This is a genomic window from Amycolatopsis sp. NPDC089917 (assembly GCF_040684635.1).
GTDB lineage: Bacteria > Actinomycetota > Actinomycetes > Mycobacteriales > Pseudonocardiaceae > Amycolatopsis.
In genome coordinates this window covers 1-56006 of sequence record NZ_JBFBGL010000011.1, presented here as the reverse complement: position 1 = coordinate 56006, position 56006 = coordinate 1, and the positions used below count along the sequence as shown (strand labels likewise).

At 68.0% G+C, this 56006-nt stretch carries 56 protein-coding genes, 1 tRNA gene and 1 pseudogene (1 of these 58 running past the window's edge); 21 read left to right on the top strand and 37 right to left on the bottom strand.

Annotated elements, in window-relative coordinates:
* A protein-coding gene (locus tag AB0N89_RS10875) for a hypothetical protein (RefSeq protein ID WP_364202980.1) crosses the window boundary here: on the bottom strand, window positions 1-151 show its 5' end (the start). It extends 1259 nt beyond the left edge of the window; only the first 151 of its 1410 coding nucleotides appear in the window; it begins with the start codon at window positions 149-151; its stop codon lies beyond the left edge, outside the window.
* Between the two features lie 233 nt (window positions 152-384).
* Window positions 385-1755 carry a cystathionine beta-synthase gene (locus tag AB0N89_RS10870; RefSeq protein WP_364202977.1) on the bottom strand — a complete coding sequence of 457 codons (1371 nt, stop codon included), beginning with the start codon at window positions 1753-1755 and terminating at the stop codon, window positions 385-387.
* A gap of 195 nt (window positions 1756-1950) precedes the next feature.
* Here AB0N89_RS10870 and AB0N89_RS10865 point away from each other — a divergent pair, with 195 nt between their 5' ends.
* Window positions 1951-3171, top strand: coding sequence for an acetyl-CoA C-acetyltransferase (locus AB0N89_RS10865; RefSeq protein ID WP_364202974.1), 1221 nt, complete (start codon window positions 1951-1953; stop codon window positions 3169-3171).
* Between the two features lie 127 nt (window positions 3172-3298).
* On the opposite strand, the gene AB0N89_RS10860 is transcribed toward AB0N89_RS10865, so the two are convergent.
* From AB0N89_RS10860 to AB0N89_RS10840, 5 genes are all read right to left on the bottom strand, one after another.
* Complete coding sequence (locus AB0N89_RS10860) at window positions 3299-4834, bottom strand: DHA2 family efflux MFS transporter permease subunit (protein ID WP_364202971.1); 1536 nt, start codon at window positions 4832-4834, stop codon at window positions 3299-3301.
* Between the two features lie 224 nt (window positions 4835-5058).
* A complete protein-coding gene (locus tag AB0N89_RS10855; protein WP_364202968.1) occupies window positions 5059-6327 on the bottom strand; it encodes a YeeE/YedE family protein in 1269 nt (422 codons plus the stop codon).
* 175 nt (window positions 6328-6502) lie between these two features.
* Window positions 6503-7066, bottom strand: a complete 564-nt coding sequence (locus AB0N89_RS10850) for a hypothetical protein (protein WP_364202965.1) — start codon at window positions 7064-7066, stop codon at window positions 6503-6505.
* A gap of 144 nt (window positions 7067-7210) precedes the next feature.
* A complete protein-coding gene (locus tag AB0N89_RS10845; protein WP_364202962.1) occupies window positions 7211-7744 on the bottom strand; it encodes a hypothetical protein in 534 nt (177 codons plus the stop codon).
* 73 nt (window positions 7745-7817) lie between these two features.
* Window positions 7818-8654 (bottom strand): Bax inhibitor-1/YccA family protein, encoded by an 837-nt coding sequence (locus AB0N89_RS10840; protein ID WP_364202959.1) that lies wholly within the window; start codon window positions 8652-8654, stop codon window positions 7818-7820.
* Between the two features lie 313 nt (window positions 8655-8967).
* On the opposite strand from AB0N89_RS10840, the gene AB0N89_RS10835 reads away from it, so the two are divergent.
* The 4 genes from AB0N89_RS10835 (at window position 8968) to AB0N89_RS10820 (ending at window position 14454) form a co-directional block, all read left to right on the top strand.
* Window positions 8968-10437, top strand: coding sequence for a SpaA isopeptide-forming pilin-related protein (locus AB0N89_RS10835; protein WP_364202956.1), 1470 nt, complete (start codon window positions 8968-8970; stop codon window positions 10435-10437).
* Window positions 10438-10450: 13 nt separating this feature from the next.
* Complete coding sequence (locus tag AB0N89_RS10830) at window positions 10451-11137, top strand: class F sortase (RefSeq protein ID WP_364202954.1); 687 nt, start codon at window positions 10451-10453, stop codon at window positions 11135-11137.
* 100 nt (window positions 11138-11237) lie between these two features.
* The gene (locus AB0N89_RS10825) at window positions 11238-13229 is read left to right on the top strand and encodes an SDR family oxidoreductase (RefSeq protein WP_364202951.1); all 1992 of its coding nucleotides are present in this window, start codon (window positions 11238-11240) and stop codon (window positions 13227-13229) included.
* A gap of 118 nt (window positions 13230-13347) precedes the next feature.
* The gene (locus AB0N89_RS10820; RefSeq protein WP_364202948.1) at window positions 13348-14454 is read left to right on the top strand and encodes a cell division protein DivIVA; all 1107 of its coding nucleotides are present in this window, start codon (window positions 13348-13350) and stop codon (window positions 14452-14454) included.
* 84 nt (window positions 14455-14538) lie between these two features.
* Here AB0N89_RS10820 and AB0N89_RS10815 read toward each other — a convergent pair whose 3' ends face one another.
* Window positions 14539-15864 carry an amidase family protein gene (locus tag AB0N89_RS10815; RefSeq protein WP_364202945.1) on the bottom strand — a complete coding sequence of 442 codons (1326 nt, stop codon included), beginning with the start codon at window positions 15862-15864 and terminating at the stop codon, window positions 14539-14541.
* 28 nt (window positions 15865-15892) lie between these two features.
* Complete coding sequence (locus AB0N89_RS10810; protein ID WP_364202942.1) at window positions 15893-16987, bottom strand: alkene reductase; 1095 nt, start codon at window positions 16985-16987, stop codon at window positions 15893-15895.
* Between the two features lie 67 nt (window positions 16988-17054).
* Here AB0N89_RS10810 and AB0N89_RS10805 point away from each other — a divergent pair, with 67 nt between their 5' ends.
* The gene (locus tag AB0N89_RS10805) at window positions 17055-17468 is read left to right on the top strand and encodes a MerR family transcriptional regulator (RefSeq protein WP_364202939.1); all 414 of its coding nucleotides are present in this window, start codon (window positions 17055-17057) and stop codon (window positions 17466-17468) included.
* Between the two features lie 6 nt (window positions 17469-17474).
* Here the strand turns inward: AB0N89_RS10805 and AB0N89_RS10800 are convergent, their stop codons facing one another.
* From AB0N89_RS10800 to AB0N89_RS10790, 3 genes are read right to left on the bottom strand one after another with little or no spacing between them, the layout of a single operon-like run.
* Complete coding sequence (locus tag AB0N89_RS10800; protein WP_364202937.1) at window positions 17475-18050, bottom strand: TIGR03086 family metal-binding protein; 576 nt, start codon at window positions 18048-18050, stop codon at window positions 17475-17477.
* Between the two features lie 5 nt (window positions 18051-18055).
* A complete protein-coding gene (locus AB0N89_RS10795; protein ID WP_364202935.1) occupies window positions 18056-18541 on the bottom strand; it encodes an SRPBCC family protein in 486 nt (161 codons plus the stop codon).
* Window positions 18542-18570: 29 nt separating this feature from the next.
* Window positions 18571-18921: a metalloregulator ArsR/SmtB family transcription factor gene (locus AB0N89_RS10790; RefSeq protein WP_364202933.1), complete on the bottom strand. Its 351-nt coding sequence runs from the start codon at window positions 18919-18921 to the stop codon at window positions 18571-18573.
* 252 nt (window positions 18922-19173) lie between these two features.
* Here AB0N89_RS10790 and AB0N89_RS10785 point away from each other — a divergent pair, with 252 nt between their 5' ends.
* The 4 genes from AB0N89_RS10785 (at window position 19174) to AB0N89_RS10770 (ending at window position 23558) form a co-directional block, all read left to right on the top strand.
* Window positions 19174-20415 (top strand): glycoside hydrolase family 3 N-terminal domain-containing protein, encoded by a 1242-nt coding sequence (locus AB0N89_RS10785; protein WP_364202931.1) that lies wholly within the window; start codon window positions 19174-19176, stop codon window positions 20413-20415.
* 149 nt (window positions 20416-20564) lie between these two features.
* A complete protein-coding gene (locus AB0N89_RS10780; RefSeq protein WP_364202928.1) occupies window positions 20565-21503 on the top strand; it encodes a ferulic acid esterase in 939 nt (312 codons plus the stop codon).
* 107 nt (window positions 21504-21610) lie between these two features.
* Entirely contained in the window at window positions 21611-22315 is a 705-nt protein-coding gene (locus AB0N89_RS10775; protein WP_364202925.1) for a TetR/AcrR family transcriptional regulator, read from the top strand.
* A 37-nt stretch (window positions 22316-22352) separates the two neighbouring features.
* Window positions 22353-23558: a cytochrome P450 gene (locus AB0N89_RS10770; RefSeq protein ID WP_364202922.1), complete on the top strand. Its 1206-nt coding sequence runs from the start codon at window positions 22353-22355 to the stop codon at window positions 23556-23558.
* Here the strand turns inward: AB0N89_RS10770 and AB0N89_RS10765 are convergent.
* The gene (locus AB0N89_RS10765; RefSeq protein ID WP_364202919.1) at window positions 23555-24196 is read right to left on the bottom strand and encodes a histidine phosphatase family protein; all 642 of its coding nucleotides are present in this window, start codon (window positions 24194-24196) and stop codon (window positions 23555-23557) included. The two genes, AB0N89_RS10770 and AB0N89_RS10765, sit on opposite strands and share 4 nt — an antisense overlap.
* A gap of 98 nt (window positions 24197-24294) precedes the next feature.
* Complete coding sequence (locus AB0N89_RS10760; protein WP_364202916.1) at window positions 24295-25092, bottom strand: TIGR03084 family metal-binding protein; 798 nt, start codon at window positions 25090-25092, stop codon at window positions 24295-24297.
* Window positions 25093-25222: 130 nt separating this feature from the next.
* Between AB0N89_RS10760 and AB0N89_RS10755 the strand changes: the two genes are divergently transcribed.
* The 3 genes and pseudogenes from AB0N89_RS10755 (at window position 25223) to AB0N89_RS10745 (ending at window position 26732) form a co-directional block, all read left to right on the top strand.
* Window positions 25223-25660 (top strand): heavy metal-responsive transcriptional regulator, encoded by a 438-nt coding sequence (locus AB0N89_RS10755; protein WP_364202914.1) that lies wholly within the window; start codon window positions 25223-25225, stop codon window positions 25658-25660.
* Between the two features lie 60 nt (window positions 25661-25720).
* A complete protein-coding gene (locus AB0N89_RS10750) occupies window positions 25721-26053 on the top strand; it encodes a hypothetical protein (RefSeq protein ID WP_364202911.1) in 333 nt (110 codons plus the stop codon).
* Between the two features lie 30 nt (window positions 26054-26083).
* Window positions 26084-26732, top strand: a pseudogene (locus AB0N89_RS10745) (response regulator transcription factor).
* Here the strand turns inward: AB0N89_RS10745 and AB0N89_RS10740 are convergent.
* The 9 genes from AB0N89_RS10740 to nfi all read right to left on the bottom strand — a co-directional run bounded on the left by AB0N89_RS10740 (window position 26705) and on the right by nfi (window position 33551).
* Complete coding sequence (locus AB0N89_RS10740; protein ID WP_364202906.1) at window positions 26705-27289, bottom strand: hypothetical protein; 585 nt, start codon at window positions 27287-27289, stop codon at window positions 26705-26707. The pseudogene AB0N89_RS10745 and the gene AB0N89_RS10740 overlap by 28 nt on opposite strands.
* 45 nt (window positions 27290-27334) lie before the next feature.
* A complete protein-coding gene (locus AB0N89_RS10735; RefSeq protein WP_364202903.1) occupies window positions 27335-28171 on the bottom strand; it encodes an alpha/beta hydrolase in 837 nt (278 codons plus the stop codon).
* A gap of 57 nt (window positions 28172-28228) precedes the next feature.
* Window positions 28229-28753, bottom strand: coding sequence for a winged helix-turn-helix domain-containing protein (locus tag AB0N89_RS10730; protein ID WP_364202900.1), 525 nt, complete (start codon window positions 28751-28753; stop codon window positions 28229-28231).
* 1 nt (window position 28754) lies between these two features.
* Window positions 28755-30014 carry a sulfite oxidase gene (locus AB0N89_RS10725; protein ID WP_364202897.1) on the bottom strand — a complete coding sequence of 420 codons (1260 nt, stop codon included), beginning with the start codon at window positions 30012-30014 and terminating at the stop codon, window positions 28755-28757.
* 60 nt (window positions 30015-30074) lie between these two features.
* Window positions 30075-30151, bottom strand: a tRNA-Leu gene (locus AB0N89_RS10720).
* A gap of 38 nt (window positions 30152-30189) precedes the next feature.
* Window positions 30190-30690 (bottom strand): DUF4231 domain-containing protein, encoded by a 501-nt coding sequence (locus AB0N89_RS10715; protein ID WP_364202894.1) that lies wholly within the window; start codon window positions 30688-30690, stop codon window positions 30190-30192.
* A gap of 78 nt (window positions 30691-30768) precedes the next feature.
* Window positions 30769-32097, bottom strand: coding sequence for an NAD(P)/FAD-dependent oxidoreductase (locus tag AB0N89_RS10710; protein WP_364202891.1), 1329 nt, complete (start codon window positions 32095-32097; stop codon window positions 30769-30771).
* Between the two features lie 84 nt (window positions 32098-32181).
* On the bottom strand, window positions 32182-32874 hold the full coding sequence (locus tag AB0N89_RS10705; protein WP_364202889.1) for a uracil-DNA glycosylase: 693 nt from the start codon (window positions 32872-32874) through the stop codon (window positions 32182-32184).
* Window positions 32871-33551, bottom strand: a complete 681-nt coding sequence (gene nfi, locus AB0N89_RS10700) for a deoxyribonuclease V (RefSeq protein WP_364202886.1) — start codon at window positions 33549-33551, stop codon at window positions 32871-32873. The genes AB0N89_RS10705 and nfi overlap by 4 nt, the downstream gene beginning before the upstream one ends.
* Window positions 33552-33579: 28 nt before the next feature.
* Between nfi and AB0N89_RS10695 the strand changes: the two genes are divergently transcribed.
* Window positions 33580-35076 carry a peptidase S10 gene (locus tag AB0N89_RS10695; RefSeq protein ID WP_364202883.1) on the top strand — a complete coding sequence of 499 codons (1497 nt, stop codon included), beginning with the start codon at window positions 33580-33582 and terminating at the stop codon, window positions 35074-35076.
* A gap of 36 nt (window positions 35077-35112) precedes the next feature.
* Window positions 35113-36180: a hypothetical protein gene (locus AB0N89_RS10690; protein WP_364202882.1), complete on the top strand. Its 1068-nt coding sequence runs from the start codon at window positions 35113-35115 to the stop codon at window positions 36178-36180.
* Window positions 36181-36304: 124 nt separating this feature from the next.
* Here the strand turns inward: AB0N89_RS10690 and AB0N89_RS10685 are convergent, their stop codons facing one another.
* From AB0N89_RS10685 to AB0N89_RS10630, 12 genes are all read right to left on the bottom strand, one after another.
* Window positions 36305-38023 (bottom strand): S8 family serine peptidase, encoded by a 1719-nt coding sequence (locus AB0N89_RS10685; RefSeq protein ID WP_364202879.1) that lies wholly within the window; start codon window positions 38021-38023, stop codon window positions 36305-36307.
* Between the two features lie 75 nt (window positions 38024-38098).
* Entirely contained in the window at window positions 38099-39097 is a 999-nt protein-coding gene (locus AB0N89_RS10680; protein ID WP_364202876.1) for a dipeptide ABC transporter ATP-binding protein, read from the bottom strand.
* Entirely contained in the window at window positions 39090-40082 is a 993-nt protein-coding gene (locus AB0N89_RS10675) for an ABC transporter ATP-binding protein (protein ID WP_364202873.1), read from the bottom strand. Before AB0N89_RS10675 ends, AB0N89_RS10680 begins: the two co-directional genes overlap by 8 nt.
* Before the next feature lie 6 nt (window positions 40083-40088).
* The gene (locus tag AB0N89_RS10670) at window positions 40089-41042 is read right to left on the bottom strand and encodes an ABC transporter permease (protein WP_364202870.1); all 954 of its coding nucleotides are present in this window, start codon (window positions 41040-41042) and stop codon (window positions 40089-40091) included.
* Window positions 41035-41961: an ABC transporter permease gene (locus AB0N89_RS10665; RefSeq protein WP_364202867.1), complete on the bottom strand. Its 927-nt coding sequence runs from the start codon at window positions 41959-41961 to the stop codon at window positions 41035-41037. Before AB0N89_RS10665 ends, AB0N89_RS10670 begins: the two co-directional genes overlap by 8 nt.
* A gap of 87 nt (window positions 41962-42048) precedes the next feature.
* Window positions 42049-43665: an ABC transporter substrate-binding protein gene (locus AB0N89_RS10660; RefSeq protein ID WP_364202864.1), complete on the bottom strand. Its 1617-nt coding sequence runs from the start codon at window positions 43663-43665 to the stop codon at window positions 42049-42051.
* A gap of 257 nt (window positions 43666-43922) precedes the next feature.
* Window positions 43923-44876, bottom strand: a complete 954-nt coding sequence (locus AB0N89_RS10655; protein WP_364202861.1) for a Ppx/GppA phosphatase family protein — start codon at window positions 44874-44876, stop codon at window positions 43923-43925.
* Window positions 44877-44899: 23 nt separating this feature from the next.
* The gene (locus AB0N89_RS10650) at window positions 44900-46057 is read right to left on the bottom strand and encodes a lytic murein transglycosylase (RefSeq protein ID WP_364202858.1); all 1158 of its coding nucleotides are present in this window, start codon (window positions 46055-46057) and stop codon (window positions 44900-44902) included.
* Window positions 46058-46240: 183 nt separating this feature from the next.
* Entirely contained in the window at window positions 46241-46750 is a 510-nt protein-coding gene (locus AB0N89_RS10645; RefSeq protein ID WP_364202855.1) for a DUF501 domain-containing protein, read from the bottom strand.
* A gap of 24 nt (window positions 46751-46774) precedes the next feature.
* Complete coding sequence (locus AB0N89_RS10640) at window positions 46775-47137, bottom strand: septum formation initiator family protein (RefSeq protein WP_364203250.1); 363 nt, start codon at window positions 47135-47137, stop codon at window positions 46775-46777.
* 186 nt (window positions 47138-47323) lie between these two features.
* Entirely contained in the window at window positions 47324-48610 is a 1287-nt protein-coding gene (eno, locus tag AB0N89_RS10635; protein WP_364202853.1) for a phosphopyruvate hydratase, read from the bottom strand.
* 104 nt (window positions 48611-48714) lie between these two features.
* Window positions 48715-49203, bottom strand: a complete 489-nt coding sequence (locus tag AB0N89_RS10630; protein ID WP_364202851.1) for a VOC family protein — start codon at window positions 49201-49203, stop codon at window positions 48715-48717.
* A gap of 71 nt (window positions 49204-49274) precedes the next feature.
* Between AB0N89_RS10630 and AB0N89_RS10625 the strand changes: the two genes are divergently transcribed.
* Window positions 49275-49688 (top strand): tetratricopeptide repeat protein, encoded by a 414-nt coding sequence (locus AB0N89_RS10625; RefSeq protein WP_005155777.1) that lies wholly within the window; start codon window positions 49275-49277, stop codon window positions 49686-49688.
* 39 nt (window positions 49689-49727) lie between these two features.
* Here AB0N89_RS10625 and AB0N89_RS10620 read toward each other — a convergent pair whose 3' ends face one another.
* Window positions 49728-50297, bottom strand: coding sequence for an XRE family transcriptional regulator (locus tag AB0N89_RS10620; RefSeq protein ID WP_364202848.1), 570 nt, complete (start codon window positions 50295-50297; stop codon window positions 49728-49730).
* A gap of 66 nt (window positions 50298-50363) precedes the next feature.
* Here AB0N89_RS10620 and AB0N89_RS10615 point away from each other — a divergent pair, with 66 nt between their 5' ends.
* Window positions 50364-51272, top strand: coding sequence for an NAD(P)/FAD-dependent oxidoreductase (locus AB0N89_RS10615; RefSeq protein ID WP_364202845.1), 909 nt, complete (start codon window positions 50364-50366; stop codon window positions 51270-51272).
* Here the strand turns inward: AB0N89_RS10615 and AB0N89_RS10610 are convergent.
* Window positions 51245-51952: a murein transglycosylase gene (locus AB0N89_RS10610; protein WP_364202842.1), complete on the bottom strand. Its 708-nt coding sequence runs from the start codon at window positions 51950-51952 to the stop codon at window positions 51245-51247. The genes AB0N89_RS10615 and AB0N89_RS10610 overlap by 28 nt on opposite strands.
* Window positions 51953-52225: 273 nt before the next feature.
* On the opposite strand from AB0N89_RS10610, the gene efeU reads away from it, so the two are divergent.
* Genes efeU through AB0N89_RS10590 form a run of 4 tightly spaced genes read left to right on the top strand, consistent with a single transcriptional unit; the run spans window position 52226 to window position 55910 of the window.
* Window positions 52226-53068 (top strand): iron uptake transporter permease EfeU, encoded by an 843-nt coding sequence (gene efeU, locus AB0N89_RS10605; protein ID WP_364202839.1) that lies wholly within the window; start codon window positions 52226-52228, stop codon window positions 53066-53068.
* Window positions 53069-53073: 5 nt separating this feature from the next.
* Window positions 53074-54204, top strand: a complete 1131-nt coding sequence (efeO, locus tag AB0N89_RS10600) for an iron uptake system protein EfeO (protein ID WP_364202836.1) — start codon at window positions 53074-53076, stop codon at window positions 54202-54204.
* Window positions 54201-55466 carry an iron uptake transporter deferrochelatase/peroxidase subunit gene (efeB, locus tag AB0N89_RS10595; protein WP_364202833.1) on the top strand — a complete coding sequence of 422 codons (1266 nt, stop codon included), beginning with the start codon at window positions 54201-54203 and terminating at the stop codon, window positions 55464-55466. Before efeO ends, efeB begins: the two co-directional genes overlap by 4 nt.
* A 33-nt stretch (window positions 55467-55499) precedes the next feature.
* Entirely contained in the window at window positions 55500-55910 is a 411-nt protein-coding gene (locus AB0N89_RS10590) for a PPOX class F420-dependent oxidoreductase (protein ID WP_364202830.1), read from the top strand.
* Window positions 55911-56006 lie beyond the last annotated feature (96 nt).

Here is a 56006-nt window from a genome sequence, read left to right as displayed (position 1 = left end):
CGTCGCCCGAACCCGGCTGGACCGGCTGCACGACCTGTGTGGGCTCCGGCGTGTCGCCGAACCCGCCACCCTGGGGCTGCTCATAGGAGGGCTGCCCGTACTGCGGTTGCCCGTAGTCGGGCTGGGCCGGCGGCTGGCCGGGCTGCACCACCTGGGTCGGTTCCGGGGAACCGAACGGGTTGTCTTGCTGCGGCTGAGGGCCACTCGGGGGTCCCTGCGGTGGCTGGGCGCCACCCCAAGGCTGATTCGGTGGCTGCGGAGCACTCATTTGGGTCTTGAACCCCCTTGACGAGGACATAAAAGTTCAACTCACCCGACACGCTATCGGATAGCCGGGTGGGCCGCTCGTAACGCCCCGGCCCGACCAGCCGATGAAATGCCTCTTTACCGTCCCGCGAGAAACGCGAGCAGGTCGTGCCGGGTGACGACACCCGCCGGCTTGCCGTCGACCAGCACCAACGCGCCGTCCGCGCCCGAGAGCGCGTTCATCGCCGAACCCACCTGCTCACCGGCGCCGATGGTCGGCAGCGGCGGCGACATGTGCTGCTCCAGCCGGTCGGCCAGCTGTGCCTTGCCGGTGAAGAGGGCTTCGAGCAGATCGCGTTCGTTGACCGCGCCGACGACCTCGGCCGCCATGACCGGAGGTTCCGCGCTGACGACGGGCATCTGGCTGACGCCGAACTCGGAGAGGATCGCCACCGCTTCGGCGACGGTCTCGTTCGGGTGGCTGTGCACCAGGTTGGGCAGCGAACCGCTCTTCTTCATCAGGACGTCGCCGACGGTGGCGCCGCTGGAGTCCGGCGGCAGGAAGCCGTAGGAGGACATCCAGCTGTCGTTGAACACCTTGGTGAGGTAGCCGCGGCCGCCGTCGGGCAGGAGCACGACGACGACGTCGTCCGGGCCGAGTCCCTCGGCGAGCTTGAGCGCGGCGGCGACGGCCATGCCGCACGAGCCGCCGACGAGCAGCCCCTCTTCGAGCGCGAGGCGGCGGGTGATGTCGAAGGAGTGCGCATCCGACACCGCGATGATCTGGTCGGCGACGTCCCGGTCGTAGGTCTCCGGCCAGAAGTCCTCACCGACGCCCTCGACGAGGTACGGCCGCCCGGTCCCGCCGGAGTACACCGAACCCTCGGGGTCCGCGCCGACGACCTGGACGCGGCCGTCGCTGACCTCCTTGAGGTACTTGCCGGTGCCCGAGATGGTGCCGCCGGTGCCGACGCCCGCGACGAAATGCGTGATCTTGCCCTCGGTCTGGCGCCAGAGTTCCGGGCCGGTCGAGTGGTAGTGGCTGGCCGGGTTCTCCGGGTTGGCGTACTGGTTCGGCTTCCAGGCGCCCTCGATCTCGCGCACGAGGCGATCGGAGACGTTGTAGTAGGAGTCCGGGTGCTCCGGCGCGACCGCGGTCGGGCAGACCACGACCCGGGCGCCGTAGGCCTTGAGCACGTTGCGCTTGTCCTCGCTGACCTTGTCCGGGCAGACGAACACGCATTTGTAGCCCTTGCGCTGCGCCACCATGGCCAGTCCGACACCGGTGTTCCCGGAGGTCGGCTCGACGATGGTGCCGCCGGGCTTCAGCTCGCCGGAACGCTCCGCGGCTTCGATCATCCGCAGCGCGATGCGGTCCTTGACGCTTCCGCCGGGGTTGACGTACTCGACCTTGGCCAGGATGAGCGGTTGCAGCCCCTCCGCCAGTGCGTTCAGCTTGACCAGAGGGGTGTTGCCCACGAGGTCCACGATGTGCTCGACGTATTCCACGGAGACAGCCTAAACGCCGCAGGTCGCGATGTGTCCACTCAACCGGGCGGGGTCACGGGTCCCCGCCGGGCGGTGTCGTCGAAAAGAGTGGCGTGGATCGCGTTCGCCTTTGACCCGCACCTCTCACCGGTGGAGGATGCGGGCTGAGCAACCGCTTAGCGCGTGTCTGGATCGAGAACAAGGGAGTGTCGTTCCATGCCCGAAGCCGTCATCGTCTCCACCGCCCGATCCCCGATCGGCCGCGCCGGCAAGGGATCGCTGGTGAGCATCCGCCCCGACGACCTCGCCGCGCAGATGGTCCGCGCCGCGCTCGACAAGGTTCCCGAGCTCGACCCGGCGCAGATCGAAGACCTCATGCTGGGCTGTGGTCTCCCCGGTGGCGAGCAGGGCTTCAACATGGGCCGCGCGGTCGCCGTCGAACTCGGCTACGACCACCTGCCCGGCTGCACGATCACGCGGTACTGCTCCTCCAGCCTCCAGACCACCCGCATGGCGCTGCACGCGATCAAGGCGGGCGAAGGCGACGTGTTCATCTCCGCCGGTGTCGAGACCGTCTCCCGCTTCGCCAACGGCAGCTCGGATTCCTGGCCGAACACGCACAACCCGCTGTTCGCCGACGCCGAGGCCCGGACCGCGCAGGTGGCGGCCGAGGGCGCCGACGGCTGGACCGACCCGCGTGAGAACGGCGCGCTTCCCGACGTCTACATCGCGATGGGCCAGACCGCCGAGAACCTCGCGCGGCTGAAGAACGTGTCGCGTGAGGAGATGGACGAGTTCGGCGTCCGGTCGCAGAACCTCGCCGAGAAGGCCATCGCGGACGGCTTCTGGGCCAAGGACATCACGCCGGTCACCCTGCCGGACGGCACCGTGGTCTCGAAGGACGACGGCCCGCGCGCCGGTGTCACCCTCGAAGGCGTCTCCGGTCTCAAGCCGGTCTTCCGTCCCGACGGCCGGATCACCGCGGGCAACTGCTGCCCGCTCAACGACGGCGCCGCCGCGGTGGTCATCATGTCCGACACCAAGGCGAAGGAACTCGGCCTCACGCCGCTCGCCCGCGTCGTGTCGACCGGTGTTTCCGGGCTGTCGCCGGAGATCATGGGCTACGGCCCGGTGGAGGCGTCGAAGCAGGCGCTGGCGCGCGCCGGGATGTCGGTCGGCGACATCGACCTCGTCGAGATCAACGAGGCGTTCGCCGCGCAGGTCATCCCGTCGTACAAGGACCTCGGGATCGACCTCGACAAGCTGAACGTCAACGGCGGCGCGATCGCCGTCGGCCACCCGTTCGGCATGACCGGCGCGCGGATCACCTCGACGCTGATCAACTCGCTGCGCCACCACGACAAGCAGTTCGGCCTCGAGACGATGTGCGTCGGCGGCGGCCAGGGCATGGCGATGGTGCTGGAGCGCTTGTCCTAGTCTCGTCGGGCGCTGAGCGCCCTTTGGGAGACCTCTCGGTCACCTCGAAAGAGAGCAAGGGACCTTTGCTCACGTTCGTTAGCACGCTAACTGACGTGAGCAAAGGTCCCTTGCTTCTTCTCCGGGCCTAGTGGGTCATGATCGGCGGGGCCGCCGCGACCTCGCCGTCGGCCACGCCCTCGGGCAGGGCCGGTTTGGTCTTCGGCAGGAACGCCGCCGGGATCAGGCACAGCGCGAGCAGGATCATCGACCACAGGAACGTCGTCGAGAACGCGTCCGCGGTCAGCCCCGCGGCCGTTTCGCGGGTCGCCGGGTTCATCACCGCGGCGGTCGCGGCCAGCTGCCCCTGCGCGGTCGGCACGCCGAACTTCCCGGCCAGCAACGCCGCCAGGATGATCGACAGCACCGCCGAACCGATCGCCCCCGCGGTCTGCTGCAGGATGTTCGTCGCCGTCGACGCCTTGGCCATGTCCTGCGACTTGAGCGTCTGCAACGCGGCCGAGGTGATCGGCATCATCGTCGCGCCCATGCCGAGGCCCATCACGAACAGCGCCGAAAGCAGCAGCCAGTACGGCGTCGCCGCGGTGATCTGGGTGAAGGCGATCAACCCGGCGAGCATCAGCACGAGACCGGGCAGCACGATCTTCCGCGCGCCGATCTTGTCCGCGAACCTGCCCGCGATCGGCATGGTCAGCATCGCGCCGAACCCCTGCGGGGCGAGCAGCAGACCGGCGTTCATCGCCGATTCACCGCGCGCCAGCACGAAGTACGTCGGCAGGAGCAGCATCGCGCCGAAGAACGCGACGCAGAAGAAGGTCATCGTCACCATCGCGACGGAGAACGACCGGTTCTTGAACAGTTTCAGGTCGAGAAGCGGGTTCGTGACCCGGTTCGCCCGGAACACGAACGCCACCAGCAACGCGATCCCGGCCAGCGCGGGCAGCCAGACGTCCACCGCGCCGACACCGCCGGCCGCCGGGATGTTCGAGACGCCGAAGATCAGCGCCGCCAGACCCGGCGAGACCATCAGCATGCCGACGAAGTCGAACCGCTCACTGGGCTCCGGCCGGTCCTTCGGCAGCACCCGCCAGGCCAGCGCCATGGTGATCAGGCCGATCGGCACGTTGATGTAGAAGATCCAGCGCCAGCTCACCGCGTCGACCAGCCAGCCGCCGAGGATCGGGCCGCCGATCGGGCCGAGCAGCATCGGCACCCCGAGCACGCCCATCACGCGCCCGATCCGGTGCGGCCCCGCGGCCCTGGTCAGGATCGTCATGCCGGCGGGCATCAGCATGCCGCCGCCGAAGCCCTGCAGGACCCGGAAGACGATCAGCGATTCGACGTCCCAGGCCATGCCGGCGAGCATCGATCCGATCAGGAACAGCCCGATCGCGGTCATGTAGAGCCGTTTGGTGCCGAACCGGTCCGAAGCCCAGCCGGTGACCGGGATGACCGTGGCCAGCGCCAGCATGTAGCCGGTCGCGATCCACTGGATGGTGTCGAACGACGTCTGGAACTCGATGGTCAGTTTCTGGAGCGCGACGTTGACGACCGTCGTGTCGAGGATCGCCATGATCGCGCCGAGGATCACGACACCGGCGACCTTGAGCACGCCCGCGTCGAGTTTGTCGCCGCCCGGTGCGGCCGGGCTTTGCGTTGACATGAAAAATCCGTCCCCTGATGCTGAGTGGACGCGACAACCCCCGTGGTCGCGGCTACGGAATCGACACCCGGCGCACGCCGGGCCTTCCCCAACCGAGCTTGTGCATCAAGGCGCAAACTCGGATATGTAGCCGAGGGTAGCCGAACACGGGTTTTACCTGCCAACTTTTTCCCCGTATGCGGGCCGATAGGGCAAGCCCGCGTACGAAATGTCACGAAAAGTGATCAGCAGACGCTGTCCGTCGGGGCCGGGTTGCCGAGCCCGAACAGCGGACGCAGCTTGAGCCCGATCCAGGTGCCGCCGAGCGCGAAGACGCCCCACAACCAGCCGTGCAGGCTGCCGACCGAGATGCCGCCGAGGTAGGCGCCGATGTTGCAGCCACCGGCCATCCGGGCGCCGACGCCCATCAGGATCCCGCCGAGCACCGCGGCGAGAGCGGTCCGCCACGGGATCGAGCTGTGGATCTTCCAGGCGCCCGCCGCCGCGGCCGCGACCCCCGCGCCGATCATGATGCCGATGTCGGTGAGGCTGTTCTTGTCCTTCCAGATCGGCCCGGCCAGCGAGGCCGCGTTCGCCTTGAGCCGCCAGAACTCCCAGGTTTCAGGGTGCAGGCCGAACACCTGAAGGATCTTGGCGCCCCACAGGCTGAACGCGCTCGTGACCCCCCAGATCCCGCCGGACACCAGGAACACCGCGCCCGCGAGCACCCCGAGGACGACGGCGCCGACGAGGATCGGCCAGGAACCGCGGTAGATCCGGGCGAAGCCGCGCGCGGTCGGGACGACGTCGACCGGCGGCGGGTTACGGCGCTTCTGCACGAACCGGGTGCCCAGCACGATCGCGGTGAGGACGGCGACGGTGATCGCCCACGAACCGAACCAGCCGACGTGGTCGGCGAGCAGGATCCCCTTGAACTCGGGCCAGCCCGAAAGCAGCGGATACGCCCACGTGTAGAGGACCGAGCCGGTGATGAACCCGCCGAGCGTCAGCACGATCGTCGACTGCCCGGAGCCGACCGCGAACAGCGTTCCCGAAGCGCACGCGCCGCCCAACTGCATGCCGATGGCGAAGATCGTCGCGCCGACGAAGAGCGCGAGTCCCAGCCCGCCCGCCGTCGGATTCGGTGTGCTGCCGAACAGGCCGGATCCCGTGCCGACGATCAGCGCGATCAACGTCGCGGCCGTGCCGAGCAGCAGCGTGTGCGCCCGCAGGCCCTGGCCGTTGCCGACGGCGATCAGCTGGCGCCAGGCCGAGGTGAAACCGAAACGGGAGTGGAAGAGCGCAAGTCCGAGGAGCAGGCCGAGGATGAGCAGGACCCCGAACTTCGCCCCGTGCGCCGCCCAGACGTACCAGGTCAGGCCGACAGCGAGGACCCCCGCGACGGCCAGCGGCACGATCTTGACCGGCTCTTCCGGTTGCGGGACCGGGGCGGCGCAGGAGGTCGGGAAGTCGAGGAGTTTCTTCTCATCGGCTCGGGTTTCTGTCGTCGCCACCAGGACTCCAGATCGATCGGCGGGTTGGGGACGAGCAACGTTAGGACCGGTGACCGCCCGATCGCAGCCCGTCCCACACTGTGCGACGAACGGCGGCTCGCACACGGCCGGATGGCGGCGGCGACACCAAAGGTCCCTTGCTCCCCCGACACGCGTGAAGGCCCGCGCTTGAGACTTAGTCCGCCGTCTTGATGCAGAGCGTCGTCGGCGGCGTCGAGTACACCGCCACCTTCGTCGCTTCGGTGCCCTCACAGGTCGCCTTGTCCGCGACACCGTCGACCTTCACCATTTCCGCGTCCTTGGCGGGGTCGGTGCAGGACACCTTCTGGTAGCCGGCGGTGTCGGAGTTGAAGCCCTTGAGGCAGTCGCCCTGCTTGACGTTGACGATCAGGCACAGCTTGTACGACATCCGGCCGGTCATCGAGATGGTGTCGTAGTTGCCTTCGGGGCAGGACTCGTCGCCCGCGACGCGAGCGCCGATCTTGACGTTCGCCTCCGGCGCGCCGCAATCGATCTTCTTCGGGTCGTCGGCCGTCCTCGAGAACTCGGTCACGCTCAAGCAGTCGCCCGCCTGGGCGCTGCCCGTCCCGGTGAAGTGGTTGAAAAGGAACAAGCCGCCGCCGATCACGACGACGAGCACCGGGATGACGAAGCGCAGCCAACCGATCTTGGAGCGCTTGGGCGCCATCGGCTGACCGCCGGGCGGCGGACCGAAGGCGTCGGGCTGTCCAACCGGCATTTGGCCCCCAGGGGCCGGCTGGGAAGTGGTCACCGAGAAACCTCACAGGTGTGAAGAGGAACGAGAACCCCGGTATCAAACACTGAACGTGATCGGCCACCTGAACCGACCCCCCGAACGGGTGAAACACCCTGGTCGAGGACGCTATTTGGTGCTCTTGACGCAGACCGTCGACGGCGGCGTCGAGTAACTCTTGAGATGAGTCGCTTCGGTGTCGTCACAGGTCGCGACACTGTCGACCACCTTCAGGACCTCCGCGTCCTTCGTCGGGTCCGAGCAGTCGACCTTCTGGTACGCCACGCTGTCCGCGAGGAAGTTCTCGAGGCAGTCGCCCTGCTTCGCGTTGATCATCATGCAGAGCTTGTACGAGGCGAACGTCTTGTCGACGACGAGCTGGTCGTATTCGCCCGCCGGGCACGTGGCGCCGGCGTCGATCTTCGCTCCCGCCTTCGCGTTGGCCTCGATCGAACCGCAGTCGGCCTTGGCCGGATCCGAATCGACGTCGCCGAACGTGGTGATCGCATAGCAGTCGCCCACCTGGACGTCGTCGGTGTTCGAGAGGTACCCGACGATCCACGACGACGCGCTGAGCACCACGATCGCGACCGGCACCAGGATGCCCACCCAGAACCACTTGGATCGCCTCGGCCTGGCGGGTTCGCCGCTGTGCTCGGTCATGGGGCCAGAGTATTCACGGGAACGGAAAAGGGCGCCCCGACAGCTCGGAGCGCCCTTCCGCGGAGAACCCGCGTCAATCGTTTTGGAAGTACGACAGCAGTCGCAGGATCTCGAGGTACAGCCAGACCAGCGTGGTCATCAGGCCGAAGGCGGCGAACCACGCCCACTTCGACGGCATGCCTTCGCGGATCATCCGGTCGGCCTGGTCGAAGTCGAGCAGGAAGCTGAACGCCGCGACACCGATCACCACGAGGCTGAAGATGATCGCGATCGGCCCGCCGTCACGCAGCGGGTTGAAGCCGAAGAAGCTGGTGATGAGGTTGACCAGCATCAGGATCGCGACGCCGACGACGGCGCCGATGATCCACTTGGTCAGCTTCGGGGTGACCTTGACCGCACCGGTCTTGTAGACGACCAGCATCGCGATGAACACACCCGCGGTACCGATGATCGCCTGGATCGCGATCCCCGGGTAGAGCGCTTCGAACAGACCGCTGATCGCACCGAGGAAGACACCCTCGGCAGCCGAGTACGCGAGCGTGAGCGGGCCGCTCGGCTTCTGCTTGAAGATGATCACGAGCGAGATCACGAGGCCGACGATCATGCCGCCGACGAGCAGTCCGATGACGGCGCCCGGGATGGCGGTGATCTTGCCGGACGCCGAAACCGGGATCTGGCTGATCGCCCAGATCGCGGTGAGCACGCCGGTCACCAGCGCGGTGCCGAGGCTCAGCGCGGTCTTGATGACGACGTCGTCGACGGTCATCGGACGGTCGGCGGCGCCGGCGGAGGTCTGCGGGGGGCCGTAGCCGGGCACGCCGCCCTGGGATTGGTTAAAGCCTACGTTGGGTCCGTACTCCGCCGCGCCGCGCGGCAGGTTCCGGAACGCCGGGTTGCTACTGGATCGCACCTGATCCTCCTGGATCTACTGGCACCTGCATCGGGTTCAACGACCGCGGGGGCCGCCCGGTTCCCGTCGAAGTAAAGACGACTTTACTCACATTCGACGCGAGGCCCATCCCCCACACCGTATGCGGTGGAGATCACGACCGTTCACCGATACCCCACCTGATGCCCTATTGCCAAAACCGCTGATCACAGGACACTCTGCACGTTGCGTGTTCGGATACTCACCGAAGGCGTGTCGGGGAACCTATCGATCGTGTGGCCTGCGTCGACGTAAATGCGTCGGGGCGGAGCACGGCCAAAGGAGTCAACACACCATGGGGTGGACCACACGCCCGAGCGTGCGTTCGCGCGCCTTGACCAGCCTGATCGCGACGTGCCTGCTCGGCGCCTTGTCCGCCACCGTCGCGGCGACACCGGCCTTGGCCGAGAAGAAAGAAGGCGTCGGCTACGAGGTGACGCCCGGCCAGACGGTCAGCGGCAAACCCAGAGACCGGGACTGGCTCGGCTCGTACGTCGTCAACGGCAAGCACGTGTTCTGCGTCTCCTTTCAGCTGAAGGCGCCGGACACGAACGAGAAGTACCAGCCCGGTGACGAACTCCTCGACAAGTGGGGCGCGAAGCTCCCCGAGGACACCGCGGCCAACATCTCCTACCTGCTCCTGCGCTACGGCGGCACCCAGGACAACGCCGAGGCGGCGGCGCTCGCGCACCTGCTGCACTCGTGGACGTCCAAGCCGCGCTCCGACGCCGACCTTAATCCGGAACTCGGCCCCGACAAGATCGGCTACGACGTCCAAGGCCACCTCGACAAGCTGAAGGCGCAGAAGCCCGACGCCGCCGCGGCCGTCGAGAAGCTGACCAAGGACGCCGAGGCCAACCGGGGTCCTTGGACCACCTCGATCGCGCCGCCGAAGGAAGACCAGCACATCGGCACCGCGGACGAGTGGACGATCAGCGTCAAGAACGCCAAGGGCAAGGGCGTCTCCGGGGTGCCCGTGCAGCTCACGCCGACGAACGCGACTGTCGACGAAGGTGACAGCACCAAGCCCGCGTCGACCTCGAACGCCAAGGCCGAGAAGGCCACCACGGTGAAGACGGGCGAGGACGGCACCGTCACGGTCAAGGTCACGCCGACCGGTGACCAGCCGAAGCTGGCCAGCTCCCTTTCGGCGCCCGCGGACCGGCCGTACGTGCAGTTCCCGGTCGAGACCGGTGTGCAGAAGGTCGTCTCGACCGGCGGCGAGAAGGAACTGAAGGCCCAAGGTGTCGCGGTCGTCTCGAAGCCGGGCAAGGTCCAGGTGACCAAGGTCGACGCGAAGACCGGCAAGGGCATCGCGGGCGCCGCGCTGCGGATCACCGCCAAGGACAAGTCCGCCGCCGCCCTCGGCCAGGACGGCAAGCCGCTCAACGGCGCCGACGGCAAGCCCGCCGTCGTCACCACCGAAGGCGAGAACGGGACGGTCACCGTCGAGAACCTGCGGACCCCGCAGGAGATCTGCGTGATCGAGGTCAACGCGCCGCCGGGCTACACCAACGCGTTCGACCCGAAGAATCCGCCGTCCGCCTGCGGCGAGGTCAAGCCGGGTGAGACGCTGGCGCTCAAGGTCGCCAACACGCCCAACGAGGTACCGCGCACCATCCCCGCCGGCGACCGGCCGGTGGCGATGATGCAGGGCACCGTCGAGAACACGGCGTCGACCGCCGGGATCCTCGGCGTCGGCGCGCTCGCGCTGCTCGGTTCCGTGATGGTGGGCGTGGCCGCGCGGCGGTCCTCGCGACGCTAAAGAGGTTTCGGGAATGTCAGTACGACGCGGGTTCGCGCTGGGAGCCGTCACGGTCCTGTGCGCGGACCTCGTCGCGGCCTTGATCCTCTGGCCGCCGACGACCGTGGTGATGGGGACGGCCAAGCCCGTCTCCGTCGCCGTCGCGGGCGGCTCCCCCGCCGCGCCCGCGCAGCAGGAGGTCCCGCCTCCGCCGGAGATCGTCCCCACGACGCCGACGGCCGCTCCGCCGCCCTCGTCGAAGCCGCCCGAGGCGCCGAAACCGCAAGGTCCCGGGACGATCAGGCTGCCCGCCGGCGGAGGCGCGAAGCTGATCCGCAAGGAACTCGGGGCAGGCGCGGAGCTACCGGTGCCGGAGAACCTGGGCGAGGTCACGTGGTGGGGCGCCGAGCTGAGTTCGGCGACCGGGGCGAGCGTCTTCGCCGGGCACGTGAACTGGAAGGGCGCGACGGGTCCGTTCGCGGAACTGTGGACCGAGCGCGTCGGCGGCACCGTCACCGTGGTCGATAAGGCCGGGAAATCCTGGCAGTACAAGGTTTCCCAGCTGATCACGCTGAAGAAGAACGAACTGCCGCAGCGGGCGGACGAGCTGTTCGGCCAGTCCGGTCCACATCGGATAGTCCTCGTCACCTGCGGCGGCCGCTGGGTCGGCGGGGAGACCGGCTACGCCGAGAATCGCGTGGTCATCGCCGACCCCGCCTAGTTACCCGTGAGTAACTTCACGGGACGCGACGGTGGTCCTCACCGTGATGATGCAGCAGAATGCCTGTGGACGCGGGCGAGCACGGTGAAGGGTGAGGCAAATGGCGACTTTTCTGGTGACCGGGGCGACCGGACTGATCGGGCGCCAGTTCACCCGGCTGCTGCTCGCCAGGGAGGACGTCGACGAGGTCGCGCTCGTCGTCCGCGCGTCCTCTAGGGACAAACTGGCGAAGCTCGTGAACGCGTGGCCGCATCCGGAACGCGTCATCCTCGTCACCGGTGATCTCGGCGAACCTCTGCTCGGCGTCGGCGAGGAGGACCGGGAGAAGCTTCGCGGTGTCGATCACGTCGTGCACCTCGCCGCCCTTTACGACCTCACCGCCGACGACGAGGCCAGCATCAAGGCCAACGTCGAAGGCACCGCGCAGGTGATCGCGCTCGCCGCCGAGCTGAACGCGGGCTGCCTGCACCACGTGTCCTCGGTCGCCGTCGCCGGTGACCACGAGGGCATGTTCACCGAGGAGATGTTCGACGTCGGCCAGCGGCTCGTCACGCCGTACCACCGGACGAAGTTCGAAGCGGAGCGCCTCGTGCGCGAGCAGCACGACGTGCCGTGGCGGGTGTACCGGCCCGCGGTCGTCGTCGGGAACTCCGAGACCGGCGAGATGGACAAGATCGACGGGCCGTACTACCTGTTCCCCGCGATCAGCAGGCTGGCCGGGCTGCCCGACGTGCCGATCGTCGGCCCCGACCTCGGCGACACCAACGTCGTCCCGGTCGACTACGTCGCGGAGTCGCTGAACGCCCTGATCACCACGAAGGGCCTCGATGGACGCGCGTTCCACCTGGTCAACCCGGAGCCTCAGCCGGTCGTCTCGGTCTACAACGCCTTCGCGAAGGCGGCGGGCGCGCCGACGATCTCCGTGCAGCTCAACGAGCGCGTGTCCAAGGGCATCGTCAACCTGGTGAAGCTGAGCGAGCACATCCCCGGCTTCACGATCGCGCGCGACGCCGTGATGGAGCGGCTCGGCATCCCGCCGGTGCTGCTGGAGACCATGGCCTTCCCCTCGGTGTTCTCGTCGGCGTCGACGCGCAAGGCCCTCATCGGCTCGGGCGTCGAGGTGCCGCGGATCGAGGACTACGCGCCCACTCTGTGGCGCTACTGGCGTGAGCACCTGGACCCGTTCCGGGCCCGCAAGCACGGCCCTCGCGGCGAGCTGGACGGGCGTCGCGTGATCATCACCGGCGCGTCCTCGGGCATCGGCCGGGCGACCGCGATCAAGGTCGCGGCCGTCGGCGGGGTGCCGCTGCTCGTGGCACGACGGCAGCACGAGCTCGAAGAGGTACGGGACGAGATCATCGCCGCGGGCGGCACGGCGTCGGTGTACCCGGCCGACCTGACCGACGAGGACTCCGTGCACAAGGCCGTCGACGCGATGCTCGCCGAGCACGGCCGGATCGACATGCTCGTGAACAACGCCGGCCGGTCCATCCGCCGGTCGATAAAACTGTCGTACGACCGGTTCCACGACTACGAACGCGCGATGGCGATCAACTACTTCGGCGCGGTGCGGCTGATCCTCGCGGTCCTGCCGCATATGTCCGAGCGGAAATTCGGGCATATCGTCAACGTGTCGTCGATCGGCGTACAGGGAATCGCGCCGCGCTTTTCGGCGTACGCGGCGTCGAAGGCCGCCTTGGACTATTTCTCCCGGATCGCCGCGACCGAAACCCACGGTGACGGGATCACCTTCACGACCATCCACATGCCACTCGTGCGCACACCGATGATCCGGCCCACGAAGATCTACGACGCGTTCCCGACGAAATCCCCGGATCAAGCCGCGGACATGGTGATGAAGGCGCTGAAGGAGCGTCCGAAGCACATCGGCACACCCGCCGGGCAGGCGATCGGGCTCGCGTACACGCTCACCCCGGGACTCACGGATGCCGTGGCCTACCAAGGATTCCGCGTGTTCCCGGACTCCGCGGCCGCGGGTGGCGGCGGCGGGCTCAAAATCGGCAAGGGCGAGCAGCATCTGTCCCGTGCGGCGATGGCCCTCGCCCGGCTCAGCCGCGGCTTCCATTGGTGACACTGCGCACACGGGTGGCGGCCGTTCAGGTGAGGGAACGCGGCTGAGAGCCGACACACGTCGGTGAATCACCAAGCCTGGCCACGGCGACGCCGGGTACGCAGGTACCGTCGTGGCCATGGTTCCCGAGCGAGACAACGGCCTGTTGCCCCTGCGGCGCGAGTACACCCAGGCCTGGCATGGCTTCGACCGGAACGAAGTGCGCCAGTATCTGGATCATCTCGAAGCCCAGCTGCATCGCGTGATCACCGACCGCGACGCCGCGATCGCGCAGGCGACTTCGGCCACACGCGAACTCGAAACCGTGCGCCACGAGGTGGCGAAGCTGAACGCCAGGATCGAGGAGCTGAAGAAGCCGCCGGAGCGGCTCGAAGACCTCGACGAGCGGATGCAGCGCACAGTCACGCTCGCGCAGGCGCGCGCGGAAGAGGTCACGAAGCGTGCCGAGGTCGCGGCCGAGAAGCACTGGGCGTCGTCGAGCGAGGCCTCGAAGAAGCTCCGTGAGCGCTACACCCGGCTTGTCGCCGAGCTGGACAAGCAAGCGGACGCTCTGCACTCCGAGCACGAATCGGCGCTCGCCGAGACCCGGGCCGAGGTCCAGCGACTGACCGTCGAGGCCGCCCAGCGCCGGGAACTGCTGGACAACGAGGCCGAGCGCAAGCGCCGGAAGATCGAGCGCGAGTTCGACGCGACGATTTCGGCCCAGCGTGCTTCGCACGAGAAGCACATCGCCGACCAGCAGACGGCCAGCAAGAACCAGGCCGAACGCCGGATCGCGGAGGCCACCGCGGAGGCCAAGCGCCGTATCGACGAAGCGACGACCGAAGCCAAGCGTCGGCTCGACGAGGCCACGACGACGGCCGCCCAGCGCACGACCGCCGCCCAGCGGAAGGTCGAGCGGCTGGCGGAGATCCGCGAGCAGGCCCGCAAGAGCCTGCTGCAGGCCGACGAGGTCCTGAAGGGCAGCGAAGCGATGCTCGCGGCGCTGCCGGAGGAGTCGGTGATCCCGCACGCCTCGAAGCTCGTCGGCGGCGACAGCAAGGCCGAGGAGACGAAGCCCGCGGCCAAGCCCGCCGAGCAGCCCGCGTCGAAGGCCGCCGCTCCGGCGTCGGTCAAGCCCGCTTCTTCGGCGCCTGCCGCCGCTGCGCCGAAGAACGGACAGGGCGAGCAGAACGGCCCCAAGGCGAACGGCCAGAAGCCCTCACCGGCCAAAACCGGCTCCTGACCAGCGAGAAGTAGCAAGGGACCTTTGCTGTCACTCTCTTCTGGAGAGCGATAGCAAAGGTCCCTTGCTCTCTTTCGGACGTTGTCAGGAGACGGTGGTGCGGGGCCAGGGATTGGCCGCTTCGAGCTGGGCGGCGAGGCCGAGGAGGAGCGCTTCCCCACCGGGTGCGGCGACGAGCTGAACGCACGCGGGAATGCCCGAGGGGTGCACGCCTACCGGCACCGACATCGCCGGATAGCCCGCGAGATTCCACAGACCGGCGAAACCCGCCACCCTCACCGACGGCAGCACGTTGGCGATCCACCGGCTTTCGTGCCACCTGCGCGCCTTGAGCGGGAGAGTCGCGATCACGGGCGTGACCAGGACGTCGTGGTCGGCGAAGAACTCTTCGGCACGCGCCAGCCAACGCTCCCGGGTGCTCTCCCGGACCCGCTTGGCCATCAGCCGCCCGAGCCTGACGTGTGTGCGCGTCCGAGGCTGAAGTGCGGCGAGATCGAACTCAGCCGCTTGTTCGGCCGGGCCCGCGACCCAGCGCGCGAGCAGGCCGCCGATCGCACCGGCGTTGTACCGGGGCGTTCCAGGCGCGGCAGTGTGCCCGGCCGCCCGGAACAGGTCTCCGGCCTGCGCGACGGCCTGTTTGAAAGCGCGTGGAAGCGGCGCCCTGGTCAACGGGACCTGAGTGGACAGAGCGATGCGAGACCGCTTCGGGTCGGTGAGGTCGGCCAGGCCGGGCTGTTCGGCGAGGACGGACATCAGCACGGCCGCGTCGGCCACGGTGGTCGTCATCGGACCGTGCGTGGACAGGCCGAACCAGCCGTTCTCTCCCGGTACGCTGACCACGCCCTTGCCCGGTTTGAGACCGACGATCCCGCACATCGCGGACGGCAGCCGGATCGAGCCCAAACCGTCCGTACCGTGCGCGATGGGCACCAGTCCGGCCGCGACGGCCGCGGCACTCCCACCCGACGAACCGCCCGCGGCATAGGACGGATTGCGCGGGTTGCGCGCCGTCCCATCCGGATCGTCGCTCGACGGCCAGATGCACAGCTCCGGCACCCGGGTCAGGCCGACGATCACCGCGCCGGCCGCGCGCAGCCGCCGCGCTATCTCACCATCCTCTGTGGACGGTTGCGACGAGCCCGCACGCGATCCCCACGAGGCGTACTCGCCTTCGACGGACGCGACGTCCTTGACCGCGACCGGCACACCGGCCAGGGGCAGGTCTGCCAGGTCCGCGCGTTCGGCGACGGCGGCGGCCTCGGCGAGCGCCTCCTCCGCCCTGACCCGGCGGAACGCCCCGACCACTCCGTCCGCGGCCGCGATCCGGGACAACGCCTCACGCGTCACCTCGACCGGGTCGAGCTCCTTCGCGCGCACAGCCGCCGCGATTTCCACTGCCGTCTTGACCATTCCCGCACTGTAGAGCGGGCGGCGAAGATCAGCTGCGCGCCGAACAGGCGAACTTCGCCGAGTCCGATTCGAACGCCGGGAAGTCGGTGTAGCCGTCGAGCCGAGCGCCGTAGTAGACGTCGTGGCCCGCTCGGGCAAGCGGGGCGTGGAGCGCGAATCGGGCGGACAGGTCCGGGTTCGCGATGAACAACCTGCCGAAAGCGACCACATCGGCCAGCCCGGATTCGATCAAGGACTCACCCTCCTCCTGAGAGGTCGGTTCCTCGGAACGCAGGTTCGCGATCAGCGTCCCTGGCCACAACGGCCGCAGGTGGGACAGCGCCTCGACCTCGGGAGTGTCGATGACGTGCAGGTACGCGAGCTCGTACCGGCGTAGTTCCACGAGCAGTCGTGAGTACACCTCCTTCCAATCGTCTTCCACGATGTCGTTCTCCGGGTTGCCCGGCGAGATCCGCAAAGCGACCCTGGCCGCGCCGATCTGTTCGACCACGGCCGCCACCACTTCGAGAGGGAAGGCGAGCCGGGCGGCGACGGAACCGCCGTACCTGTCCTCCCTGCGATTGGTGTTACGAGCGAGGAACTCCTGGATGAGGTACCCGTTGGCACCGTGGAGTTCCACGCCGTCGAACCCTGCTTCGGCGGCCCGGCGTGCCGCCGCGGCGAAGTCCTGGACGACCTCGCCGATCTCTTCCTCTCCGAGCGCACGGGGCTCGACCGTGTCCGTCCAGCCTTCGGCTGTGAAAATTCGCCCGGCCTGACGGACCGCCGATGGCGCCACCGGCGTCCGGCCCGTCACCCCGTGATGGCTGACCCTGCCCGCGTGCCACAGCTGCGCGAAGATCCTGCCGCCGTTCTCGTGCACGGCGTCCGTCACCGCCCGCCAGGCCTCGGTCTGCCGCTCTGTCACCAACCCTGGAATCCCAGGGCCACTCTTACCGGTCCGGCTGACCCAGACGCCTTCGCTCACGATCAAGCCGGCGCTCGCGCGCTGCGCGTAGTACTCGGCTGTCCTCGGATGTGGCACACCTGTCGAGTCATCGGCACGCCCCCTGGTCATCGGGGCCATCGCGATGCGGTTCGGCAGCCGGATCGCGCTGCCGCGGAATGCTTCGAGCAACCTCATGGACGCGAAGCTAAACCCTGACACCGGCGTCACGGTCAATCTCGGTTCCTGCGGCTACTGTGGACTCATGCGGATCGGCGAACTGGCGGAACGGACCGGGGTGAGCGTCCGTTCGTTGCGGTACTACGAAACGGAAGGCCTGCTGCGTCCCGATCGACGCGGCAACGGCTACCGGACCTTCACCGAAGACGACATCGCCCGCGTTCTGCAGATCCAGCTCTTCTATTCGGCCGGATTGTGCAGCGGCAAGATCGCGGAGCTCCTTCCCTGTGTTTCCGGGGACCACACGCATTTGGTGCCATCACCGGGGCTGGCCGGCGAACTGGAAGTCGCCAAGACTCGGATCCAGAACCAGATCTCCTTGCTCACCACCTCTCTGTCGGTTCTGGAGCGCGTCCTGGCCGCGGCCAAGGGGACCGACACCGCGGAGGTACCGGTTCCTTCCCGGCCTGTCCGGCGGCACCGGGGGATCCACGTCTGACCCGGATCAGGCGTCCGGGTCTCGGCCCAGCAGCCCGAGCAGCCTGTCCTGCAAGGGCGCGTCTTCGGGCACCTTCACCTCGGGTCCGAAGACGACGATGCCGGGCCCGAAAGCACCGGGAATCCTCATCTGTTCGGGGATCTCCTGGGCCCCGGGCCACATCCGGGCGACCTCCTCCGGATCGATCGTGTCGTCCTGACCGGTGGCACGGGCGAGGTCCCAGCCATGGACGACCATGTCGGCACTGACGACCTGGTCGATGTGCTGTTCGACGGTCATCTTCCCCGCCGGTGTCTCGTGGTCCGTGGCCATGAGCACCGGATCGGCGAGGACGGCTTCGACATCGGCCCGAGCCGCCCGGAAGGCACCGAGCGGGTCTTCCTTCAGCGAAGGCGCCGTCCCCGATTCACGTCCGAGAGGGCGGAGGATCACGCCGTGCATGTCGACGATGTGCCCGACGACATCCCTGGCGTTCCACTCCTCGCACGGCGACCTGTTCTCCCATTGCCCGGCTCCGACGGCGGCGACCTTGCTCTCGAAGGCGTCGGCCCGGACGCGATAACGGTCCGCGATGGCGTTCATCGAGCTCACGCCCTCGCCGGGACGGCCACGGCCTCGGCCAGCTTCTCGAAGCCCTCGCCGACTCCCCGCTCCATCCCGGATTCGAGCACGGCGTCCCGGATCCGTTTCGAGCCGTACCGCACCACCTGGGTGAGCGTGGTGACCCCGCCGTGCTCGGCCAGCGTCAGGGTCGCCAGTGCCTCACCGTCCGAGGCCTCGCAGTCCTCGTTCGTCTCGCGGGAAACGAGCCTTTCCGGACGGCTAATCTCCTGGTAGACGCCCCGCAGCACCATTTCGCCCCCGTCGCTGTGGCGCATCCGATAGCGCCATCTGCCGCCGACCCGCAGGTCGATCTCGCACTCGACGACCTCCCAGTCGTGCGGGCCGAACCAGCGGCGTACCAGTTCCGGTTTGGTCCACGCGTCGAACACCAGCGCCCTCGGCGCGTCGAAGGACCTCGTCATGACGATCTCGAGATCGCCGGATTTCGTCACGCTGAGACTGTGTCCCATCGTTTTGCTCCTTTCCGCCCCTGCGGCGGTCAGTCGGTGTCGTCCCGGCTCTCCGGGTGTCGCAGTTCTCCTTCGAGGACGAGGTCCAGCTGAGAGAAGGTCTCGTCCCAGTAGCGGCGGTACCCACCGAGCCATTCGGTGGCGTCCTTCAGCGGCTCGGCCACCAGCCGGCAGGGACGGCGTTGGGCATCACGTCCCCTCACCACCAGCCCGGCCCGCTCCAGCACCTTCAGATGTTTGGAGATGGCGGGCTGGCTCATCGCGAACGGCTCGGCCAGCTCCGTCACCGTGGCCTCGCCGCGCGTCAGCCGCGCGAGGATCGCGCGACGAGTGGGGTCGGCGAGCGCGGCGAAGGTGACGTCGAGCAGATCCTGTGTCACGGTCGCCCGCCTTTCGGTTCTCACGAGTTCGAGTTCTCACGTCCGGTCATCGGCGCCTGTCAGGACCGTGGATAACCTTGTGGTTCCATAACCATGTGGTAATGTAGACTGCATCGGATCAGCCTGTCAAGTCCGACCAGCGGAAACACGGGAGAGAAAGGAGGTGAGGCCGAGGTCCGACAGATGCGGGCACGCGCAAAAGGGCACGCGATCGCGTACTAAAGGGCAACTGGGGTTACCGTCGATATCGGCATGGACGACGAACGAAACGAGCCGATGAACTCCGGGCGACCGAAGACGACGAAGCGATGGTTGGCCGTCATCCTGGGAGCGGCCACCGTACTGCTCACCAGCGTGCAATGCGGTACGACGACCGAAGAAACCGGATCGGCACAGCCCGCGGGCACCACGCCCCCACCGCGGAGCAGCACCGCTTCGAGCCCGCCGAGTTCCAGCGCCCCCGCACCCTCGCCGTCACCGAGGGCGGAGCGCTCCCCGAATCCGGGCTGCGAGGCAGTCATCGCCGGGATGAGCCCCCGGCAGCGGCTGGCCCAGCTGGTGGTGGTCGGCGTGAACGCCGGTGACCCGCAAGCCGCGGTGAAGCTGGTGCGCGATCAACAGGTCGGCGGGATCTTCCTCGGCGGCAACGAGACGGCCCTGCTGCAGAACCGCGCGCTGGACGAGGTACAGAAGGCCGCGAAGGTGCCGGTGTCGGTGGCGATCGACGAGGAAGGCGGCCGCGTCCAGCGGATCGACGCCCTCGACGGCGATATGCCCAGTGCCCGGAAGATGGCCAAGACCATGACACCGGCGCAGGTGCGGGCGAAGGCCGCCGAACGAGGTCGGCAGATGCGGGCTCGTGGCGTTACCGTGGACTACGCGCCCGACGCCGACATCACCGACCAGCCGGATCGCGACATCGTCGGTGACCGGTCGTTCGGTGCAGACCCGGAAGTCGCGCGAAAGTACGTCCTGGCGTTCGCGCAGGGTCTGCGGGACGCCGGGGTGCAGCCGGTGCTGAAACACTTCCCCGGACACGGGCACGCCACCGGGGACTCCCACAAGGGGCTGGTTCGGACGCCGCCGCTGGCCTCACTGCGGAAGGTCGACCTGGTGCCGTACCGCGACCTCGACGAGTACGGCGAGGTCGGCGTGATGGTCGGACATCTGGACGTGCCCGACCTGACCGGCGGTACGCCGTCCACCCTGGCGGCGCCGGCGTACCGACTGCTTCGGAAGGACTACGCGTTCGACGGCCCGGTGATCACCGACGATCTCGGGGCGATGAAGGCGATCACGTCGCAGTATCCGCTGCCGACGGCGGTGCTCAAGGCCTTGCAGGCGGGAGCGGATCAGGCGTTGTGGTCCTCCGGAGGCAACGTCGGCACGGTGCTGGCCACGCTGGAGCAAGCGCTTGCGTCCGGCGATCTCCCGGCCGCGCGAGTCGATGAGGCCTTGACCCGGGTGCTCACGGCGAAACGGGCCTGCGGCTGATCGACGGCGGGCCCGGCGAGGCGGTCGGACTGACCGCCCGACGGGGTGAAGGAACAAGCGGTCCGAAAACTCAATGAACACAATGCTGACCAGGCTCGAGCCGAGGGTGACCCTGATCACCGCCCCGCCGCCCGATCAAGGAGGATCGCGTGCCTGGTCCCACGAAACACCTGCGCCGTCTCGCGCTGGCGGTCGCCGCCGCTGTCGGCTTGAGCCTGCTCGCCGTACCCGCGGCTTCGGCCGCGCCGTCACCGATCGATCAACCGGTGCGGACCACCGGCTGCGGTCGTCCGTCCCCGGTTCCCGCCGGGACGACGACGCTGCGGACTTTGACCTCCGGTGGTCTGGTCCGCGAGTACACGGTGCACGTTCCCGCTCGCTACCAGCCATCACGGCCGTACCCGCTGGTGTTGTCGTTCCACGGACACAAGCGGACGTCGCAGTATCAGGAGGAGTTATCCGGGTTTTCCGCGTATGACGCGATTTCCGTCTACCCGCAAGGTCTGGTCGGCACCGACGGCGAATCGGCCTGGACCGGCGCGCCGTACTCGGCGGCCGCCGACGACGTGCTCTTCACCAGCGATCTGCTGAACACACTTCAGCGGGAACTGTGCGTCGACTCCCGCCGGATCTACGCGACGGGCAAGTCGAACGGCGGCGGATTCGTCGGCGTGCTCGCCTGCCGGATGCCGGGCCGGATCGCGGCGTTCGCCCCGGTCGCCGGCGCGTTCTACCCGCAGGGCGGCGAGTGCCACCCGTCTCGGCCCGCTCCGATTCTCGACTTCCACGGAACGGCCGACACGACGATTCCCTACACCGGGAACCCGGCGAAGGGCCTGCCGACGCTGCCGGACTGGCTCGCCGGGTGGGCGGACCGGAACGGCTGTTTCTCTCGCCCGATCGAGTACTCGCCGAAGGCCGGCGTCACGGTCCAGCGCTGGCTCGGTTGCTCACTCCAGCACTACCGGGTCGAAGGTGCCGGGCACGTCTGGCCGAGCACGGCACCGAACAACGACTCCGCCACTCCGACCGTCATCGACGCGACGCCGGTCATCTGGAAGTTCCTGCTGGCCCACCGTCTGCGTTAAGAACCCGTCGATTTCCTTGCCGGACCCGTCCCCACGGCGCTACCGTCGAACTGACCGGATGACCAGATAAGCAAATCTGGTCATGAAGTCAGAGACTGGGAGCGCATGTGGCAGAACGTCCGGACCGCACCGCCGGTCGCGCCGATCGCATCCTCGACGCGGCCGGCGTCCTGCTGTCGCGGCTGGGCTATCGCAAGGTGACCATCGAGGACATCGCGAGTCAGGCGGGCATCGGGAAGGGCACGGTCTACCTGCACTGGCCCACCAAGGAAAACCTCTTCCACGCGTTGCTCCTGCGCGAATCCCTCCGGGCCGCCGCGAATCTTCTCGATCTGCTGGAAGAGGATCCGGCGGAAGTGGTCCCGCATCGGTTCCAGCGGGCCGCGTTCCTGTTCACCCAGCGCAATCCGTTGCTCGGCGCGCTCATCACCGGCAACACCGAACTGCTGGGCCGGTTGAAGAAACATCCTTTGCAGGATCAGGACGCCGTCGTCACCGAGCGGTATCTGAAGACGATGACCGACCGGGGTCTGTTGCGCGACGACATCCCGAATCTGCTCTATTCCCTGCGCGCCTCGGCGCTGGGGTTCTACCTGATGGACAGCTTCACCACCGACGGCACCGGCCTCACACCCGAGGCGAAGGCCGACGCTCTCGCGCACATCATCCGGACGGCGTACGAGCCGCCGGAGCCACCGTCCACGGCGAATCTGGCCGGCGCCGCGGCCGAAGTGATCGAAGCGTTCCGGGACCTGATCTCGTCCTATGACGCCTGGATCTACCGAAAGGACGGTGCCGAGGAGTCTGCGTGATCCGAGCTCCTCCACCACGAGAAGAAGGGGGCAAGCCATGACCACGATCGCCGAAAACTGGGGCGTGCACAAAGACCAGTTCTGGCTTCGAGGTGAATTCCCGGACGAACCGGTCGGTTTCGAATCCGAAACGGGCGTGTGGAACGTCTACGGCCACGCCGAGTCACTGAAGACCCTGAGCGACCCCAAGGTGTTTTCCTCCGACACCGCCCGCCTGATCCCCAAGGAGATGTCGCCGGAGAAAGACCAGTTCACCGAGGGCAATCTGCTCCAGATGGATCCGCCGGACCACAAGAAGCTGCGCACGCTGGTCAGCCACGCCTTCACGCCGAAGGTCGTCGCGGACCTCGAACCGCGCATCGCCGCGCTGACGAACGAACTCCTCGACGCCGTCGACGGCGAGGACTCGATGGAGCTGGTGACCCACCTGGCCTACCCGCTGCCGGTGATCGTCATCGCGGAACTCCTCGGCATCCCGGCGAGCGATCGCGACCTGTTCAAGGAATGGGTCGACACGTTGCTGCGGAACAGCCAGAAGCGATCGCTCATCGAACAGACCGAGCAAGACAAGAAAGCCGCCGAAGAAACGCGTGAGCAGATCACGAACCTCGTCAACTATCTGGGCGAGCACGTGAACGACCGACGGAAGAACCCGCGCGAAGACTTGCTGACCAAACTCGTCGAAGCCGAGGTCGACGGCGCGAAACTCACGCAGAACGAAGTCGTCAACTTCGCGAACGTGCTGCTGCTCGCCGGGCACATCACCACCACGATGCTGCTCGGGAACACGGTGCTGTGCCTGGATTCCCATCCGGACGAGTACCGGCGTGTCCGCAAGGACCGTTCGCTGCTGCCCGCCACCATCGAGGAATCGCTGCGTTTCCTCAGTCCGTTCGCCCTCGTCGCCCGCGCCACGACGACCGAGGTCGAACTGGGCGGACGGACGATCCCGGCGGACAGCATGGTGTTCACCTGGGTCGCGGCGGCGAACCGGGATCCGCGCACGTTCACGGATCCCGGCACCTTCGACCCGGCGAGGGCGCACAACCCGCATCTCGCCTTCGGCCGCGGGATCCATTTCTGCATCGGCGCCCCGCTCGCCCGGTTGGAAGGCAAGACCGCGCTCGACATCCTGCTGAACCGGTTCCCGGATCTGCGCACCGATCCGGCCGTTCCGCCGGCGTTCATCCCCAGCCCGCACATGACCGGGGTGAGCGAGCTCCAGCTGCTGCTGAAGCGCTAGCGGTCGGCGAACCGGGAGGCGAGCGGGACCACTACCCGCGGAATCCGTTTGCCGGGCGTGTACCGAAGTTCGGTGATGTTGCCGTTCGGCACGAGGTAGGTGTCGGCGAACGTGCGGAATCCGCGCATGGCCTCGCTGTCCGGAGTGGTGATCCCGGTCAGCAGTGACCACATGACCGCGCGGATGAAGAGCCCGTGCGTGAAGACGGCGATCGGCCCGGGTTCCCGCTCTCCCAGCCTCGCCAGGAATTCCTGGGTCCGGGTGAAGAGAGCGGCGAAGGATTCCGCGCCGTTCACCGCGTGGTGTGGATCGGCCCGCTCCCAGTAGGTCTCCGTGTACGGCTTGCGGATCGCGGTGGTGGTGACCTGTCCATGGAGTTCGCCGAGAAAGGTGAACTCCTGGACAGGCCACTCCTCACGTTCCGCGCCGGGATACCGCTCGATCGTCGGCTCGGCGGTCTGCCGCGCCCGCAGGAACGGCGACGTCACGATCAACCGAGGCGGTTCGGCCAGTGATTCCGCGACTTCGAGGGCCTGCCGTCTGCCGAGTTCGGTCAGGGCCGACGCCCCCGGCTCGCCGCCGGGAAGGCCCGCGTTGCTCTCGCTTTCCCCGTGCCTGATCAGCCACACCCGTGCCACGATCGCCTCCTAGACCCCGTGTGCTCTCGACGATCGCACCGGGCGGAGTTGATCGCGACTTCCAGGATGCCCTAATCGTCACGGAAGCGGCGCGGCTCTCAGCTGTCGAACTGCCCCGGCGCGCGACCCTCTCCCGCGGGACCGCGGTACGCCTGCGCGATGTCCAGCCAGTGGTCCGCGAGCGCGCCTTCGGCACGGACGTCGAGGTCGTCGCGGTGACGGCGCCGCGTGACCAGGAGGCAGAAGTCCTCCGCGCTCCCGGTGACCCGCTGGCGGGAGTCCTCGGGCCCGAACGCCCACAGCTGCCCGGAGGGAGCAGTGATCTCGAAGCGGAACTCCTGCTCCGGCGGGGTCAGGCCACGCGCCTCGTAGCCGAAGTCCCGGACCCGGACGGCGAACCCGACGAGGTACGCGAGCCGGTCGGTCCGCTCCGGCCGCACGCCCAGCGCGTCCGCGACGTCCTGGCCGTGGGCGAACAGTTCCATCATCCCGGCGCAGGCCAGGATGGCCGGCGGCAGCGGGTTGACCAGCCACGGCACGACCTGGTCCGCCGGGACGGCCGCGAGCGCCTTGATACCGGCGTCGCGCTCGGCACGCCAGCGGTTCAGCAGGACCTCGTTGGGGTCACCGAGGTAGTCGTCGAGGGCCGCGTTGACCGCGGCGTCGAATCCGCGCGCCATCGAGGTCTTCGCGAGCTCGGCGAACTTCTGCGGCTCGGCCGCGGACAATCCGGCGATCTTGAAAATGAAGGAGAGATGCGCGATCTGGTGCTTGACCGACCAGCCGACCGCGGGGGTGGGCAGATCCCATCCCGCGTCGTCCAGATCGGACACCAGGGCGTCGACCTGTTCACCCTCCGTGGTGAGGTCCCTGATCACGTTCCGGAAGTCAGTCACCGTGCCGTCCTCTCGCCGTTTCCACCCTCTCGAATGATGCGGACGCGCCGAGCCGTCGTCTTCTCCTCGCGAGCCCCGGTCGAAATTCGGACTTGATTCTGGAGCCGGGTCCAAGTTCTACGCTCGGGGCATGCGAACCGAAGCGGCTACGGCGTTGACGATGTCCCAGGTGACCTCTCGCGCCGGGGTCCGGCCGGACACCGTGCGCTATTACGAGCGCATCGGCCTCCTGCCCGTCCCGGCACGGACGAGCGGGGCGCACCGGCGCTACGACGAGAACGTCATCGACAGGCTGCGGTTCATCCGCGGCACCCAGCGGCTCGGACTGACGCTGACGGAGATCGGGGATCTGCTGAGCGTGCGCGACACCGGGGTGTGCCCGTGTGAACCCGCCGAAACCATGCTGGAACGCCACCTGGCCGAGATCGAAGCGGAGATGGCGCGGCTCGGCGAACTGCGTGCCGAACTGACTTCCCTGCTGTCCGGGATGGCCGGCGCCGACTGCGCCGATCCGCTTCCCGGCGCATGGTGCCCGCCTGCCCGCGAACCCGAGGGAGGAGGTGGATGACCATGCGGTACGACGACTGGTGCGACTGCGACTGCTGCGGCACACGGGCTGGGCGTCAACGTGACGATCCTGCTCGACGACGCGGGCGGCGCGCCGGCGCTGCTCGGCACGACCGCGTACCGGATCGTCCAGGAGTCGATGACCAACATCCTGAAGCACGCGCCGGGCGCGGCGGCCGAGGTTTCGGTTCGCGGAGGGCCGGGCAACGGGCTGACCGTCGAAGTCGTCAATCCGCTGCCCATGACGGCCGCCGCCGGGAGGTCTCCGGGCGCCGGGACCGGGCTGACCGGGATCGGCGAACGCGTCACCCTGATCGGCGGGAACGTCGGCGCCGGCCCCGCCGAGGACCGCACATTCGCCGTTCGGGCATGGCTACCGTGGGGACACCACTAACCTGTCCGAGTGAACCAGCGCCCACTGCGAGTGCTGCTCGTCGACGACGACCCGCTCGTGCGAACCGGCTTGTCGATGATCCTGTCCAGCACGGAAGACATCCAGGTCGTCGCGGAAGCGGGCGACGGGGACGAGGCCGTGCCGAAGGTGGGCATGCACGCCCCCGACATCGTGCTGATGGACATCAGGATGCGGCGGATGAACGGCCTCGCCGCGACCGCGGCCGTCATCGCGCTGCCCAACCCGCCGAAAGTCCTCGTGCTGACCACGTACGACCTCGACGAATACGTCTTCGACGCGCTCGGCGCGGGCGCCAGCGGGTTCCTGCTGAAGGAGGGCTCGCCGCAGGAGATCATCGACGCGGTGCGCGTGGTCGCGGCGGGCGAGGCGATGCTGTCGCCGCGGACGACGCGGAAACCTCATCGGGCATTTCGTCGCGACTCGGGTGAGCCCTCGCCGCCATCGGGCCCGGGCCGGGCTGAGCACCCTGACCGAACGGGAACGGGAGATCGTCACCGCCGTCGCCCAGGGCGGGACCAACGCCGAGATCGGCGTGGAACTGCACTTGAGCGAAGCGACGGTGAAGACCCACATCACCCGGATCTTCGCGAAACTCGACGCGACCAACCGGGTCCAGCTGACGATCTTCGCCTACGAAGCCGGGCTCGTCGCTCCCTGACGATCCGTCCCGAGCAACCCGGCGACGACGGTCGCCCAGAGCACCACGGCACCACCGAAGCCCGGCACGAGCTGCCAGGCCGCCGTCCAGCCTGCGACCGCGAGCACGGCGGCCAGCACCGCGACGGCGCACAGCAAAGCGCTCAGCACCAGGAAACGCCGCGAACCGAACAGCTTCGCGAACGGCAAGAAGTGCAAGCCGACCACGAAGAGCACCCACGCGGGCACGGCTTCCGGAAGATCGAAGACCCCCGAGAGCACTCTCGCCCCGGCGAAGATCCCCACCAGCATGAGCAGCACGGCGATCCCGTACTGCTTGCCGAACGGGCTTTCCTCCCTGCCGCCGCCCGCGGGCAGCCCGGCGCCTCGGCGCGCCGTCAGCACGAGCCAGCCCGCCAGCCCCAGCACCGCGGCGACCCCCACGACGACCAGCGCCGTCGATCCTCCGGAGACGGAGGAGGCGCCGAAGAACCACCAAGCGGCCCCGAATCCCACTCCGATCGCGGAACTGATCAGCAACGTGATCAGGTGCCCCTTGGTGAACTGTCCGTCTGTCATCGCTTCCGGGTCTCCTCCTCCCCCCGGCGGAACAGTACCCGCGGACTACGCGAGCCCGGCGAGGATGGTGGCCGCTTCCCGCGGGTGCATGAGGAAACGGACGTGGCTGCTGTCGAGCGACCGCACGTCGGTCGGGTTGTCCGGGGTGAGCGCGTCCGCCTCCTTGATGAAACGGTCCTGCAGCGCGAGCGGCATCGACCGGTCTCCGGTGAGCCTGATGTAGGTGCGCGGGATCCGGCCCCACGTCGCGGCGTCGGCACGCTCGGTACCCGCGTCGAGGCTCTCGTCCGGTTCGAGGGTGTTGAGGTAGGCGAAGAACTCCTGGTCGGTGCCATCGTCGAGGATCGCGGTCTTCAGCGCGGCCAGCAGTGTGGGATCGGCGGTGCGCCAGTTCATCCGGAGCGCGCCGAGCGCGGCCGGGTCGGCGAGGACGACACCGCCGACGTCGTTGAGCGCGCTGCTCGCGTTCTCCGGTCCCTGCATGTACTCGCCCACCGTCGCGTCGACGCAGCACCACGCGGAGATGTAGACGAGCCGGTCGATCAGGTCCGGGACGGCGTTGCCGGCGCCGGTGAGCGGGATCCCGCCGCGGCTGTGCCCGACCAGGATGACCGGTCCGTGCTCGGCGACCTTGCGCACGGCGTCCACCACCACGTCGACGACTTCGGCGGCGGTGACGCCGGCCTGGTTCGACGGTGCCGTGGCCAGCGCTCCCAGATCCTGCGGCGCCTGGTAGGCCGCGTGGAAACCGGCGTCGAAACCGTGTCCGGGAAGGTCGACGGCCAGCGTGCGGTGGCCGAGCAGCGCGAGCTCGCGCTGCAGCGGGTTCCAGGTGAACGAGTTGCTGCTGGAGCCGTGCACGAAAACGTAAGTGGGAGTCACGTTTCGTATCCTGACATCCCCGCTTTGCCCACGTGCCGATCTTGAGTGGACGGTCACTCAGTCCGCGATGAGCACCTGGCCCGCCCCGTCGAACCGGTAGCCGACCCCGCGCACCGTCGTGATCGGCGTCAGCGCGGGCTCCAGCTTGCCGCGGATCTTCCGGACGTGGACGTCCACGGTCCGCCCGTTGCCGCCGGACAGCCCCCACACCTGCGCCATCAGCGTGACGCGGTCGAAGACGCGGTCCGGATTCCGGCTCAGGAACAGCAGGAGGTCGAACTCCAGCCTGGTGAACTCCAGCACCTCGCCGCGCAGCAGCACTCGCCGCGAATCCGGTTCGATCCGCAGTGGCGGCACGGACTCGCCCTGCCGACGACGTCGGCCGGCCAGTTCGACGACCTGACCGGAATTCGCTTCGCCTGCCGGGAAAGTCCGCGCCGTCAGCGTCACACCGACAGTGTCCTCAAAGGACTCAAGTAGCCGCGCGGCGATCGCGGCGGCGTGCTCCGAGTCGGTGCTCACCCGCAACGCCAGGGTCAGTTCGACGGTCGGCTCCCCGCTCACCGCGACCGACTGGGTCATCTCACACCACCCGGACCGGATGCCGGACGACGGCGTCGAACAGGTAGCCCTGGGTGTTGTGCGGTGTGACGTCGGGCTGGGTGACCCCGGTGATGTCCGTGGCCCGTGCCCGCAGTGTGCGAGCGCCGGGGACTCCGGCGCGCCAAGGGATTTCCCAGCGTTGCCACCCGCGATCCGCCGCCGCGCCCACGAACTTCGCCTGCTGCCAGCCATCGCCCGCGTCGACCTCGACCCGCCGGATCCGGCCGTTGCCCGACCACGACCGGCCGCGCAGCACGTGCCTGCCGACCGCGAATTCGGCGTTCCAGGGCAGTTCGAAGGCGCTCTTGACCACCTGACGGGTCACGACCGTGCCTTCCGCCGGATAGTCCGGCCCGAGCAGCCGGTAGTACTGCGTGTTCCACGGCGACACCAGTGGCGTCTCCGAAACCTCGATCCGTCCCAGCCATTTGATCGACGCGATCCCGATCCAGGACGGCACGACGAGCCGGACCGGATGGCCGTGGTCCGGCGGGAGCGGGCGCCCGTTCATCTCGTAAGCCAGCAAGACGTCCTGAAGTGCTTTCGCGACCGGAAGCGGACGCCGCACCTTCCCCAGGTTGCCCCCGCCGGTGACGTAATCGGCGTCCAGTCCCTCCGGCAGGACGTCCACCGCGTGCCGGGTCAGCCCCGCCTTGGCGAGCACGGCGGAAAGCCGGACACCGCGCCAGCGCGCGACTCCGATCGCGCCGAGCTTCCACGCCGTGCCGGACACCGTCTGCCCTTGCTGGCCGGTGAAATAGCTCCGGCCGTTGCCCGCGCATTCGATGGCGGAGGTGATCGTCTCCGAAGGCAGGCGGCGGAGATCGTGATAGGTGAATTCGACGGGCCTGTCCGCCGTCGGCGCGCCGCGCAGCCCGGTTCCGAACAGCTTCAAACGCCACGTGCCGACGTCGATCGCCGGGGTGGCGGTGTGGTTCCGCACGAAGAACCGCTCGACCGGCGTCAGGTAACCCTGCCCGCTCAACGCCTCCCAGCGCGTCTCCGCGTTGGTGCCGTAGACCTCGAAGATCTCCGGCGGCAGTGGCTTCACGATCGGCGCGGCGGCCGACGCCGTCCCGGCCGGAAACGTTCCGAGCGCCGTCAGCGCGAGCGAGCCACCGGCGGCCAGCCGAAGCATCCCGCGCCGCGATATCCCGTCGGCACGCGCCTCTCCCGCACGCCACTGCGCGAGCCGAGTGCGGTCATAGGTGGCTTCGTCGGTCAGGCCGGTTCCGGTCATGCGAGTCATTGTCGGCAGCGGCCGTCCACACGGACCACCACGTCCACAGAGCGGAACGTGTGGTGCCCCGGACGGGGATCGAACCCGCACTGTGTCGATTTTAAGTCGACTGCCTCTGCCAATTGGGCTACCGGGGCACAGGCAAGCCTAGGCGATGCCCTTCGCCGGTGATGACCTAGTTCGCCTTGTCGGCTTGGCGATACTTCAGCCAGCTGTTGCCGACGAGGTCCCAGATCGCCTGGTACTGGTCGAACCTCTCGCGCAGCACGGCCGGATCCAGTTCCTCCGGCGGCGTCGAAGCGATGTAGTAGGTCAGTTCGTCGCGCAGCCGGTAGAACTTGTACTGCCCCTCTTCCATCAGCACCCACAGCGAGCGCCACGCGAAGAACGGTTCGAACACGTTCACCACGGTCACGACGGCGACCAGCGCGAACGCCGTTCCCGTCCACGGGTTCAGGTTCTGCAGGCCGAGGATGACCGTCGAGGTCGCGGACAAGAGCAGCGCCAGGATCCGCAGGATGACCGATCGTGTACGGAACCGGCGTTTGCGGACCCGCGCGTACTTCGTCCCCTGCTCGATCCGCTCCACGAGGTCGTGGGCGAGTTCGAGCGGGGTCAGTCCCGGCCGGGGAAGGGCGGATTGGATGGGCGGCTTCAGTCTCCGGAATGCCTGCACCGAAACACCCTAAACGCCGTGAAGGCCTCCTTCCCTACGCTCAAGGTAGGGAAGGAGGCCTTCACGGCGTTCCACGGCTCAGGACTTCGACAGCCTGTCGAACTCCTCGCGCGGGTTGTTGATCTGGCCGAGCGAGATGACCTCGCGGCGGAACAGGCCACCGAGCATCCAGTCGAACAGGATGCGGATCTTGCGGTTCCACGTCGGCATCGCCTTGAGGTGGTACGCGCGGTGGAAGAGCCAGGCCGGGAAGCCCTTGATCTTCAGGTTCAGCGCGTCGGCGACACCCTTGTGCAGGCCGAGGCTGGCCACCGCACCCAGGTTCTTGTGGTAGTAGTCCTTCGGCTTGCCGCCGCGGATCACCTTGATGATGTTCTTCGACAGCAGACGCGCCTGGCGAACGGCGTGCTGCGCGTTCGGCGGGCAGGTCGCGGTCGGGTCCTGCTCGGTGCGCGAAAGGTCCGGCACGGCGGCGTTGTCGCCGGCGGTCCAGACGTCGGGGTGCCCGACGACCTGCATCGCGGCGGTGGCCTCGACGCGGCCGCGCTTGTCCAGCGGCAGGTCCGAGCTCGCGAGCACCGGGTTCGCCTTCACGCCGGCGGTCCAGATGATCGTGTCGGTGTCGAACTCGGTGCCGTCCGAGAGCACGACGTGGCCGTTCTCGAACGACTTCGCCGCTGTCGACAAATAGACTTCGATGCCGCGCTTCTCGAGCTGCTCGACGGTGTACACACCGAGCGTCTCGCGCACCTCGGGGAGGATCCGCCCGGCCGCCTCGACGAGCACCCAGCGGATGTCCTTGACCTTGAGGTTCGGGTAGTAGTTCTCCACCGCGAAGCGGGTCATGTCCTCGAGCTCGGCGAGCGCCTCGATACCGGCGAACCCGCCGCCGACGACGGTGAACGTCAACAGGCGCTTGCGCTGCTCGGGGTCGAGCGTGCTGGCGGCCTCGTCCAGCTTCGTCATGACGTGGTTGCGCAGGTAGATCGCCTCGCCGATGGTCTTGAAGGCGATGCCTTCCTCGACCAGGCCCGGGATCGGCAGGATGCGAGCCACCGCGCCGAGCGCGACCACGAGGACGTCGTAGTTCAGCTGCTCGACGTGCCCATCGGCGGCCTCGACCGTGACGGCCTTGCGCTCGTGCTCGATCTTCGTCACGCGCGCGGTGAGCACGTGGCAGCGCTTGAGCACGCGCCGCAGCGGCACGACCACGTGCCGCGGTTCGATCGCACCGGCCGCCGCCTCGGGCAGGAAAGGGGCATAGGTCATGTGCGGCTGCGGATCAACGACCGTCACGGACGCTTCGTTGGCCCGGAGCATCTTTTGGAGCCCGTACGCCGTGTAGAGCCCGACGTACCCACCACCGAGGACGAGGATCCGTGTCGGTTCCGACTTAACACCAGCCATATTCCTATAGTCGCACCCATCAGCTGAGATCGCTCGTGTACCCCATCTCGCTGTGACCAGCGTCGCCACGGCTTCCGCACCGATTCAGTTCAGACCGGCCACCGAGGTCGCGGAGGCCAGGACGTCGCACACCATGTCAAGCGTCAGCCTGCCGGTCTGGACATTGCGCTGCGACACGTGGTAACAGCCGAAAAGGCGCAGGTCGCCGAGTTCCACCTCGGTCCCGTGGCCGAACTTCGGGCGTGGCGTGGGCACCGTCCAACCCGCCTCGGCGAGCACCGGCAGGAGCGCTTGCCAGCCGAACGCGCCGAGCACCACGACGGCCTTCAGGGTCGGCTTCAGCAACCGGAGCTCGTCCGCGAGCCAGGATCGGCAGGTGTCCCGTTCCTCAGGTGTGGGCTTGTTGGCGGGTGGCGCGCATCTCACCGGGGCGACCATCCGGGTCCCCCGCAGTTCGAGGCCGTCACCTATCCGGGTCGACGTCGGCTGCGAGGCGACACCGACCCGGTGAAGCGCCTTGAACAGGACGTCACCGGACGGGTCGCCGGTGAACATCCGGCCGGTCCTGTTCGCACCATGTGCCGACGGCGCCAAGCCGACGATCGCCAGCGAGGCGTCCGGCGGGCCGAATCCGGGCACCGGCCGGGCCCAATAGGTCTCACCGGCGAAGGCCGCGCGTTTGACCTGGGCGATCTCCTCTCGCCACGCGACCAGCCGCGGACAGGCGCGGCAGCCGACGACCTCGGCGTCGAGCTCGGCGAGGGAACGGAACCTCATAACGCCTCCTTCAACGCGTCGCGGGCGAGACGATCGGCGTGCCGGGTCGTCTCCGGCTGACGGAACGCGGGACACAACCGCAGCACCTGGCGGCACGCGTTGTCCAGCGAGATCCGGTGGCCGACGGAGACGTAAACGGGTTTCACGCCGTCCCGGGTCCGCAAGACGGCGCCGACGACCTCGCCGTCGTCCAGCAGCGGCGCGCGTGAACCGCGTTCCGCTCCGGGCTCGTCGTGCTCACCGATGAACCGCGTCTTGCCCACCCCGATGGACGGCAGACCGGTCACGACTCCGACGTGGCACGCCAGCCCGAACCGGCGCGGGTGCGCCAGTCCGTGCCCGTCGCAGACCAGGAGATCCGGGACGTGATCGAGCGCGCGGAGGGCGTCGAGCAGCGGGGGCAGCTCACGGAAGGCGAAAAGGCCCGGTTCGTACGGGAACGAGACCTCGGAGACCACGGTGCGTTTTTCCACGACACGGAATCCGGAGGTTTCGAGCGTGACCGCGGCGGCGGCGATGAGGCCGCTGCCCTCGTCGTAGGCGACGTCCAGGCCGGTGACCGTGACGATCTCTTGTGGACACCGATCCTCGAGATCGACAAGGCCACGCAGGGTTTCCTGGATCTCGATCGCCTGGCCGGGCGTGTTCGGGCGATCATGCGCCGTGACGATGTCCACCCGTACAGACTGCCAGTAAGTTGGAGTCATGCCGGACACCAATCCCGATGCGAAGGCCGCCGACGAGCAGGACACCCCGTCGGTGGAAACCAAGGTCGAGCCGACCGACGACCTGGTCACCACGAAGCACACGCTGACGCTCAAGCGGCGCAAGCTCGCCTACACCGCCCGGACCGGACGGATCGTGCTGCGGAAGGAGGTCGTCACCGACGGGAAGTCCGAGGGCCACAAGGCCAAGGCCGAGGTGTTCGTGACCGCCTACACGCTCGACGACGCGGAACCCGGCACGCGCCCGGTCACCTTCGCGTTCAACGGCGGGCCCGGCTCGGCGAGCGTCTGGCTGCACATGGGCCTGCTCGGCCCGCGCCGTGTGCTGTCCGGCGACGTCGACGACCCGGTCGCGCCGCCCTACGGCCTGACCGACAACCAGGAAACCCTGCTGGCGCACAGCGACCTGGTGTTCATCGACCCGGTGTCGACCGGCTATTCGCGTGCCGTGGACGGCGAGAAGGCCAAGGAGTACCACGGGTTCACCGCCGACATCGAGTCCATCGGCGAGGTCATCCGACTGTGGGTGTCGCGGGAAAAGCGCTGGCTCTCGCCGAAGTTCCTCGCCGGCGAGTCGTACGGCACGCTCCGCGCCGCCGGGCTGGCGTCGCACCTGCAGGAACGCCACGGGATGTACCTGAACGGGCTCCTGCTGATCTCCTCGGTGCTGGACCTGGGCACCCTGCGGTTCACCGAGGGCAACGACCTGCCGTACTCGCTGTACGTGCCGACGTACGCGGCGATCGCGCACTACCACGGCCTGCACGGCGACCGCCCGCTCGACGACGTCCTCGCGGACGCCGAGGACTTCGCCGCCAAGGAACTCCCTTGGGCTCTCGCACGCGGCGCGCGTCTGTCCACACAGGACCGCACCGAAGCGGTGGCGACCCTCGCCTCCCTGACGGGACTGAGCGAGTCCTATGTGGACCGGGTCAACCTGCGGATCGAGCACGTCCGGTACTTCACCGAGCTGCTGCGGGACAAGAGACGCGTCGTCGGCCGGATGGACGGCCGGTTCACCACCTGGGAACCGGACGGCGGCCGTGAGCACATGAGCGACGACCCGTCGATCTCGCGGATCATCGGCGCCTACACCGGCGGGCTCAACCACTACGTGCGCGCCGAACTCGGCTACGAGAACGACCTGCCGTACGAGATCCTCTCGACGGAGGTCTTCAAAGCCTGGTCGTACTCGGACTTCGAGGGCCGCTCGGTGTCCTCTGTGGACTCGCTCGCCTCGGCGATGCGGGCGAACCCGCACCTTCGGGTGCATGTCGCCTTCGGCCACTACGACGGCGCTACGCCTTACTTCGCTTCGGAGCACGTGTTGGCACGTTTGCAGATTCCGGAGGAACTGCGGGAGAACATCGACACGGCTTACTACCCGGCCGGGCACATGATGTACGTGCACGAGGAGACCCGGGTGCGGCAGTCGAAGGACCTGGCGAAGTTCATCAAGGCGGCCACCGAGAAGTAGCTCCTCAGAGCCCTGCGGTCGGCTCCAAAGAGTGTCATGAAAGGGTCGTTCAGGACGTTTTTCGTCCTGAACGACCCTTTCATGACATGTCCGGGGCGGATTCTGTCGGGGTCCGGGGCGACGATCCCGCCCATGACCGCAACTAAGCTCGTCCGAGCCCAATCCCTACTACTCGAGCACAGCAGCCACGGCGTCATCACGGCTTGGCGGCTCGAACAGCTGGGCGTGCCTCAGCGCACGACCTATCGCAGATGCCAGCCCGGCGGTCCGTGGACACATCTGCTGCCGGGCATCGTCCTCTTGTCCCGAACACCGCCGACGACTCGTCAGCGCATCGAAGCTGCGCTGATGCATTGTGATCGCCGAGGCATGGTGACCGGCTTCGAAGCGCTCCGCTTTTACGGGCTGGCGCCGGCGCCCAAGACCAGAGCGGTTCATGTACTCGTTCCCGAAGACCACAAATTCACCAGCGCGAACTTCACCATCGTTGAGCGGACCAAACACTTCCCCGCACCGGTCTCCCTCGACGGTGTACCTCTCGCTCCGCCCCATCGGGCGGTTCTCGACGGGCTCCGCCGGGTTCGGGATTTCGATCTCGTGAGCGCGACCCTGCTCGAAGCTCTCGAATCAGGCTTGTGCACGCACCATGATCTGGTGGCCGAGCTGGATTCCGGCAGCCGCAGGGGCACCGCACTGCCGAGGTCGGTGCTGCGCAGGCTCGTGGACGACGTTCGATCCGTACCGGAGCTGGACGCCGTCGCACTCTGGCGCAGCGCGGGTCTTCCGGATCCCTTGTGCAACGTCAAACTCTTCGATCGAGACGGCCGGTTCATCGCCATGGCCGATCTCTGGGACGACGAAGTCGCCCTGGCCTGGGAGATCGACTCCTGGGAGTTCCATCAGAAGGGTGAGCTCTTCAAGAAGACCATCGAACGGAACAATCGCTACGCGGCGAGCGGAATCGTCGTCGTGCAGACCTTGCCGAGCAAACTGCGTTCCGATCCCAAGGCGGTTGTCAGTGAACTTCGTGCGGCCCGCAAATGGGCCGCGTCCCGGCCGAGACCGGCGGTAACCGTCGTCCCAGCCCGAAAACGCTCCGCCTGACCTTCTCCCCAGTGTCATGAAAGGGTCGTTCAGGACAAGAAACGTCCTGAACGACCCTTTCATGACACTCCCGCGGCGCCGCAGCCGGACAGCAGACCGAAGCGGCTCCAGAGGGACCGAACGATCAGCCTCGCAGGAACTCCGAGCCGCGAGTGACGGCCGACCAGGCGTCCACGGCGCCATGGCCGTAGAAGCCGTTGAACGAAGCGTCACCGGTGCAGGTCGCGGTGAACGACGCGTCCCGGCCTTCCTTCAGGTAGTCGACGGTCCGCGGCACCGGGCAGGCGATGTCCGAAGCCGTGCCTTCGAGTACCCGCTGCACGGCGTCCGGGTCCATCCCGAAGTCGCGCGAGCCCTTGCCGTACTGCGAAACGATGAGCGCCGCGACACCGGTCGCGTGCGGCGACGCCATCGACGTCCCCTGCAGCCACTGGTAGTAGCCGACGCGGCCGTCGGCGGCGGTCGCCTTCTGGACACCCGCGGTGACACCGGCGGGCGTGATGTTCCCGGCCGCGTCGATGTTGCCTTCCGCGACGCCGACGTTGCGCGGGTACGTCGAGAGGATCTCGTTCTCGACCGTGCGGTACCACGGGGTGCCGAAGTAGTCGCGGAAGTATCCGCCGGGAGCGGAGACCGAGATCTGCTCAACACCGTAGTTCGAGTAGTCCGCCTTCGCCTGCGAAGGACCGAAGGACGAGACACCGATCGTGTGCGGGCCTTCGATGGGCATCGAGAGGCAGCTGTTGTCGATCTGCCGCGGGTGCGTGCTGTTCGACGGGAAGCCCGGGCTCGACGCGTCCGGCTGCGGGGCGGCGAGGTCGCTGTGCTGGTTGCCCAGCGAGACGACCTGGGTGACGCCCTTGCGGTGCGCGTAGTTCAGCGCGCGGGTCGTCGCCTCGATGATGGTGCGCTGCTCGGCCTGCTGCGCGGGCGTATCCGCGGGGTTCGCGGCACAGTTGTACAGCCAGGGGTCCGTGTAGAAGGACATGTTGACGACGTCGATACCGGCGTCACCGGCGTAGGTGATCGCGTCCACGGTCGACTGCAGGAAGAAGAAGCCCGAGTCCTGCCCGGCGCGGATGTTCACCAGCGTCACGTTCGGCGCGACGCCCGAGACACCGAAACCGTTCGCGGCGGCGCCGATGGTGCCGGCGACGTGCGTGCCGTGCCCGTTGTCGTCGTGGTCCACCGGGTCGACACAGCCGCGGAATTCACACGGCCCGTCGACGACGGTGCCGTTGACGTCGGCGACGATGTCCTTCGTGAAGTTCCGCGACGCCGCGCGGTCGAAATTCGGCGCGATGTCCGGGTGACTCGCGTCGACACCGGTGTCGATGATGCCGACCTTCACGCGCTTGTCACCGGGCTGCTTGGTGCGCGAGAGGTCCGAGCGGACCGACTTGAGGCCCCAGAGCTGATCGTCGAGCGGGTCCATGCCGACGGCCGACGGCTGGGCCGGTTTCTTGGCCGACTTGGCGCCGCGGCTCTCCTTCTCGACGACGTTCGGCTTGGGCTTCGCCTTGTCGTCCTTCGGCGCGGTGCCGATCGGCTTCGCTTTGGCCGCGCCGAAAACCGAGCGGTCCGTGGAGACCCGCTCGGTGAAACCGTTGGCGGGCGCGGTCGCGGTGACGAGACCGACCGCGGCGTTGCTGGTCACGACGGACCCACCGGCGGCGCGGATCGCCCGCTCCACCGAAGCGACGCTTTGACCTTCGCGCGCCAGGACGGAGAATTCGGTCGCCGCACCGGAAAGCGCGGGTTGCGCGGACGCCACCGGAGCAGCGACGATCGCTCCGAACAGCGGTACCGCCAGCGCGACCACGAGAGATCTGGGCTTTTTCACTTCCTGCCTCCTGAAGAAACTATTCACGCAAACTACGTCAGCGTTCTCCGGTTATCAACGAAGTCCCTACGAAAGTCAGGGGACGACCGTTTTCTCCTCCGCGAAATGACAGGCGGACAAATGGCCACCTGCCCGCGTGATCAATTCGGGTTCCTGATCCGCGCAGATGTCCTGCGCCTTCCAGCACCGGGTGCGGAACCGGCAGCCGGACGGCGGGTCCAGCGGGCTGGGCACGTCACCTTCCAGGCGGATCACCTGCCGCTGCCCGCGTAACGCCGGATCCGCGACCGGAACCGCGGACAGCAGCGCCTGCGTGTACGGATGCGACGGGTGTTCGTAGATCTCCTCTTCCGTTCCCATTTCCACGATCTTGCCGAGATACATCACCGCGACCCGGGTGGAAAGGTGACGGACAACGGACAGATCGTGTGCGATGAAAACGTAGGAGAGACCGAATTCCTTTTGCAGTTCGCCGAGCAGGTTCATCACCTGCGCCTGGATCGAGACGTCCAGCGCGGAAACCGGTTCGTCGCAGATGATGACCTTCGGCCGCAACGCCAGCGCCCGCGCGATCCCGATGCGCTGCCGCTGCCCGCCGGAGAACTGGTGCGGATAGCGGTTGATGTGCTCGGGATTCAGCCCGACGACGTCGAGCAGCTCCCGCACCTTCGCCGCCCGCGATCCCTTCGGCGCCACCTCGGTGTGGATCTCGAACGGTTCGCCGACGATGTCGCCGACCGTCATCCTCGGGTTCAGCGAGGTGTACGGATCCTGCAGCACGATCTGGATCTCGCGCCGCAGCTTCCGGAGTTCGGCTCCCCGCAAGGCGAAGATGTCGCGGCCTTCGAAGGTCGCGAGCCCGCCCGTGGGTTCCTCCAGGCGCATCAGCACCTGGGCCAGCGTGGACTTGCCACAGCCGGATTCGCCCACCACACCGAGGGTCTCCCCCGGCATGAGATCGAAGGAGACGCCGTCGACGGCCTTCACCTGGCCGATCGTGCGCTTGAAGAGGATCCCGGCCCGCACCGGGAAGTACTTCACCAGGTTCTCGACCCGCAGGATGGGCTCAGACACGGCCGCTCACCACCTCGTCGGCGAAATGGCAGGCGCTGACCCGGCCGAAGCCGAGGGTGTGCAGGGCCGGCCGTTCGGTCTCGCATCGGCTCTCCGCCCGCGGACAGCGCGGATGGAACGGGCAGCCGGGCGGCACGTTCAGCAGGCTCGGCGGCAGGCCCTTGATGGTCTCCAGCGTCTGTCCTTTGAGGTCGAGCCGCGGCAGCGAGGCCATCAGCGCTTCGGTGTAGGGATGCCCCGGCGAGCGGAACAGCTCGGTGACGTCGGCCTGCTCGACGATCCGGCCCGCGTACATCACGGCGATCCGGTCAGCGACCTCGGCGACGACCGCCAGGTCGTGGGTGATGAGGATCAGCCCCATCCGCCGTTCCGCCTGGATCTCGGCCAGCAGGTCCATGATCTGGGCCTGCACGGTGACGTCGAGCGCGGTCGTCGGCTCGTCCGCGATCAGCAGATCGGGGTCGAGCGCGAGCGACATCGCGATCATCGCGCGCTGCCGCATCCCACCCGAGAACTGGTGCGGGTACTCGCGGACCCGGCGCGCGGCGGCGGGGATGCGCACGATGTCGAGCAGTTCGATCGCCCGTTTACGAGCGTCCTTTTTGGACATCCCGAGCCGGACCCGCAACTGCTCTTCGATCTGGAAACCCACGGTGAAGACGGGGTTCAGCGCGGAGAGCGCGTCCTGGAAGATCATCGCGATCTCCCCGCCCCGCACTTCACGACGCCGTTCTTCCGTGGCGGTGAGCAGATCCTCGCCGCGGTAACGGACGGCGCCGCCGGTGACGACGGCGGGCGGGCTGTCGAGGATGCCCATCACCGTCTGCGCGGTCACGCTCTTGCCCGAACCCGATTCTCCCAGCACGGCAAGGGTTTCCCCGGCGTGCACGGAGTAGTCGACGCCGTTCAGCACGGTCGCGACACCGTCCGAGGTCCGGAATTCGACGTGGAGGTCTTCCACTTCCAGCAGCAATTCGTCGGTCACAGCCGATCACCGGGCCTTCGGGTCGAGCGCGTCGCGGATCCCGTCACCGAGCATGACGAACGCGAGCACGGTGATGGTGACGAAACCGGCCGGGAACAGCAGCATGTGCGGGTTCACCCGGAAGTAGTCCCGCGCGTCGCTGATCATCACGCCCCACGACACGACCGGCGGCCGCACGCCGACGCCTAGGTACGCCAGGGTCGCCTCCGCGCCGATGAACGCGCCGAGCGCGATGGTCCCGTAGACGAGCACCGGCGCGACCGTGTTGGGCAGCAGATGCCGGAACACGATGCGCGGGGTGCTCGCACCGAGCCCGCGCGCGGCCTTGACGTAGTCGAGTTGCTTGGCCACCAGCGTCGCCGACCGCATGATGCGCATCGCCACCGGCCAGCTCAGCGCCGCGATCGAGACGACCACCTGCACGATGATCGTGACCGCGCCGGGGTTCGAGCCGGGGGCGTTGAACGTGGTCAGGATGACGATCGCGCCGAGCACGAACGGCAGCGCCGCGAAGATGTCGCCCACCCGCGAGAACAGGCTGTCGACGAGACGGCCGTAGTAGCCCGCGACGATCCCGACCACCGAGCCGATCAGGATCGTCAGCACCGTCGCGAAGATCCCGACCAGCAGCGAAGCCCGCGCGCCGTGGATGGTCCGCGCGTAGACGTCGTAGCCCTGGTTGTCGTATCCGAACCAGGCGTCCGCGGACGGTCCTTCGTTGGCGTGGAGCAGATCGCTGAACCCGGCGGGCCGGGAACTGAACAGGTCGGGCGCGATCGCGATGAGCACGACGAGCGCGATGATGGCGGCGGAGACGATGAACGACGGCCGCTTGCGCAGCATCCGCCACGCGTCGCCGCCGAGACTGCGCGGCTTGTGCGCCACCGCGGAATCGTCGGCGACGCCGGCGCTCGCGACGTCCACGGAGGACACGCCGCCGGCCACATTGGGGTCAGTCATAACGGATCCTCGGGTCGAGAACGGCGTAGAGCAGGTCGACGATGAGACTCACCAACAGGTAGACCATCACCAGCAGGACAACGACGCCGGTGACGGTGGCGCCCTCCCGGTTCTGGATGCCGCGGAAGATGAGCCCGCCGATGCCGTTGATGTTGAACACGCCTTCGGTGACGATGGCCCCGCCCATGAGCGCGCCGATGTCGGTGCCGATGAAGGTCAGCACCGGGATCACCGAGTTCCGGAGCAGGTGCACACCGACGACCCGGCTGCGCGGCTGTCCTTTCGCGACGGCCGTGCGGACGTAGTCGGCGTGCCGGTTCTCGGCGATGCTCGTTCTGGTCAAGCGGGCGATGTAGGCCATGGACAGGCTGCCGAGCGCGATTCCGGGCACGATCAGTTCGCCGATCGTGGCGTCCTCGGACACGCTCGCGTCGATGAGTCCCAGTTCCGAACCGAGGACGATCTGGAGCACGATCGCGGTGACGAACACCGGGATCGAGATCAGGAACGTGGTGGACATCAGCACGAGGTTGTCGAGGAAACCCTTGCCGCGCAGGCCGGTCAGGATACCGGCGGACAGGCCGATGATCGCTTCGATGGCCACCGCGATGAGGGCGAGCCGGACGGTCACCGGATAGGCGTTCCCGATCAGCTCGCCGACCGAGACGCCGTTGAAGGTCTCGCCCCAGTCGCCGGTGAACAGGTTGCCGAGGTACTTGAAGTACTGGACGAAGATCGAATCGTCGAGGTTGAACTTGTCGGTCATCATCTCGATGTAGGCGGGCGGGCAGGCGACCTGACCGCATTTGCCGGCGAACGGGTCACCGGGCACCGCCCACACGAGGGCGTAGATGAGGAAAGTCGTACCGAAGAAGACCGGGACGAGTTGGAGTAGGCGTCGAAGGATGTACTGGGGCATGGGCGTGCCGTCCTGGGGGATCGCGTGGTGGGAGCCGGGGTCCGGCCGGCCGGGAGCGGGGCGCTCCCGGCCGGCACGACCACGCGATTACTTCGCCGCGACCTCGATGGACGAGTAGTCCGCGAGACGACCGAAGTCGAGCTTCGCGGTCTTCAGGCGGTTCGACTTGCCGCCGACGCCCTTCTCTTCCCACACGGGGATCTGCGGCAGATCCTTCGCGATCAGATCCTCGGCCTGCTGGTACAGCTTGATCGCGGCCGTCTTGTCGGCGGTCTGGTCGGCCTGGTTCAGCAGCGCGTCCACGGCCGGGTTCTTGTACGTGGAGTCGTTCGACGAACCGGTGCTCTTGTAGCGCGGGTTCAAGTAGTTCTCGATCGACGGGTAGTCGGCCGACCAGTCGGAGCGGCCCATGCCGGTCAGCTGGCGGTTGTTGACGATGCTGCGCCACTGGCCGAAGTCGGTCGCCGGGACGAAGTCGCATTCGACGCCGAGCGCGTTCTTGATGCTGTTGCACGCCGCGACCAGCGGCTCCTTGCGGCCGCCGTCGGCGTTCGAAGCGATGGTCAGCTTGCCGGTGAAGCCGGACTTCGCGAAGAGCTCCTTGGCCTTGGCCGGATCGAACTTGCAGAACTCGCAGACACCGGGCCGGTATCCCTCGATACCACGCGAAACATAGCCGTCGGCCGGAACGTAGGTGTCGTTCATGACGGTCTTGACGATCTGCTCGCGGTCGATCGCCATCGAGATCGCCTTGCGCAGGTCCAGGTTGTCGTAGCCCGGGACGTAGTACGGGAGCGCGAGCGCGCTGATGCCGAGCAGGTTCCCTTCGACCAGGCGCTGACCGAGGTCAGCCTTGTATTTACCGCCTGCCTTCGCCGATGGCGGGAGCGCCTCCATGAAGTCGAGGCGGTTGCTCAGCAGATCCTGGTACGCGGTCTCCTGGCTGGTGTAGATGCGGACTTCCAGGTCCTTGAACTTGACCTTGTCCTCGCCCTGGTACTCGTCGAAGCGGGTGAGCTTCATGTTCTGGTTGGGCGTGCGCGAAACGAACTTCAGCGGCCCGTTTCCGATGGGGGCCTTGGCGAACGCCTCCGGGTCGGCGAAGAACTTGTCCGGCAGCGGCGCGAAAGCGAGGTAGCCGATCTTGGTGGCGAACACCGAGAACGGGCCCTTGAGGGTGACCTGGAACTCGTAGTCGTTCATGACCTTGAGCCCGGACATCTCCTTGACCGTCGGCTCTTTGGCGCTGATCTCGTCGTAGCCCTGGATCTGCTCGAAGAACGACGCGTTCTGCATGCCGTTCTTGCCGTTCGCGCTGTAGTTCCAGGCGTCGACGAAGTTCTTGGCCTTGACCTCGGTCCCGTCGTGGAACTTCCAGCCCTTTTTGATCTTGATGTCGAAGACCTTCGAATCCGACGTCGTGATCGATTCGGCCATCAGGTTGTACGGCTCGGCGGTGTCGGATTTGTAGCCGACCAGCGCCGAGAAGACCGGCTTGAGCGCCTTGGACCCACCGAGTTCGTTGGTGTTGGCGGGAATCAGCGAGTTCTCCGGCTCGGTGCCGTAGACCGAGACCGCCGCGTTGGCGTCAGCGGCGCCGGATCCCTTGTCGTCCTTGGATCCACCACCCCCACAGGCCGTCAGCAGCAGGGCCGCCGTGGCCACCACCGCCGTCGCTCCCCAGAACCCGCGTGAAGCCCGCATGTCCCCTCCAACTCTCGTCGTCGGATAGTCCGGCGAGCGCTGGTCGCGCCCCACCGCCCAGAAGGTGAGACGACGCTATGGGACAGGTGAAGGCGATCACAGTGCGTTGGTGTTGCAAATGGGTGACGGTATCCGGGACCACCCGGTCAGAGCACAACCTTGGTAGGAACCGGGCTGCGCCGAATGGTCTAATCCGGACTGGAGGTCACCACTTGATCACCGAAAGAAATGGCTTCACGCAACAGAAAACCCCGTTCTCACGCCAGTGACAACGCGATCCCGTCGAGGATGTCGTGCTCGGAGATCACCAGTTCGCCGGGACCACCGCGCGTGGCGAACTGCTCCGCCAGCACCTGCACGATCACCGAGCCGCCGCCGATCACGTCGACCCGGCCGGGGTGGATCACCGGGTTCGCGGCGCGGGTCGCGTGGTCGGCCGTGAGGAGCGACTGCGCGACGCGGTCGATGTCGGCGTGGGACAGCTTCGAAAGGTGGGTTCGCTCGGAGTCGTACTCCGACAGTCCCTGTGCCACGGCAGTCAGGGTCGTGACCGTCCCGGCGACACCGATCCACGTCTTGGCGGTGGACACGTCCACGACGTCGAAGGCCTCGGCGAGCACCTTGGCGGCCAGCTCGCGGGCTTCGGCGATCTCGCCCGCGGTCGGCGGGTCGGATTTCAGCGCGCGTTCGGTGATCCGCACGCAGCCGATGTCGACCGACTTGGCCGCGATCACCTCGGCCTGACGGCCGTCCCAGGTCCCGACCACGAGCTCGGTCGAGCCACCGCCGATGTCGACCACCACGAAGGGACCGTCGTCGGGATCCTGCTCGCCGACGGCGCCGGTGAAGGACAGCCGCGCCTCTTCGTCGCCGCTGATGACTTCGGCCTCGGTGCCGAGCACCTCGCGGGTCATCGCGAAGAACTCGTCGCGGTTGCTCGCGTCGCGGGTCGCCGACGTCGCGACCATGCGGACCTTCTCCACGCCCTTGCGGCGCGCGGCGATCGTGTAGTCGGCCAGCGCCTTCCGGGTGCGTTCGAGCGCCTCGGGGGCCAGCTTCCCGGTGGCGTCCACACCCTGGCCGAGGCGGACGATCCGCATCTCGCGGTGCAGGTCGCGCAGGTCGACCGTCCCGTCGTGACGGGGCGTCAGCTCGGCGACGAGCAGGCGGATGGAGTTGGTCCCACAGTCGATCGCGGCAACACGAGGCATGCGTTCAGCCTAGTCAATGCCGATCAGGTGGGTTTGGTGCTGGCTGACTCGTCCGAGCTGGGCGGCGGCGTACACGTCGGCGTCGGGTTGGGGCTCGTCGATGTGCTCGGCGAGGTCGAAGTCGGGCTCCCTGTCGGGCAGGGTGGCAGCGAAGTCGACGTCGGGGGCGTCGACGTGTTCGAAGTGGTCCCCGGCTTCGACGAAGGCGAGTTCGATTTCGAACCCGAATTGGTCGGTGGCAGCGAACTCGACGGCGGCGGTGTCACCGAACCGGGCGGCGTCGACGGCAACGGAGGCGGCGGCACCGAAGTGGGCGGCGGGGCGGCGGCCGCGTTCGGGGCGCCGACGGGCACCTTGCTGTCCGGCGTCGGCATCACTCCCGTGCGGTAGGCCTCGGCCCAGATCAGCACGGTGTTCACATAGGTCTCGGAGTTGTTGTAGCGGAACACGGCCGCGCGCAACTGGTCCGGTTTGGACAGATCGAGGCCGCCGGAGCACAGGTACCGGCCGGTGCCCAGCGCCGCGTCGAAGATGTTGTTCGGATTGGACTCGCCGTCGCCGTTGCCGTCGGAGGCGTAGCGGGCCCAGGTCGACGGGATGAACTGCGTCGGGCCGACGGCGCGGTCCCACACCGTGTCGCCGTCGTATTTCCCGCCGTCGGTGTCCGGGATGGCCGCGAACGGTCCGGCTCCGTTGAGCTGCGGGCCGAGGATCGGTTCGAGGGTGTTGCCCTTCGCGTCGACGTAACCGCCGCGCGCGTGGTTGGACTCGATCCGGCCGATGCTGGCGATCAGCGCCCAGTCGATGTGACAGCCGGGCTGTTCGGCGGTGAGGATGTCGGCGGCGTTGCGGTACGCGGCGAGCGCGGTGACCGGGATGCCGAGCGGACCGTTGGGGAGTTCGTCCGCGGGGAGCGGGAGCGGGGTGGGCGCGTTCGGCAGGCTGCCGTCGACGCCGATCTGCTGGACGAGCGGGTTCTTCGGGTCATAGCCGCCGACGAGGGCGACGTTGTCGGTATGGACCGTGCTCGCCGTCGCGGCCCAGCTGCCGGCACCCACGACCGCGGCACCGGCCGGGACGATGGCGAGGACACCTCCGGTCACCGCGGCGATCGTGCGGTGCCGGAGACAGAGTCTCCGGACATGACCGGTCACCGCGCCTGGCACGTGCCTCACGCGCATACCTCAGAACCCTCCCGGCGGATCGCGGCTCGGCGATCCGGTACTTCCCCACCCCGACAACGCTCGACCGTGCCCAGCCTGCCGCATACGGTGACCGGTTTCACCCCATAGGGGAGGACGAGTTGGCCGACGAAGAGGGAATTAACCCACCTGGAGGAACTATCTGTACACCGGGCGTCGGCGTTACCCCTGGCAGTCGCCCGACGGCCAGCCGTTGGCCTTGAGCAGCGCGAGGGTCTCGTCGCCGAACGGGTTCACGCCGGGGCCGGCGGCGAGCGTGTGCGCGAGGTGGACGTGGAGGCATTTGACGCGGCCGGGCATCCCGCCCGCGCTGACCTCGTGGCCGAGCGAGTCGATGGCGTCGCGTTCGGCGAGGTAGCTCTCGTGGGTCTTCTGGTAGGCGGCCGCCAGCTCGGGGTCCTCCGCGAGCCGGTCGGTCATCTCTTTCATCAGCCCGGACGCCTCGAGTGTGCCGACCATCGACGTCAGCTTCGGGCAGGTCAAGTAGTAGAGCGTCGGGAACGGGGTGCCGTCGTCGAGGCGGGGGCTGGTCTGCACGACCGACGGGTGGCCGCTCGGGCAGCGCGCGGCGACGGCGCGCAGCGCACGGGGTGCCCGGCCGAGCTGTTCCGCGATGATCTCGCGGTCGGCGTCGGTCACAGGCTCGTATGAAGACTTTTCCGTGCTGTTCACACCCCTAAGGCTAAAGGGGGTGGTTCAGCCGCCCGCGACCTGATCCCACAGCTTCTCGTACCAGGAGCCCGCGGGCACCGGCTGCTGGCCTTGCGGCTCGCCTTGCTCGGGCGGCTTGTCCTCGGGGAGCTGCACGATGTAAGGCGTCTCGCCGGGTTTCACGAAACCGAAGCGCTTGCGAGCCTCGGCCTCGATCTGCGCGGGGTCGCTCAGCTCGGCCTTGCGGCCTTCCAGCTGGGCGACGCTCCGCTGCAGTTCGGACTGCAACTGCTGCTGCTCGTTCACCTCGGACTTCTGGCTGAGGTACGTGCGCAGCGGGACGGCGATGGTGAACGCGAGCGCGCACACCACGATCGCCACCACCGCGGCCCGGCGGGTGGTGGACATGCCGAGCACCTTCGCGGCGCCCGATGCCCTTTTCGCCGCCAGGCTGCGGCGCAGCCGGGTTCGGGCGCGGACCTCGTTGGTCGTCGTGCGGCGGGCACTCTCCGGCCGGCGGCCCCTGCCGGAGCCACCACCGTCCGCACGCCCGCTACGACGGGTCCGCGCCCTCCCCCGGTCTGCCATGGCTGACTATCCCTCGGCGCTGAACCGCGGGAACGCGAGGTCGCCGGCGTAGCGCGCCGCGTCGGCGAGGGTCTCCTCGATGCGGAGCAGCTGGTTGTACTTGGCGATCCGCTCGCCGCGCGCCGGGGCGCCGGTCTTGATCTGGCCGACACCGGTCGCGACGGCCAGGTCCGCGATGAAGGTGTCCTCGGTCTCGCCGGACCGGTGGCTCATCATCGACTTGTAGCCGTACGAGGTGGCGAGCGAGATCGCGTCGAGGGTCTCCGACAGCGTGCCGATCTGGTTGACCTTCACCAGCAGCGCGTTGGCGGCGCGGCGGGTGATGCCCTCTTCGAGGCGGTCCGGGTTGGTGACGAACAGGTCGTCGCCGACCAGCTGGACCTTCTCGCCGATCTCGGTGGTCAGCTGGACCCAGCCGTCCCAGTCGTCCTCGCTCAGCGGGTCCTCGATGGACACGAGCGGGTAGTCGCGGACGAGCTCGCCGTAGTAGGCGGACATCTGCTCGGCGCTCTTCTTCGTGCCTTCGAAGGTGTACGCGCCGTCGGAGAAGAACTCGGTCGCGGCGACGTCGAGCGCGAGCGCGACGTCACGGCCCGGGGCGTACCCGGCCTTCTCGATCGCCTGAAGGATCAGGTCGAGCGCTTCGCGGTTGTTCTTCAGGCTGGGCGCGAAGCCGCCTTCGTCGCCCAGGCCGGTGGCCAGGCCGCGGCCCTTCAGGACCGACTTCAGCGAGTGGTAGACCTCGGTGCCCCAGCGCAGGGCCTCGCGGAACGACTCGGCGCCGATCGGCGCGATCATGAATTCCTGGATGTCCACATCGGTGTCGGCGTGCGCGCCACCGTTGAGGATGTTCAGCATCGGCACCGGCAGCACGTGCGCGTTCGGCCCGCCGAGGTAGCGGAACAGCTCCAGCTCGGCCGACTCCGCGGCGGCCTTCGCGACGGCGAGCGAAACGCCGAGGATGGCGTTCGCGCCGAGGCGGGACTTCGCCGGGGTGCCGTCGAGGTCGACGAGCTTCTGATCGACGATGCGCTGGTCGACGGCTTCGGTGCCGACCAGGTCCGGGCCGATCTCGTCCAGGACGGCCGAGACCGCGCGCTCGACACCCTTGCCGTTGTACCGGCCGGTGTCGCCGTCACGCAGCTCGACGGCTTCGTGTTCGCCGGTGGACGCACCCGAGGGGACCGCGGCCCGCGCCAGCGTGCCGTCGTCGAGAGCCACCTCCACTTCGACCGTCGGGTTGCCTCGCGAGTCCAGAATCTCGCGAGCGCCTACCTGCTCGATGAGCGCCACGCCATGCTCCTCATGTGGGTCGTGCCTGCGGTGACGGGGCCCAGCCTAGCCGTCGGCGCCGTTCACCCGTTGGAGGCACGCGCCACATCGGTCGTCGAGAGGACCTACTCCGTGGCTGGTTCACCTGCGCGGACTTCCCGCCAGCCCGACGGAAGCTCCACCGTGTCGGAGAACTGCTGCCAGAAGGTCCAGCTGTTGCCGCCGATGTCGGAGACGGTGAACACGCGGGCGCCGTAGGGCTGGTCCTGGGGCGCGTCGAGGTCGGCGTCGTCGCCGAGCGCGGCGCGGACCCGCTCGTACTGCGCGTCGGCGTCGTCGACGTAGACGATGTTCAGCTGCCCGACCGGGCCGTCGACACCCTTGGCCTGCCAATATTCGGGACCGACCCCGGCCAGCTGGATCTTGGCCGGTCCGGCGCACAGGGTGGCCTGGAACACCTCACCGGAGGCGTCGGCGAAGCGCACCTCCTCGGTGAACCCGAACACTCTGACCAGCCACGCGACCGCCTCGGTGGCGTCGGCGTAGTAGAGGTACGGCGCGAGCCCGAGGTAACCGGGCTCGTTCTCGGGCCTATCCGCTTCGGCACTGCTCATGGCAGGACAGTCCATCATGACCGTTTCAGCAGTCGAGATCGGCCCTGCCCCGGCGTATCGTGGAGCGGACCATGATGGATGCCGAACCCGCCCCAGAACCCGGTCAGGACTCGTCCGGCGAGTCTCGGTTCCGTGCCTTCCGCCAGGCGGAGGCGCTGGTCGAAAGCCGCAGGCCGCTCGACGCCCTCAAAGCCCTCGAGCCCTTGCTGGAGGAAGAAACCGACAAACCGAGTGTGCAGTTGCTGGCAGGCCGCGCGTACTTCCACTCCGCGCAGTTGCGGCGGGCCGAACGCGCCTTCACCCGGGTGCTGGAACTGGATCCGACCGATCATTACGCGCGGTTCGTGCTCGGGCGGACCCTCCAGCGCCTCGGCCGGTTGACCGAGGCGCTCGCGCAGATGCGGATCGCGTCCGCGATGCATCCGATCCCGGAGTATCTGGAAGCGATCAGCGAGGTCAGCGCGCGGATCGCGTTGCGCGACTGACCCGCCGGCCGTCGCCGGGGGAGCAAGGGACCTTTGCTCTCATTTGGACCTGGCCCGCAGGTGGGCGCGCTCGCCCTGCTTGCCGAACAGCACCAGCAGCTCCACCGGCCCCGGTCCGGCGCTCCCGAACCAGTGCGGCACCCGCGTGTCGAACTCCGCGGCCTCGCCGGGCCCCATCGTGAAGTCACGGGCGCCGAGCAGCGCCCGCAGCCGTCCACTGAGGACGTACATCCACTCGTAGCCCTCGTGCGTCCGCTGCACCGGCTCGATGTCCTCCACCGGGATCAGCAGTTTGAACGCCTGCGGCTGGCCCGGCTGCGCGGTCAGCGCCCAGGCGGTGAACCTGCCGAACTTCTGCGGTTTCATCCGGACCCGCGGGTCGGACGGCTCGGGCTCGCCGACCAGTTCGTCGAGCGGGACCTGATGTGCCGCCGACAACGTCAGCAGCAGCTCCAGGGTCGCCTTCCGGGTTCCCGATTCGAGCCGCGAGAGCGTGCTGGCCGAGATCCCCGTCGTCTCCGAAAGCGCGGACAGGGTGGTACCGCGTTCCTTGCGCAGCCGCTTGAGCTTCGGGCCGACCTCGGCGAGCCGCCGTTCGATGTCCTCCATGCCCCCAGCTTGCCAAATCGGCAACGAACTTTGCCAGATTTCGACCAGATACGGATGCTCGGGAACATGAACAGCGAATTCGACGTGGTGATCATCGGCGGTGGTGTCGCGGGCCTGAGCGCGGCGCTGGTCCTGGGCAGGGCGCGGCGCAAGGTCGTCGTGATCGACGGCGGCACCCCGCGCAACGCCCCGGCCGCGCACGCGCACGGTTTCCTGACCAGGGATGGGATTCCACCCAAAGAACTACTGGAGACAGGCCGTGACGAAGTCCGCGGCTACGGCGTCGAGATCATCGACGACGTCGTGCACCGGCTGCGGCACGACAAGGCGGTGGAGCTGGCGGGCGGCCGGGTGGTCAGCGGGCGCCGGATCGTCGTGACCACCGGGCTCGCGGACGAGCTGCCGGACGTCCCCGGCGTCGCGGAGCGCTTCGGCACCGACGTGCTGCACTGCCCGTACTGCCACGGCTGGGAGGTGCGTGATCAGCGCTTCGGCGTACTCGCCACCTCCGACAAGGCGGTCCACCAGGCGCTGATCGTCTGGCAGTGGAGCAAGGACTTGACGTTCTTCACGCACACGCAGCAGATCTCCGCCGAAGACAGGGCGAAGCTGACCGGGCTGGGCATCCGGATCGTCGACGGGAAGGTGTCCGAACTCGCCGTCGAGAACGATCGGCTGACCGGTGTCCGGCTGGTCGACGGCGACGTCGTCGAACGCGACGTCGTGTTCGTCGGCCCGAAGTTCGTCCCGCACGACGAGCTGCTCGCCCAGGTCGGCTGCGCGCGCACCGAAACCGGCGCGATCGCGGTGGACGCGCAGGGCCGGACGAACGTGGACGGCGTCTGGGCGGCGGGGAACGTCGTCGATCCGATGGCGCAGCTGGTCGTCGCGGCCGGCGACGCCTACCGGATGGCGACGGTGCTCAATTTCGATCTGGTGCAGGAGGATCAGGGCGCGACACTGGCGTCCGCGTAGGCGTCGGCCGCGCTGAAGACTTCCTGGCTGTAGGGAACGGCCGGGTCGAACGTCCGCATCGACTTCCACCAGCCTTCGGGAGTGGCGACGTCGTCGCCGGCGGCGCACAGGTAGCGGGCCGTGGTGAAGGCGGCGTCGTCGAGGTCCTTCGGATCCGGCTGCTTCCCGTCGCTTCTGGCGCGGGCGGCGTGTTTGGCCCAGACGTCGTGAGGGAGCGTGATCGGGCCAGGCCTGCCCTGCGCCGACTCGACGTGAGAGATGCCGGCAAGGGTCGCCCACGACAGGTGACAGCCCGGCTTCTGCCGCCGGAGCCACATCTCGGCCCGGCCGTAAGCGGACAGATCGGTGGCGGAGAGCCGGGTCTTGGCGGCCACCCGGTTCGCCCAGGTTTCGAGTTCGGCCGCGTCGGAAACGGTCGGCCGGTCGGGCGGCGCGGCGAGCCCGGCCCGCGGCGTCGCCACCCCCGGCTGCGGCTTCTGGTCCGGAACCGCGAGCGCGGGCTGGGGCTGCGGCGGTGGAGGCGGCGGCTCCTCCCCCTCCGGCCGGTTCACCCCGACGGTCATGATCAGGATCACGCCCGTGAGTACGAGCCCGCCCGCGAAAGCGAGTCTGGGGACGTACGGCGGCAGAGGGCGCGCTGGATGCTCCGGGGCTTCGGTGCTCTCGGCGGTTTCGGCCACCCGGTCAGGTTACTTCGCCACGCTTCCGGGCGATGACCCATTCGGATTAAGAAGCCAACTGACGGTAAAGCGGGTCGCCGACCGGTGCTCGGCGGCCGATTCGTTATGTGAAGGACGCAGGTCTCGCTGACCTGCGGATGCTTCCAGGCACCCCGTCCGATCAAGACCTCTTCGAACGTTTCGTCCACTTCCGGACCGCGTCACTCCCCCTGGACTTTCAGGGAAGCCTTACCTAAAACCAGGAGGTTCAGTCAGACGACCAGGGAGAACGACGTGTGGTTCGCGAGTGCGCTCATCGGCCTGCGTGAGGGCCTGGAAGCGGCCCTCGTCGTCAGCATCCTCGTCGCGTTCCTGGTCAAGACCGAGCGACGGCACGCGCTGCGCTGGGTGTGGCTGGGTGTCAGCGTCGCGATCCTGCTGTCGGTCGGGGTCGGCGCGATCCTCACCTACTCCACTGCCCAGCTGACCTTCGAACAGCAGGAACTGCTCGGCGGGACCCTGTCGATCGTGGCGGTCGGGTTCGTGACGGCGATGATCTTCTGGATGCGCAAGGCGTCGAGGACGATCGCCGCGGAATTGCGCGGAAAGCTGGACGAAGCGCTCGACGTGGGCCCTGTCGCGGTGCTCGTCCTGTCGTTCTTCGCCGTCGGCCGCGAAGGCCTGGAGACGGCGGTGTTCTTCTACTCCACCGTGCAGACCGCGCAAGGTGGGACGACCGAACCGCTGATCGGCTTCACCGCGGGCATCCTCGTCGCGATCGTCCTGGCGTACCTGATCTACCGCGGCGCCGTCCGGTTCGACCTCGGCAAGTTCTTCACGATCACCGGCGTGCTGCTCGTGTTCGTGGCGGCGGGCGTGCTCGGCTACGGCCTGCACGACCTGCAGGAGGCCGCGTTCCTGCCCGGTCTGACCACGCTCGCGTTCGACGCGTCGGCCGTCCTGCCGGAGACCAGCTGGTACGGCGCGCTGCTCAAGGGGATCTTCAACTATTCGCAGCAGACGACGGTCCTGCAGGCCGTCGCGTGGGTCGCGTACGTGGCGATCGTGCTGCCGCTGTTCCTCAGGCCCAAGAAGAAGGCCGTGGCGACTCCCGCCGCGGCCGCGATCAAGGAGTGACCCCCGTGTCTCGTCGATTCCCGCTCGCCGCGCTCGCCGGCGTCGGCGCCCTGGTGCTCACCGCCTGTGGCGGTGGCGAGGAAACGCCCGCCGCGGCCGGTGGCCCGATCAAGGTCGAAGCGTCCGACAGCGCCTGCGCGGTCTCGGTGAACACCGCGAACGCGGGCAACGTGACCTTCGAGATCACCAACAAGGGCACCAAGGTCACCGAGTTCTACCTCTACGCCGAGGGCGACCGGATCATGGGCGAGGTCGAGAACATCGCGCCGGGGCTGAACCGGCGGCTCATCGTCGAGGTCGCCGAGGCGGGCAAGTACCAGACCGCGTGCAAGCCGGGGATGACCGGCAACGGCATCCGGGGCGAGTTCACCGTCACCGGTGGCGGCGCCAAACAGAACGACCCGAACTCGCAGAAGGCGCAGGCGGTCAAGAGCTACGCGGAGTACGTCGCCAACAACACCAAGGCGCTCGACGAGGAGACCACCAAGTTCGTCGCGCTGGTGAAGGCGGGCAAGGTCGACGAGGCGAAGGCCGCGTACGCCCGCACTCGTGTCTATTTCGAGCGTGTCGAGCCCGTGGCCGAGAAGTTCGGCGACCTCGACCCGAAGATCGACGCGCGCGAGGCCGATCTCGAACCGGGCCAGAAGTTCACCGGATTCCACCGGCTGGAGAAGGACCTTTGGGTGTCCGGGCTCCAATCCGACGCCGGTCAGATCGCCGACCAGCTGCTCACCGATGTCAAGGAACTGGTCACCAAATCCGCGACGATCGAGCTGAACGCGCTCGATCTGGCCAACGGCGCCAAGGGACTGCTCGACGAGATCGCCACCGGCAAGATCACCGGCGAGGAAGAAGCGTTCTCGCACACCGACCTCTCGGACTTCCAGGGCAACCTCGACGGTTCGAAGGCCGCGATCGCCTCGCTGCGCCCGCTCCTGCAGACCAAGGACGCGGCCCTCGTGTCTACTTTGGACAAGGAGTTCGGCAATGTGCAGGCACTGCTGGACAAGCAGCGCGAAGGCGACGGCTTCAAGCCGTACACCTCGCTGAGCCAGGACCAGATCAAGGAATTCGCGTCGGCGGTGGACGCGCTGAGCGAACCGCTGAGCAAGGTCGCGGAGGTCGCGGCGCAATGACCGGGACGGAGCACACCTCGGTCTCCCGCCGGAAGCTGTTCGGCATGGCGGGAGCGGGTGCCGCTCTCGTCGGAACCGGTGCGGCGGCAGGGATCGGCGCGAACCGGCTCCTCGGCGGGGACAGCCCTGCGCAGGCGGCGCAGAGCGTGGTCGAGTTCCACGGCGAGCACCAGGCCGGGATCGTCACGCCGGTGCAGGAGAACTTGCATTTCGTCGCGCTGGACGTGACGACGAAGGATCGCGAAAAGCTGGTCAAGCTGCTGCGCACGTGGACGGACGCGGCGCGGCGGATGACCGCGGGCCAGGAGGTCGGGACGGGCGGCGCCGTCGGTGGCGCCCCCGCCGCCCCGCCGAGCGACACCGGCGAGGCACTCGACCTCGCGGCGTCGTCGCTCACGCTGACCATCGGTTTCGGCCCTTCGCTGTTCGACGACCGGTTCGGGCTCGCCTCGAAACGGCCCGCCGCGCTGATCGACCTCCCCCTGTTCCCGCAGGACAAACTCGACCCGGCGCGCGGCGGCGGCGACGTCTGCGTCCAGGCGTGCGCGGACGATCCGCAGGTCGCGGTGCACGCGATCCGGAACCTGGTGCGGCTGGGCTTCGGCGTCACCGCGGTGCGCTGGTCGCAGCTCGGCTTCGGCCGCAGTTCGTCGACGTCGCGGGCGCAGTCCACGCCGCGGAACCTGTTCGGGTTCAAGGACGGGACGCGCAACGTCAAGGCCGAGGAGACCGACGTCCTGCACGACCAGGTGTGGGCGACGGCCGAAGACGGCCAGCCGTGGATGGCGGGCGGCTCGTACCTGGTGGCCCGGCGGATCCGGATGCACATCGAGACCTGGGACCGGGAATCGCTGAAGGGCCAGGAAGGGATTATCGGCCGGTCGAAGGGCGCGGGCGCGCCGCTGGGCCAGGCCGCCGAGTTCGACACCCCCGACTTCCAGGTCGGCGGCGCGGGCGGCGAAAAGCTGATCCCGGCGGACTCGCACGTCCGGCTGGCGTCGCACGAAAACCTGAACGGGGCGCGGATCCTGCGTCGCGGCTACAACTTCGTCGACGGCTCCGACGGTGTCGGGCACCTGGAAGCGGGGCTGTTCTTCCTCGCTTTCAACCGGGACACGCGCAAGCAGTTCGTGCCGATGCAGGAGGCGCTGTCGTCGAAGGACGCGATGATGGAGTACGTGCAGCACACCGGATCCGCCCATTTCGCGGTGCCGCCGGGCGTGCGCGAAGGCGGCTTCTGGGGCGAGGGCCTGTTCGCTTGACCTCCAGTTCAGTGGAGATCGCACACTGGTTCCATGTTCAGTGAAGCGGAACTCGACTACCTCGCCACCCAGGGCCTCGGACGGCTGGCGACGGCGCGGCCGGACGGGACGCTGCAGGTCAGCCCGGTCGGCTACGCCTACAACGTCGAGACCCGGACGATCGACATCACCGGCTACGGACTGGCGAAGAGCAAGAAGTTCCGGAACATCGCCGCCAACGGGCAGGCCGCGTTCGTGGTGGACGACATGCCTTCACAGGACCCGCCGAGGATCCGCTGCCTGGAGATCCGGGGCCGGGCCGAGGCGCTGACAGGCGCCTGCACGCCCGACGGCCCCTTCGACGGCGCGGTGATCCGGATCCATCCGTCGCGGATCATCAGTCTCGGCATCGACGACCCGGACCACGATCCGCTCGACCTGGTCCCGCACAACCGGGACGTCTGACTCCCGGATGTCATGAAAGGGTCGTGGCTGATAAATATATTGAGGGAACAAACTGTAAGTCGAGACCAATTAGAATAACCAAAAACAAAAATATTG

What these genes read in the sequence shown, in the direction of transcription:
- AB0N89_RS10630 (WP_364202851.1), bottom strand. Translation starts at nt 49,203, where the DNA reads ATGAGCAGTGCCGAAGCGGATAGGCCCGAGAACGAGCCCGGTTACCTC.
- AB0N89_RS10660 (WP_364202864.1), bottom strand. Translation starts at nt 43,665, where the DNA reads ATGCGGGCTTCACGCGGGTTCTGGGGAGCGACGGCGGTGGTGGCCACG.
- AB0N89_RS10865 (WP_364202974.1), top strand. Translation starts at nt 1,951, where the DNA reads ATGCCCGAAGCCGTCATCGTCTCCACCGCCCGATCCCCGATCGGCCGC.
- AB0N89_RS10640 (WP_364203250.1), bottom strand. Translation starts at nt 47,137, where the DNA reads ATGTCCACCACCCGCCGGGCCGCGGTGGTGGCGATCGTGGTGTGCGCG.
- AB0N89_RS10815 (WP_364202945.1), bottom strand. Translation starts at nt 15,864, where the DNA reads ATGGTCAAGACGGCAGTGGAAATCGCGGCGGCTGTGCGCGCGAAGGAG.
- AB0N89_RS10705 (WP_364202889.1), bottom strand. Translation starts at nt 32,874, where the DNA reads ATGAGGTTCCGTTCCCTCGCCGAGCTCGACGCCGAGGTCGTCGGCTGC.
- AB0N89_RS10625 (WP_005155777.1), top strand. Translation starts at nt 49,275, where the DNA reads ATGATGGATGCCGAACCCGCCCCAGAACCCGGTCAGGACTCGTCCGGC.
- AB0N89_RS10820 (WP_364202948.1), top strand. Translation starts at nt 13,348, where the DNA reads ATGGTTCCCGAGCGAGACAACGGCCTGTTGCCCCTGCGGCGCGAGTAC.
- AB0N89_RS10710 (WP_364202891.1), bottom strand. Translation starts at nt 32,097, where the DNA reads ATGGCTGGTGTTAAGTCGGAACCGACACGGATCCTCGTCCTCGGTGGT.
- efeB (WP_364202833.1), top strand. Translation starts at nt 54,201, where the DNA reads ATGACCGGGACGGAGCACACCTCGGTCTCCCGCCGGAAGCTGTTCGGC.
- AB0N89_RS10695 (WP_364202883.1), top strand. Translation starts at nt 33,580, where the DNA reads ATGCCGGACACCAATCCCGATGCGAAGGCCGCCGACGAGCAGGACACC.
- AB0N89_RS10785 (WP_364202931.1), top strand. Translation starts at nt 19,174, where the DNA reads ATGGACGACGAACGAAACGAGCCGATGAACTCCGGGCGACCGAAGACG.
- AB0N89_RS10755 (WP_364202914.1), top strand. Translation starts at nt 25,223, where the DNA reads ATGCGAACCGAAGCGGCTACGGCGTTGACGATGTCCCAGGTGACCTCT.
- AB0N89_RS10805 (WP_364202939.1), top strand. Translation starts at nt 17,055, where the DNA reads ATGCGGATCGGCGAACTGGCGGAACGGACCGGGGTGAGCGTCCGTTCG.
- AB0N89_RS10650 (WP_364202858.1), bottom strand. Translation starts at nt 46,057, where the DNA reads ATGCGCGTGAGGCACGTGCCAGGCGCGGTGACCGGTCATGTCCGGAGA.
- AB0N89_RS10615 (WP_364202845.1), top strand. Translation starts at nt 50,364, where the DNA reads ATGAACAGCGAATTCGACGTGGTGATCATCGGCGGTGGTGTCGCGGGC.
- AB0N89_RS10690 (WP_364202882.1), top strand. Translation starts at nt 35,113, where the DNA reads ATGAAAGGGTCGTTCAGGACGTTTTTCGTCCTGAACGACCCTTTCATG.
- AB0N89_RS10830 (WP_364202954.1), top strand. Translation starts at nt 10,451, where the DNA reads ATGTCAGTACGACGCGGGTTCGCGCTGGGAGCCGTCACGGTCCTGTGC.
- AB0N89_RS10670 (WP_364202870.1), bottom strand. Translation starts at nt 41,042, where the DNA reads ATGACTGACCCCAATGTGGCCGGCGGCGTGTCCTCCGTGGACGTCGCG.
- AB0N89_RS10740 (WP_364202906.1), bottom strand. Translation starts at nt 27,289, where the DNA reads ATGACAGACGGACAGTTCACCAAGGGGCACCTGATCACGTTGCTGATC.
- AB0N89_RS10770 (WP_364202922.1), top strand. Translation starts at nt 22,353, where the DNA reads ATGACCACGATCGCCGAAAACTGGGGCGTGCACAAAGACCAGTTCTGG.
- AB0N89_RS10825 (WP_364202951.1), top strand. Translation starts at nt 11,238, where the DNA reads ATGGCGACTTTTCTGGTGACCGGGGCGACCGGACTGATCGGGCGCCAG.
- AB0N89_RS10730 (WP_364202900.1), bottom strand. Translation starts at nt 28,753, where the DNA reads ATGACCCAGTCGGTCGCGGTGAGCGGGGAGCCGACCGTCGAACTGACC.
- AB0N89_RS10620 (WP_364202848.1), bottom strand. Translation starts at nt 50,297, where the DNA reads ATGGAGGACATCGAACGGCGGCTCGCCGAGGTCGGCCCGAAGCTCAAG.
- AB0N89_RS10845 (WP_364202962.1), bottom strand. Translation starts at nt 7,744, where the DNA reads ATGACCGAGCACAGCGGCGAACCCGCCAGGCCGAGGCGATCCAAGTGG.
- AB0N89_RS10810 (WP_364202942.1), bottom strand. Translation starts at nt 16,987, where the DNA reads ATGAGGTTGCTCGAAGCATTCCGCGGCAGCGCGATCCGGCTGCCGAAC.
- AB0N89_RS10795 (WP_364202935.1), bottom strand. Translation starts at nt 18,541, where the DNA reads ATGGGACACAGTCTCAGCGTGACGAAATCCGGCGATCTCGAGATCGTC.
- AB0N89_RS10800 (WP_364202937.1), bottom strand. Translation starts at nt 18,050, where the DNA reads ATGAACGCCATCGCGGACCGTTATCGCGTCCGGGCCGACGCCTTCGAG.
- AB0N89_RS10850 (WP_364202965.1), bottom strand. Translation starts at nt 7,066, where the DNA reads ATGCCGGTTGGACAGCCCGACGCCTTCGGTCCGCCGCCCGGCGGTCAG.
- AB0N89_RS10665 (WP_364202867.1), bottom strand. Translation starts at nt 41,961, where the DNA reads ATGCCCCAGTACATCCTTCGACGCCTACTCCAACTCGTCCCGGTCTTC.
- AB0N89_RS10725 (WP_364202897.1), bottom strand. Translation starts at nt 30,014, where the DNA reads ATGACCGGAACCGGCCTGACCGACGAAGCCACCTATGACCGCACTCGG.
- AB0N89_RS10860 (WP_364202971.1), bottom strand. Translation starts at nt 4,834, where the DNA reads ATGTCAACGCAAAGCCCGGCCGCACCGGGCGGCGACAAACTCGACGCG.
- AB0N89_RS10590 (WP_364202830.1), top strand. Translation starts at nt 55,500, where the DNA reads ATGTTCAGTGAAGCGGAACTCGACTACCTCGCCACCCAGGGCCTCGGA.
- AB0N89_RS10835 (WP_364202956.1), top strand. Translation starts at nt 8,968, where the DNA reads ATGGGGTGGACCACACGCCCGAGCGTGCGTTCGCGCGCCTTGACCAGC.
- AB0N89_RS10655 (WP_364202861.1), bottom strand. Translation starts at nt 44,876, where the DNA reads ATGCCTCGTGTTGCCGCGATCGACTGTGGGACCAACTCCATCCGCCTG.